Origin of the sequence: Pedobacter sp. ok626 (genome assembly GCF_900100435.1) — a bacterium.
GTDB lineage: Bacteria > Bacteroidota > Bacteroidia > Sphingobacteriales > Sphingobacteriaceae > Pedobacter.
The window spans coordinates 1-53352 of sequence record NZ_FNEX01000030.1 but is presented as its reverse complement, the minus strand read 5'-3'; the positions used below and the strand labels follow the sequence as shown (position 1 = coordinate 53352).

Here is a 53352-nt window from a genome sequence, read left to right as displayed (position 1 = left end):
GCACAAAGTGCTACGACTTCAGGGTTCTTTTTTCCTGCTTCAAGCAATCCAGCTCCAAAGCCAGAGCGTGTATCTTTTTTTTCAGTGTATGTATACTTCTTCATGCTTAATAATCTTTAAGGGTAGTACTTAATTGAGCTAAGGCAGCCGCAAGCTGTTCATCGTTAGGAGCTACGCCATGCCATTTGTGCGATCCCATCATGAAATCAACACCAGCACCCATTTGCGTACTCATTAAGTTTAAAATTGGTTTCCCTTTACCCGTTAATGATTTAGCGTAGTGTAATGCCTTAGTAATTGCATCCATATCGTTACCATCAGAATTGATCACATGCCATCCAAAAGCTTCAAATTTAGCTTGAAGGTTTTCCAGAGATAATACTTTTTCTGTTGGGCCATCTATTTGCTGACCATTATAATCGATTGAAGCAATCAGGTTGTCTACTTTATTATGGGGAGCATACATAATGGCTTCCCAGTTTTGACCTTCTTGTAATTCACCATCTCCAAGTAAAACAAATACAAGTGAATGATCTTTATTTAATTTTTTAGCCTGAGCCGCACCGATAGCAACAGACATGCCTTGACCTAAAGAGCCAGATGCGATTCTGATACCAGGAAGTCCTTCATGAGTTGTTGGGTGACCTTGTAATCTTGAGTTTAACTTTCTGAAAGTAGCCAGTTCGCTTACTTCAAAATAACCTGATCGGGCCAATACGCTGTAAAAAACTGGCGAAATGTGTCCGTTTGAAAGAAAAAACAAATCTTCGCCTTTTCCATCCATCTTAAAATCAGTAGAGTGGTTCATGATTTCAAAATACAATGCAGTCATAAAATCTGCACATCCTAATGATCCACCCGGATGACCCGATTGGCAGGCATGTACCATTCTAACAATATCCCTTCTTACTTGAGCAGCGATATCCTCTAATTCACTTATTTTATGTTTCATTAATTGGGGTTGTTGATTAATATGGCAAATGTAATTAAAAATACATTGGGCTGTATCCAAATTGCCGTCTTCTTGTTGTTGATCACAGGCCCTTATTTGAATTGATACTTATAATCAGGGTTAAATCTCCTTATCTGCTCAAAATGTAGCGTTTGTGCATGTAGAATATTAAAACAAACGTTTGTGCAGAAAAAATTAAGTCTTAATAGTTAATAATAAAGTTGCATCAGCTGTAATTGGAGTCAACTCAATTGTTTTTAGCTATAATCTTTCATTAAAACAACCGTTTGCGCTGATAAATAGTCTAACTATATTTTAATTAAGCATGGAATTCAATGAAAATTTATATTTTTAGAGCTTGAAGTTTTTAAAATAGTTAAAGAAGTAAGCATCACACAAAATTAAATCATTAAACTTAATCATGACAAACCAAACAAAATCGTCAGTAATTTCTCCCATTGTAACGATTGGAGCTTTGTTCTTTATTTTTGGCTTTGTAACCTGGGCCAATAGTACATTAATCCCATTTTTAAAACTTGCTTGTGGTCTTAAAACCGATTTCGAGGCTTTTCTTGTTACTTTTGCATCTTACATTGCTTATTTCTTTTTAGCGTTACCATCTTCATGGATACTTAAAAAACTTGGATTTAAGAATGGATTAGTTATTGGTTTGATTGTATTGGGCGTAGGTTCTCTTGTTTTTATCCCTGCCGCAAGTTCAAGAAGTTTCGGTTTGTTTTTAACTGGGATTTTTATCCAGGGTGCAGCTTTATCTTTATTACAAACAGCTTCTAATCCATACATCAGTATCATTGGTCCCATAGAAAGTGCTGCAAAGCGCATTAGTATCATGGGCTTGTGTAATAAGTTTGCAGGCATCATCGTACCGATTATCATGGGCACCTTGTTCCTTAAGAATGCTTCCGGTATCGAAGCTAAAATTAATGATGTGACCACAACTGTTGCCCAAAAAGAAGCATTGCTTGCCGAAGTTTTAGGACGTGTTTATACACCATATATTGTGTTAGCAATCGTATTTGTTGCTTTTGCATTATTTATTAAATATTCACATTTACCAGAGGTAGATGTAGATAAAGAAGAAGTGATTGAGGGTGAAGACATCAAAACTGCTAAAACTTCTATTTTTCAGTTTCCGCACTTGTTTTTAGGTGCATTCTGTATTTTCGTTTATGTGGCTGCTGAAGTAATGGCAGGCGATATTATTGGTGTTTACGGTAAAGAATTAGGCATTAGTCCTGATATCAGTAAATACTTTACGACACTAACCTTAACCAGTATGTTAGTCGGTTATTTTATCGGTATTGCTACCATTCCTAAATACATAACTCAACAGGCGGCCCTTAAAATCTGTGCAATCACAGGGGTGATCTTTGTTTGTGCAGCTTATTTTACTGATGGTTATACCTCCGTAATATTTGTAGGTCTCTTGGGTTTAGCAAACTCTTTAATGTGGCCAGCTATTTTTCCACTAGGTATCAAAGGCTTGGGTAAATTCACCAAAACCGGTTCTGCCATCATGATTATGGGTATTGCCGGTGGTGCCATCTGGCCTTTAATTTATGGTTATTTAAAAGATTATGCAGGTATGCATTTTCAACTGGCATTTTTTGTTAGTGTATTACCTTGTTATTTATACATCTGGTTTTTTGCAGTATCTGGACATAAAGTCGGAAAGAAAGCATAAACCGCTCATTATAGCTTAAAGAGGGGCTGCATCATGTAAATGATGCAGCCCTTTTTTGTTGCAAAGGCTCACTGGGACAGTTATTTTACACCTTTTTTTGAACAAAATGAACAGTCTGAATAGCACCTGTAGTGCCTATTTTTATTGCGTATTTAAAATACTGGGGGTTTAAAATATTTAACGCGTTCCATTTATGGTTATTTCCACTTTACTAAAGAGGTTGAACGATGTCTCGATTTCAAGGAAATTGTATTTCATCATAGTCATCATTGCTTTATTAGGTTTTGTTGGGCTTTATGCCTCTGGATTTGCAATAGCTCCTCTGCCGGTACTTTCATTGGTATTAGCTACAATTGGTGTGTTTATCGTAATTACCCTCAATCGAAGCCTGATTGAGGATCTCAATGGCATTACTAAGGGCGTTGCTCTGGTTACAAAAGGAAGTTTTAAAGCCAGGGTCCATGTTTATTCCCGACATGAGGTAGGAGTTTTAGCAATGGCCTTTAATGACATGGCCAATACTTTTGAACAAAAGATTGTTGAACTTAAGCTTACTGAAGAAAATCTAATTCGGGAGAAGGAGCGGGCCGAGCATTTCGAAAAAGCAAAAAAGCATTTCCTCGTAAATATGAGTCATGAAATCAGAACCCCTATGAATGCCATATTGGGATTTGCTAGATATTTACAGGAATCATTAACAGAGAAAGACCAGCAGGAATCGATTAAGATGATCGTAAAATCGGGAGAACATTTGTTGGCAACATTAAATGATATTCTCGATCTCTCCAATATTGAAACAGGTGAAGTTAGTTTTATGAAACTGCCATTTAATTTAAGAGATGCTGTGGCGGCTATCTACCAGTTAATGGAGTCTAATGCAAAACAAAAAAAAATTGGCCTAAGCTACAGTCTGGATGATAATATTCCAGACTGTATTATATACGGGGATTCGGTTAGACTTTCCCAAATTCTGTTAAGTCTAACCTCCAATGCGCTTAAGTTTACTGAATATGGTCATGTTTCTATAACAGCTAAGGCAGTCTCAGATGATGACGATGAGCGAATTGCAATTGAGTTTAGGGTTAAGGATACAGGGATAGGTATACCTATTGAAAAGCGGGACAAAATTTTTGAGCCTTTTGAGCAGGGAACAAATCACATGACCCGAAAATTTGGGGGTACAGGAATTGGTCTAAGCATTGTAAAACACTTAATCACAATGCAACATGGCGAAATTAATGTAGATAGTGTTCCTAATCAAGGTTCAGAGTTTTGTGTTAAATTGTCGTTTTTTAAAACGAATCTCTGTAAGGATCGCTGGGATGGGCAGCATAACAAAGATCTAACTTCGAGCGCTGATGTAACGTCCGGGAAGGGGATAAGAGTTTTGATTGTCGAGGATAATGCAATAAATCAGCTACTGGTCATTAAACTATTGCAGAAACATGGTTATGAAACTACCGTAGCCGAGAATGGTGAAATCGCCTTGCATAAGTATAGTGCTGCAGATTTTGATATCATATTAATGGATTTGCAGATGCCTGAAATGGATGGATATGAAGCGACTGTTCATATCCGCAATATGGAATCATATAAAAAGGACGTGCCAATTGTAGCAATGACTGCCCATACGATTAAAGGTGAGATGGAAAAGTGCCTTTCTATTGGCATGAATGATTATATTTCAAAACCCTTTCATGCCAATGAATTATACGAAAAGATCAGCAGTTTAGTTAAGGAAGTAATTCCAATACCTGAGCGGTAGGGTTTTTCGTGTCAACCTTTTTGATGATATGCGCAATTACACCATTTTCATCAATAACAAAAGTTGTTCTGTTTGTTCCCATGTATTTCTTGCCATACATATTCTTTTCACCCCAAACGCCGTAATCCGTTACAATTTTCTTATCGGTATCCGCTAGTAGTGGAAATGGTAGACTATATTTAGTTATAAATTTTTGATGAGACTTCTCATCATCCACGCTTACGCCTAAAACTACAATTCCCTTAGCCATTAATCCCTGATAGTTATCTCTGAAGTCGCATGCCTCAGCTGTACAGCCCGGAGTGTTATCCTTAGGGTAAAAATATAGAACAACGGTTTTTCCGATAAACTGATCAAGTGTTATCGTATTTCCATCCTGATCTTTGGCAGAAATAGCGGGTGCTTTTTGACCTTCTTTAAGTTCGCTCATAATGTCTATTTGTAAAAAGTAATTGAATAGTTTTTGATGTTGTCTTTCATGTCAATAACAATGATCTCCAACGTATGTTTTCCCGGCGTAGTTCGCTCATCAAAGGTGTGCCATAAACTGGCCGATTTAGCATCAAACTCCATTAAAATCCATTTGCCATCAATGTAGCCATTAAAGCTTTTGATACCTGATAGGTTGTCTCTGATTTTAAACGACATTTTGCTGATCCCTGCCATACTTTTGCCCTCAGCAATGTTAATTGGCGTAACGGTAGGAGGTATCGTATCTATGGCTATAAAAAAGCTTCCAAAGTTGCGTGGTGTAGCTTTTACATATCCGTTTTCAAAATATCCACCTTGTGATGATCTGGCTGCGTTTACAATCAAAGCCTTTTCTTTGTATTTAGTTAAAGCACTATCTGCTTTTATCCAAAGGTCAAAACCAGCATGTAGTGGAGTAAGGTTATTGTGGATCTGATGTAAGGCCGAGTAGGCATTACCAACAGGCTTAGGAAGCCTTTTATAAACAAAGCTTAAATCGTTGTACAAGCTTCCCTTAGGGATCACAACCTTTACTTCTCCATTGTTAAATTCGTTTACAGTGTTGTAGGCAAAGTTTAAAGCACCTGGAGTTTCTGCTGGAGTATTGATTGTCGCTTTTGCATCAGCCTGTACATTAAAGGCGAGTACACTTTTGTTACCCTTGCCGTCAGTAATGGTATATTTTAGTTGATGCAGTTTTCCATCGCTAAATTCCATCCTTCCATTGTTTATCAAATTGTAGTAAATTTTTAATGGATTACCTGGATCCACAAAGCTCTTCTGAATGCTTTTCTTTGTATTAATGTAAGTAGGATAATCAATATGTGAGTTAATGGCCTTACTGTTTTCAAAAGAAAATTTCTCCAATGCCGAGGTGTAAATCGTTTGACCATCCAATGCTAACTCTATAGAATAAACACCATTGGTGCCAGATGCACCATTGTGCTTATCCGTAGTGATGATGCCAAACCCTACTTCACCACCAAGGTTAATGGTATTTACTTTATTTAGATGGTAGGTGCCGTCAGCTCCCAGAACTTGAAAGTACTGTTTTGGGGTAAACTCATTAAAAGGCTTTTTGTTTAAGCGATATACATACATCGAATAAATTACAGGGGGGATGTTGTCCTGGATCTGAAGGCCAAACAATAGCGGGTTGATTGTAGCTTCGGTTCTGGTATCTCTGATCTCAAAATGAAGATGAGGTCCTCCAGAGCTACCTGTATTTCCTGTATAAGCAATCAGGTCGCCTTTGCGTACAGGGATAAATTGCGCATTAGGGAATTCATCAATCTCGTAAGACTTTTTCTGATATTGAATTGCTTTAACTTGCTGTGCTATTTTGGGCCCAAATCGTTGTAGGTGTCCGTAAACAGAAGTATAACCATTTGGGTGGTTTATATATAACGCTAAGCCAAAGCCGCTGTTCTGAACGCGTAAACGTGAAATGTAACCATCGGCAATCGCATAAACTGGGTAGCCTTCCCGTTGATTGGTGCGATAATCCATTCCCGAGTGAAAATGATTGCCGCGAAGCTCACCAAAAGAACCTGCCAGGGCAGGAGGTACAATGTCTAAGGGCGGCCTGAAGTCTACCAAAGGATATTTGTTATTGCTAAAAATTTGCTGACTGTACGAGTTTAATGAAAATAAGACTGTAAGAAGCAGGAGTATATACTTTTTAATCATTAACGCTATTTTATATCAAAATCAAGTAGTTGTTTTCCTTGTAACCAAGCTTCCAGTTTATCACCTTGGTGTACTTGTCCGACACCTTCAGGCGTTCCTGTAAAAATAAGGTCTCCTTTTTTTAAGGTGATGTAGCGCGATACGAAAGCAATGATTTTTTCATAGGAAAATATCATGCGCTTTGTATTCCCATTTTGTCTGCTGCTACCATTGATCTTTAATTCGAAGGGCAGATCGTATATGTTTTCAAATTCCGTTTTAGGAACGAAACTGCTAATTGCTGCCGAATTGTCGAAAGCTTTTGCGAGTTCCCATGGAAGTCCTTTTGCCTTATGAGCCGTCTGAATATCGCGCGCTGTAAAGTCTATACCTAAACCAAGTTCTTCGTAATATTTATGCGCAAATTTTTCTGAAATGTGTTTTCCCTCCTTACTTATTTTTAGGACAACTTCAAGCTCATAATGAATGTCTGAGGAAAAATCAGGAATATAAAATGGTTTGTTGTCTTTTAACGCAGCTGTATCCGGTTTTAGAAATATGACTGGACTATCAGGGATGGGGTTGTTTAATTCTTTGGCGTGTTCGGCATAGTTGCGTCCTATGGCAATTATCTTCATGCTGTGGATGTGTATTTTAAATGATGTAGCTAACAAGGATTAAGCCACGATGTTTTCTGGTATCAAAAATACGAAAGAAATAAGAGGATACAAGGTTTAGAATCTTTATAAAACGGAAATACGTTTCACAATAGTTTCAGTGCCTGACATGATTTTAAGGAAATAAATACCGCTATTTAAACGGTTTGGGATGGTGTAACTCTTTGTCTGTTCGCCGGCTGGCACGCGCTCATTAGAAAGTGTGACGATCTCATTACCCAATAGATCCATGATTTTAACAGAAAGGTTAGATTCTCTGTCTATGCGCAGAATCAAGTTGATCTGATCATCAACAGGATTAGGATACACTTTCAGAACAGTCAGAATCTTTTCTTGTTTAAGGTTGTTGGCATTCTTATTGGCAGAAATGATGTCGTTGTATTGAACATATCCAAAATTGTATTTTGGCTTATAAGTAGTTACACTTCCTTTGATCTGAGGCGTTTTATTGATCTTTTTCGCCCTGATACCAACAGATGAACTGTCTGTCTTTTGACCGAAAACACTAACGCTGCACAAAACACTCATGCATAATATGCAGGAAATGCTCAAGAGGCGTGCGACTTTTCGTTGTATCTTCATGTTTGGTATTGCCAAAAATATAAATAATTAAATAAAAAAATCAATCATTTTGTTTACTATTTTCATATTTAACAATATTTAACATGTTTCGCCGTTGAATATCCTTTTCGATTCTTAGGATGCAGGGATTTCTTCTTAAACATTAATGGCTTAATTTTGTTTATTTACTGTACTTTTGCCCTCTGTTTTAATTAAATACTATCCATTTATATTATTAAATAGTGTCAAATAATAAGAATTTTAATGCGCTTACTGCTGGTGGTTTATTAGTAAGTTTAGGCATTGTATACGGTGATATAGGTACTTCACCTCTTTATACCCTTAAGGCAATTTTTAATTCCGTAGTTGGAGGTGGACAGGTGGTTACATCCGACCTTGTTCTAGGTGCTCTTTCCTGCATCATATGGACACTAACATTGCAAACTACTGTCAAGTATGTGATCATTACCCTTCGAGCCGATAATAAAGGTGAGGGTGGAATATTCTCTCTATATTCTTTGGTGCGTAAAAATGCGAAATGGCTGGTTATCCCTGCCGTTGTAGGTGGTTGTGCCTTATTGGCCGATGGAATCATTACCCCAAGTATTACCGTTACTTCGGCTATAGAAGGTTTGCAGTTGAAGTTCCCTACGGTAAGCGTTATACCTATTGTAATCGCCATTATTACTGGATTATTCGTTATACAACAATTTGGGACAAACCTTGTTGGTAAGCTGTTTGGACCAATTATGTTTTTATGGTTTGGTGCCTTAGGTCTATTGGGAATATTATTTGTCATAAAAGATCCTACCATATTTGCGGCTTTAAATCCATATTACGCAGTTAAATTACTGGCTAGTAACCCTATGGCATTGTTGATTTTAGGTGGTGTGTTTTTATGTACAACTGGGGCCGAAGCATTATATTCTGATATGGGACATTGTGGTCGGTCAAACATTAGAGTGAGTTGGGTTTTTGTTAAAATCATGCTGATCTTAAATTACCTTGGGCAAGGCGTATGGATTTTACATCATGGTAATTATGATACTGGATTAAATCCTTTCTTCGAAATTGTTCCTGCACCATACCTGTTGTTTATGGTTGCCTTGGCAACTGTTGCCGCGGTAATTGCCAGTCAGGCCATGATTACAGGTTCTTTTACACTAATCTCTGAAGCCGTAAGATTAAACTTATGGCCAAAAGTGAGGATCAATTATCCAAGTAATCAGAAAGGACAAATTTATGTGCCTTCAATCAACTGGATTCTTTGGGCTGGATGTATAGCTATCGTTTTAATATTTAAAAATTCAGGAGCAATGGAAGGGGCTTATGGCTTGGCTATTAACCTGACATTTTTATCTACCACGATTCTGATTGCGGCTTATATGAAACGCAAGAAAATACCAGTATACATTATTGGGATATTCTTGTTGATCTATGTGATGATTGAGATGACGTTTTTAGTCGGGAATATGTCCAAATTCTTCCATGGCGGATGGGTAACCGTATTGATCGGTTCTGCATTATTTACCGTGATGTGGAGTTGGTATATCGCCAGAAAAATCAAAAACAGATTTGTTAAATACGTTGAAATTGAAGATTACTATCAAATTATAAGTGAACTGAGTGAGGACATTTCTGTCCCAAAATACTCTTCACAATTGGTATATTTAACAAGCGCGAATTTTAAAACAGAAATTGAGTCGAAAATTATTTATTCGATTATTCAAAAAGAACCAAAACGTGCTGATGTTTATTGGTTGGTTCACGTTGATGTAGTTGATGAACCATTTACAAGGGAGTATAAAGTCGAGTTTCTGATTCCAGGTAAATTAATCAGGATTGACTTTAAGCTCGGTTTCAGGGTAGAGCAGCGTGTTAATTTGCTGTATCGGAAGGTAATTGAAGAGTTGGTTAAGAATGGTGAGGTTGATATTACCAGTCAGTATACATCTTTGAATAAGCACAAAATTGCAGGAGATTTTAGGTTTGTGCTATTGGAAAAACATTTATCTAAGTTCTCTAAGTTGAGCCTTTATGAACGTACCATTATGGATTATTATTTCATCCTTAAACGTCTGAGTCTTTCTGAGGAACGGAGTTTTGGATTGGATTCTAGTTATGTGGATGTGGAAAAAGTTCCATTGATATTTGTAACGCCAGATGATATAGAATTGACTAGGTTGCCAGTCTAAAAACTAATCATTTCTTTGTGATTTATCCTTAAACAAATAAGGCTCCGGGGAGGAGCCTTTATTGCTGGTCGTCCGACCAAACAACTATAGGGATAATTAGGAAGGCAAATCAATATGCTCAGTTTGCTTTCCCCAAAATGGGGTAAAAAGAGCATTTAGTAACTCATGCTGAATTACCACTCTAATGTAGGGTTTATTATTAATATATTATAATAAATCTCAATAATATTTTCTATTGGGGATTTTTTTCTACACTAAGTTTACTGTGCTTATAACCATATAAAAAGTAAACAACTAAGCCAACAAGTAGCCAGATTCCAAAACCAATCCAGTTAGAGATGCCTAGCTCACACATCATGTATAAGCAGCTTAGTAATCCCAGAACCGGAATAAGAGATAGGTTTTTTGTAATACAGAAATAGGTGATGGCGATGCTCAGGAAGAAAAAGATCCACATCGGAATTTTATGTTTGAATAGCTCCCAGCCAGTCTCATATTTTTTAGCACTGTCGATAGCGGATTTGTCAATAAAATCCTGGTATTGTTGCTCCGTTAACTTATTTAGGTAAGCCTCAGCATCAACGCTATTTTCAATAGGCATAACCCTTGCTTGTTCGGCCGCAATCTCTTGCTTGACCACAACACGCTCCACATCGTTTAAAGAAGTAATGATCTTTATTGGACTATTTATGGCTGGTGTATTCCAGATGAAGGCTGAGGTCTCCTTTTTATATAATGTAAAAGCCATAACCAGAAGGCCAGCAAATAGAATCGGGATGATATACTTTGCATTTGCATAAGGTATTTTGAATTTCCCTCTTTTAATATCCGGTTTGTTTTGTAAAACCAATACGCCAGCACAAACCAGAACAAATGCAAATAAAGTTCCAATAGAACACAGGTCGGTTACTATGGTGAGGTTCATAAACAAGGAAGGAACCGCAACAACAAAGCCTACAACTATAGTTGCAAAAGAAGGCGTTTTGTACTTAGGGTGGATTTTAGAGAACGATTTGGGTAATAAGCCGTCACGGCTCATGCTCATCCATATTCTAGGTTGTCCCATTTGAAATACCAGCAATACGCTGGCCATCGCAAAAACAGCACTAACGGCAATAATTCCGCTCATGATTTTTAGATCTAACTGATCGAAAACAAAGGCAAGGGGATCTCCAACGGCAAGTAAACTGAAGTTAACCATACCGGTAAGAACCAATGCAATGGCTACATATAATATGGTACATATAATAATGGCCCACATCATTCCGCGAGGCAAATCACGTTGAGGATTTTTACACTCTTCAGCAGTAGTAGATATTGCATCAAAGCCGATATAAGCAAAGAATACTGCAGATACACCTTTCAATACACCAGATACTCCATTTGGAGCAAAAGGATTCCAGTTCTTGGTATCTACATAAAATACACCAACAGCAAGTACCAGTAAAATTACTGCCAGTTTTACAATAACCATTGCATTACTCGCATTTCTGGACTCTTTCATCCCTCTGTAAACCAGCCAGGTGATGAATATAATGATACCTAAGGCAGGTAAATCAGCGACAAGATGAAAGCTGCCAATTTTTGGAGCTGTCATCCAGGCATTGTGAGCTATCCTGGTAGCATTATCGAGATTTTCATAGCTTTTTCCCGCATGGATCAATGCATCAGCATGCTTATGCCCGTTATAGGCCGTAAGGTAGTCCATGGTCATCCAATCGGGAAGGTTAATCCCGTTAATATTTAAGGCAGGAATCTTGATCGAGGAGAGCAGTCCGGTAAAATAATCAGACCAGGAAATGGCTACTGTAATGTTTCCAATCGCATATTCCATGATGAGCGACCAGCCAATGATCCAGGCAACCAACTCACCAAATGCAACGTACGAATAGGTGTAAGCACTTCCCGAAACGGGTACCATCGACGCAAATTCTGCATAAGCAAAAGCCGCGAAGCTACAGGCAACGGCCGTGAAAATAAATAGAAAAATTACAGCCGGACCACCGTCCGCACTTGCTTTACCAATTGTACTAAAAATACCTGCTCCTATAATCGCAGCAATACCAAAAGCAGTTAGGTCTCTAACACCAAGGGTCTTATGTAGGGAATTCCCATGGTCACCATATCCCTTTTCGGCATCGGCTAATATTTTGTCAATAGACTTTTTTCGGAACAGTTTTTCAAGCATAAAATTATCCTAATTTTTGTAATTCGTCTTTAACAAATGATGCCAATTGTTCAATATAGTCGGGGCTGAAATCAAATTTAATACCCGCTGTTTCGTATATTTCATTAATAGGTTTGGTATATCCTAAAGAAAGCGCTTCCAGGTATTGTTGCAATGCCTTATGTGGATTTTCTTTATAATTCTTCCAGATGGCAATCGCACCCAATTGTGCAATAGCGTATTCTATATAGTAGAATGGTACTTCATAAAGATGAAGTTGCTTTTGCCAGATATTGCCAAATTCCTTTTCAAGACCATCCCAGTTTGTAAAACCAGCACCAAAGCGGCTGTATATTTGTTTAAAAGCTTCCTCGCGATCAGCCGGATTATGGCCTGGGTTAGTGTATATCCAGTGTTGAAACTGATCGATGACAGCAACCCAAGGGAGTGTTTTTAGTACATCAATCAATTGCTCTTTTTTCGCTCGGATCAAGTCTTCTTCATTGTCGAAATAGATATTCCAGTTGTCCATAGAGATCAATTCCATGCTCATCGAAGCAAGTTCAGCCACCTCAGATGGACAATGCTTAAAGTCATTTAATTCCAGATTTGCAGTAAGGAAAGTATGGATGGCATGCCCACCTTCATGTACCATGGTGGTTAAATCCCTAAGCGAGTTAGCTGAGTTCATAAAAATAAATGGAGCACCTGTTTCTGCCAATGGATAATTGTATCCACCTGGTGCCTTGCCTTTTCTGCTCTCTACATCAAAAAGCTTATTCGCTTTCATGATCGCTAACATCTGGCCCAGCTTTGGATCAATCGCATTGAAACACTCAATACTCTTATCAATTAATTCCGTGCCATTTTTAAATGGTTTTAAAGCAGCTTTTCCGGTAGTACTTACCTCCATGTCCCAAGGTTTAAGTACCTCCAGATCTAATAATTCAGCCCTTTTTTCAGCTTGTTCTTTAAGAATTGGAACAATCTTCTTTTCTATGGCCTCGTGAAAAAGGTAACAATCCTGAGGAGTATAATCAAACCTGCCTAAGGCCTGAAACATATAATCTCTATAGTTCTCAAAATTTGCATTTAAGGCTACCTGATGGCGCATTACAATCAATTCATCAAACAATAGGTTTAAGTCGTCTTTGTCAACTAGGCGACGTTGTTGTATGGTTTCCCAGGCCTGTTGTCTTACCTGTCTGTCCGTATCTTTAATAAAGTTTGCAGCTTGCTCCAGTGTATATTCTTCACCATTAATGGTTACACTCATGGCGCCCGTAGTAGCCTGATATCTTTGCTGTGCAACCTGTAATTTGGTTAATAATTCAACGTTTTCTTCCCTGTAAATTTCCAAAGCCTTTCTGATGGCACGGATATAAACGAAGTACTCTTCCTGATCCAGCTCATCAATAAATGGACTGTCATTGAACTTTTGATTCAGTTGATTGGCAATGGGAGAAATTTTAGGTTCAATCTCAGTAGCAAAATATTGGAAATTCTTAACCAGTTCCTCGTTTGCAGTGTCACAGCTCATTCTAATATACCTCCAGGCAAAATCCTCCTCTAAAGCAGCCTCAAGCTCACTTTTGTCCTTAAGCCATTGCTCCAATTCATTCACATTGTTTATCGGACGCGATAACAGCTCATTTAAAATTGGCTCTAGGTTCTCCCATTCAATTTGAAGGTCCTGAGGGATATAAGTACGTATTTTCTTTGGTATGGTAAGGTTGATCATGGGATCTAAAAGTTATAATGAGTTCTTAAAAAGGCATCCAGTAAAAAGCAAACGGCAAAAACAACCGAGGCATACCCATTAGTGGTAGCAAACGCTCTGTTTACTTTACTAATGTCATTCGGCTTAACCAGCAAATGCTGATAGGTTAACATGAAACAGAAAAAAGCTACCCCAATGTAATATACCCAGCTAAAAGTAGTAAAGAATGCTGGTAATATAACGCATGTTGCAGATAAAATATGCAGGCCAACTGATAAGTTCAAAGCATTTTTTATTCCTAAAGCCGCCGGAATGGAATGTAGCTTTTCACCTTTGTCAAAATCTTCATCCTGTAGCGCATAGATGATATCAAAACCGCTTACCCAAAATAGTACCGCTAAAGAGTAGAGTACAGGAACAAGATTAAATTCACCCGTTACAGCAATGTAAGCACCAATAGGAGCTAAGGAAAGTCCTAATCCTAAAACGAGATGGCATAAGGCTGTAAATCTTTTCGTATAACTGTAAAATAAAACGACAAATAAAGCAATAGGTGAAAGGTAAAGGCACAGATTATTGATAAAAGCCGTGGTGATCACAAAGAGCACACAATTGATGATTACAAAAGTCAATGCTTCTCTGGCAGATACTTTTCCAGCCGGAATATCCCGCATTTGCGTACGTGGATTTTTGGCGTCTATATTTCTGTCCAGATACCTGTTAAAAGCCATGGCTGCGTTCCGTGCAAATACCATACATAATAGTACGAGGGCCAGTTTTAGCCAGTTAAAAGGATTTTCGGTAGTCGTTACACCTAAAAAAAAACCAATCATTGCAAAAGGTAGCGCAAAAACTGAATGCGCGAACAATACCAAAGAAAAATATTTCTTCATGAATAAGCTATAATTTAATAATCGTCCTTTGGAGTTAAGATTGGCATGGCAAAATCAAGATTCACCTGGGTAATAAAATCTAAAACCTTATCTCTTCCTAGTCCTTTTTCTGCAGAGGTTACAAAGTATGGAGGGATTTCTTCAAACCATCCGCCTAACTCTTTTTTAAATAAAGCAACGTTTTTATCTGTTTTTACTGTCGACTGCTTGTCTGCCTTTGTAAAGATCAGAGCAAAAGGGATTTGGATTTCACCCATCCAGCAGCAAAACTCAAGATCAATCTTTTGAGGTTCCAATCTGCTGTCTATCAAAACGAATACACATTGCAAACTTTCCCTCTTGGTGATATAGTTACGGATAAATTTTTCCCAATTTTCTCTGCTGTTTTTAGATACCTTAGCGTATCCATATCCAGGTAAATCGACGATATACCATTGCTCATTGATTAAAAAATGGTTAATAAGCTGGGTTTTACCAGGTCTTTGCGATGTTTTTGCCAATCCGTGCTGGTTCACTAACATGTTAATCAATGAAGATTTACCCACGTTAGATCTACCGATAAATGCATATTCGGGCATATTGGCTACGGGTAGCGCCGATACCTTTGTATTACTACAAATAAATGTTGCTGATTTTATAATCATTTGACAAAGGTAGAAAATTAGTTTTCAACAATACTTATCTTTGCTGCTTACCATGAACGAAAACATTACACCATACCAATCTCAAGAGGCTACAAAGAAGGAACAGGTAGCCACAATGTTTAATAATATATCAGGAACTTATGATTTTTTAAATCATTTTCTTTCGCTAGGGATTGATATTTTATGGAGAAAAAAGGCGATTAAGGAACTTAAAGCCATAAAACCAAGGGTTATGTTGGATGTGGCTACTGGAACAGGTGATTTTGCCTTTGAAGCCATTAACATTCTTAAACCGGAAAAAATAATAGGCGTAGATATATCTGAAGGAATGTTAGATGTAGCAAGAAAAAAAATCGCTGAGCGGAATCTTCAGCATATTTTTTCAGTTCAAATGGGCGATTCAGAAGGATTACACTTCCCGGATAATCATTTTGATGCCATAACTGTAGCTTTTGGGGTAAGGAATTATCAAAATCTGGAGAAGGGACTTGCCGATATGTATAGAGTATTAAAACCGGAAGGAAAGATCGTAATTCTGGAGTTTTCTAAACCTAGGGCATTTCCAATCAGGCAAGGCTATAATTTCTATTCACAGCAGGTGCTTCCTTTTTTTGGCAAGGTTTTTTCTAAAGATAGTCGGGCTTATACTTATTTGCCAGAATCAGTTGCCGCATTTCCAGATGGGGAAGATTTTATCAAACTAATGGATAAGGTAGGTTTTAAAAAGAGTAAAGATATTCGGTTGACTTTTGGAATAAGTGCTATATATACAGGTGTTAAATAAAACTAGATCATTTCTGCTGCTTTTGTGCTGCCTGGCTGTAAATACAGCCAATGCTCAGAATTGGGGCGGCGGGGTAGATGATGATAATCTGCACTTTGGTTTCACCTTTCAATATATGTCTTCCGAATTTAAGATCTTAAAAAAGGACACCTGGCAACAACCCTTCATTAATCCTGAAGATGGGGTGCCGGTACCGAGAACCTTAAGGTCTATCTCTTCAGTATCATCTCCAGGTTTCGGAATTGGATTTGTGGTGAACAAGCGCCTGGGCGAAAATGCAGATCTAAGGCTTACACCAACATTGGTTTTTAACGATCGTCTGGCCTATTATGATTTTATCGAAGAAGCCGCGCCAATAGAACGAAAGGTACAAGCTACTATGATTGACTTTCCATTAGGAATTAAATTAAAATCCGATAGGAGGAATAATTTCAGAGCTTATGTGATCGGAGGAGCAAAGTATTCGATGGACATTGCCTCTAAAAAAAGGACCAATGATGCGCCAAACCCGCCCATGGAAAAGTTCTTAAAAAATGTAACGAACTTTTTGTCTTATGAAGCCGGCTTTGGATTTGACTTGTATTTTGAATATTTTAAGATGTCACCTGAAGTAAAGCTGTCGTATTCCTTTAATAATGTTTTGAAAAATGATCCAAGTCCGTATTCGGCACCTATAGATAAGTTAATGTTACGTCATGTTACTTTCAGTTTATTTTTTGAGTAGCCTACAATACCAAAAACCCGCCCTATCCTAATAAAAAATTTATAGCTTTGCCCAGGGGTGAAACCTATCTGAGTTTATAAGCGATCCATAATAAAAAAACTTATTGACATGAAAACGGCATTAATTACAGGAGCAACATCGGGTATAGGAGCAGCATGTGCACATTTACTAGCAGCTCAGGGGTATAACTTAATATTGGTCGCCAGAAGAGAGGAACTATTGGCAGAGATAGGAAAGCATCTCGAAGATAAGTATGCGGTAGAAGTAAAAAGGATTGTAGCAGACATCAGGGATTTCGAAAACCTGTCTTATCATTTAGAAACTTTGCCTGCACAATGGAAAAAAGTAAACGTACTGATCAATAATGCTGGCCTCAGTCAAGGTTTAGATCCTATCCATAAAGGGAGCATCACAGATTGGGATACGATGATTGATACCAATATAAAAGGTTTACTGTATTCCACTAAAATTGTATCCAACTGGATGGTTAACGAAAAAAGTGGACACATTATCAATATAGGTTCCATCGCCGGAAAGGAAGTTTATCCCAATGGCAATGTGTACTGTGCTACAAAACATGCGGTTGATGCTTTAAGTAAAAGTATGCGAATAGATTTGCTAACCCATGGAATAAAAGTAACCGCAATACATCCTGGAATGGTCGAAACGGAATTTTCTAAAGTGCGTTTTAAAGGAGATGAAGGTAGAGCCAAAAAAGTGTATGATGGACTAGAGCCATTGATCGCGGATGATATAGCCGAAGCCATATGGTTTGTAGTGAGCAGGCCAGCCCATGTAAATATCAATGAAATGTTGATTATGCCAACCGCACAAGCAACAGGTACAATAATAGATAGGAAATAAACGAAAACACAATGATATCAAATACAATAGATCAGGAAATAAAACAAGCCATGTTGGCTAAAGACCAAGCAAGGTTAAGAGGTTTAAGAGCGATAAAAGCAGCTTTGTTATTGGCGAAAACCGAAAAAGGAACCGCTGAGGAAATTACAGAAGAGACTGAAATTAAACTTTTACAAAAGCTGGTTAAACAAAGAAAGGAATCTGCTGACATTTATAAGCAACAGGGCCGCGAAGATTTAAGTATCGTTGAAGAAGAAGAAATAGCCGTAATCAGTGGCTTTATGCCAAAGCAATTAGATGAGGCAGAAGTGGAACAGATTATTGCAAAACTCATTAAAGATGCTGGAGCTGTTTCTATTAAAGATATGGGCAAAGTGATCGGATTAGCGAATAAAGAACTGGCAGGCAAGGCTGATGGTAAACTCATCGCAGAACTTGTGAAAAAGCAATTGGCATAAATTATGCTGCAAATTAAATGAATTGCTTTTTTTTCATTAAATTAATATATTAAATTACATTAAATTAATTTTACTCTACTAACTTAGTAGCAATAATACATTACACAAATTATATATGAAATACGAAGTAATAGACGAAGGTGGGTTTAAATATATAGAAGCCGGAAAAGGTGAAGCCCTGGTATTACTTCATGGATTAATGGGCGAATTGAGCAATTGGGAGCCCGTAATTGATCATTTTAAGGACAATTATCATATCCTGGTGCCGATTTTACCAATTTATGAACTTCCTATTTTAACGCTTGGTGTAAGAACCTTATCTAAATACGTTAATAAATTTTTGAAACATAAAAAGACTAACCAGGTTGTTTTAATCGGCAACTCATTGGGTGGTCATGTTGGACTTATATTTACCCTGGCGCATCAGGAAAGTGTAAAGGCACTTGTGCTTACAGGTAGCTCGGGTTTATATGAAAATGCTTTTGGCGGTTCTTTTCCAAAGAGAGAGAGTTATGATTACATTCGGGAGAAAGTAGCATTTACATTTTATGATCCCGCTACAGCTACCAAAGAATTGGTGGATGAGGTATATAAAACCGTAAATGATCGTTCAAGGGTAATTCGTATCCTTGCGTTGGCAAAGTCTGCAATTAGACACAATATGTCTAAAGACCTTTCCAGAATTACTATCCCTGTTTCTTTGATCTGGGGCCAACAAGATAAAGTAACACCACCGGAGGTAGCAGAAGAGTTTCATGAACTCTTGCCAAATTCGGAATTGAACTGGGTTGATAAATGTGGACACGCTCCAATGATGGAACGTCCTGAAGTTTTCAACGAATACTTGAGCAAATTTTTAAACAGAATATTACTTAAATAAATGTTGGCATCTGAACTCATATCTTATTCAATCCCCCCTCTAAAAACATCTGACACTGTTCAGAAAGCTTTGGAGCGGATGACTGAGTTCAAACTTTCTCATATGCCAATCGTAAATGAATCCCAATTTCTGGGTTTGTTGGCAGAAGATGAATTGATCGAGGTTAAGGATGTAGATTCGCCTATCGGTAGTCTTTCCTTATCCCTTTTAAATCCATTTGTGTATGAAGATGCACACATTTATGATATCATTAGGTTGCTCACCCAACTCAACCTTTCAGCAGTCCCAGTGCTGGATTATAAGAAAAATTACCTTGGATTGGTTGCTGTTAATAGTCTTTTAGGCTATGTCGCCGATATTTTTGCCGTAAAGGATGCAGGTGGAATTATCGTATTGGAAATTAGCAATAGAAATAACTCCCTAGCCCATATGGCTCAGATTGTGGAGGCTGACAATGCACAAATTCTATCTTCCTATGTGCAGTCTTTTCCTGACTCTACCAAGCTAGAGGTAACATTGAAAATTAATAAAACGGAATTGTCTGGTATTATTGCTTCTTTCGAAAGGTATAACTACCAGGTAAAAGCAGTGTTTAATAACACCAAGGCGGATGATGGAACGGAAGACAGGTTTAATTCGTTTATGAATTATCTGAACGTATAACTGCCGTTTAAAAATAAAGACCACGAAAATCGACGCTAAATGAAGATTGCAATTTACGGTAGGGAATTCAATAATAGTGTTTTACCTTATGTTCAGGAAGTTTTTAATGTTCTTGATCAATATAAAACGCCTATTCTTGTCTATAAAAAATACCTTGATTTTATAAAGGATAAAATCAAACTACCAACGCATATAACGGCCTTTACACAACATAACGAACTTGTTGGGCACACAGATGTATTGGTGAGCTTAGGGGGTGATGGCACCTTGCTGGATACGCTATCTTTAGTCCGCGATTCGGGAATACCGGTGATAGGAATTAACTTTGGCCGGCTGGGTTTCCTGGCCAGCATCAACAAAGATGAAATCAAGATAGCTATAGAAGCTTTAAAGAATAAAGAATTTTCTCTGGATAAACGTACCCTGCTTAGTTTAGCATCTACCTATAACCTTTTTGGAGAAGAGAATTTTGCACTGAATGACATCACCATTCACCGCAGAGACAATTCGGCGATGATGATTATTCATGCGTATATGAATAATGAATTTGTAAACTCCTATTGGGCTGATGGTTTAATTATCGCCACGCCAACAGGCTCTACAGCTTATTCCTTAAGTTGTGGTGGACCGATCATTTATCCCAGTTCACAAAACTTTGTAATTACACCAATAGCTCCGCATAACCTCAATGTGAGGCCAGTAATTGTTCCTGATGATGTTTCTTTAACTTTTGAGGTAGAAGCCAGAAGTGCTAAATTCCTGGTGTCATGTGATTCGAGAACGGAAACGGTAGACCGGTCGGTAAAGTTAACCCTCAATAAGGCGAAATTTCATGTAAATTTGATCAGGTTGAACAATGAAAGCTATCTGACAACGTTAAGAAATAAGCTCCTATGGGGCATAGATACCCGCAATTATTAGTATGCAATATATCCGGCCACTTGTATATTTTTTTCCCTTTTTTCTCGGAATATTAGGCGTCCATGCCCAAACTTTTGAATTAGGAATAGGTGGGGGAGGAGCCGGCTATATGGGCGATCTAAATCAAAATCAACCTTTAAAAATTTCTGGCATCTCAGTAGGAGGATACGCCAAAATTAACCTTGATCCATATTGGGGTGTTGGTCTTTATTATACCTATGGTAAAATTAGAGGGAATGATGCCGATTCAGAAAATAAACAGTTTAGAGATCGAAACCTAAATTTCCAGACGGCTTTAAATGAATTTAGCCTGCAAGTTGATTTTAACTTCCTGAATTATTTTGCCGGCGGTGGGACCAAAAGATTCACTCCATATATTTTTACAGGTATAGGTGGCGTCTTTTACAATCCAAAAGCAGTTTATAACGATAACGAATACAAGTTAAAATATTACCAAACCGAAGGGCAAAATGAAGCTTACCGATCTTATGCGTTGAGCATACCCTATGGAATTGGTTTTAAAGTGCATTTAAAAGAACGTTGGGGGCTATTTTCGCAGATCGGATACCGAACAGCTTACACCGATTATTTGGATGATGTAAGTGGCAAATACCCGAATCCAAATGTTTGGCAAAATGATGCCTATTTCGCTGATCGTAAGTTTCTTTCGGATCCTTCTATTACTCAATATGGTGATCCAGGTGTACAGAGAGGCGATTTTAGAAAAAGAGATACATATATGTTTGTAGGTATTGGCATATCTTATACCTTTGTGTCCCAAAAATGTTATACATTTTAAGCATATTTGCGGATAATAAATGGGATTTAAAGAACAAATAGATATCAATCGCTTACCAGAACACATCGCCGTCATTATGGATGGTAATGGTAGATGGGCTAAAAATCAAGGTAAATTCAGGGCTTTTGGTCATGAAAGTGGTGTACTGTCAGTAAAAGATATCGTAGAAGGCTGCGTGGATATAGGTATCAAATACCTAACTGTTTACGCTTTTTCGACTGAAAATTGGAACAGACCAATCGAAGAAGTAAATGCTTTAATGGAGTTGCTGATTTCTACTATCAATCAGGAAACTGAAACCCTTACCAAAAATAACATCAGACTTAATGCCATAGGAGATATCAGTTCGCTTCCTCAAAAGTGTATTGATGATTTGAAAAGTGCGATGGATAAGACCGCAAATAATACCCGCTGTACCTTAACTTTAGCTTTGAGCTATAGCGCTAAATGGGAAATTATCGAAGCTGCAAAGAAACTGGCCAAACTGGTAAAAGACCAGGAATTAAATATTGAAGATATTAATGAAGAGCGGTTTTCAGCTCAGTTGACCACCATAAATATGCCCGATCCGGAATTGATGATCAGAACCAGTGGTGAACACAGGGTTAGTAATTTTCTGCTGTGGCAAATGGCCTACACAGAGTTATATTTTACAGATAAGCTGTGGCCTGACTTTAGACAGGAAGACCTTTTTGAGGCTATTGTAGACTACCAAAAGCGCGAACGCCGCTTCGGTAAAATTAGTGAACAACTTAACTAATTTTACTTTTAACACTTTTTAACATGTGTTTAAATTAACTTAGCATCGATTTTTAGATTGTAAATGAAAAGAATATACCAACTTATATTATTGTTGTTGATTGGTTTACCAACAATGGCACAGATTACCCGTCCTCAGTCCAATCCTGCAGCACCTTCTTTAAAAGTTAAAGGATTAGAACTGGATTATTTCAATCCTAAAGAGTATATCATTGGCGGTACGACTTTAACAGGTACCAAATACCTGGATAAAGATGTAATCATTACACTTTCAAAACTTATTAAAGGAGAGAAAGTTGTGCTTCCGGGTGAGGCAACAGCAAATGCAATCAAAAATCTTTGGGCTCAGGGCTTATTTGATGATGTGCAGTTAGACATCGTCAAGCTCGTTGAAGATACCGTGTATTTCGATATTGAAGTGGTTGAACGTCCGCGTTTAGGTTCTTTCGAATTTACAGGGGTTAGCAAATCGCAAAAAACAGATATTCTTGAAAAGCTAGGTGAAAAAGCAGGTAAGGCAATTATCAATGATAACTTATACAGCAGTACCACTGCTACCATTAAAAAGTTTTTATTGGGCAAAGGATACTTCTTCACCAATGTGGAATATTCAACTAAACCAGATCCTAGTCAGGAGAATAGCGTTGTGTTAATGGTAAAAGTTGATAAAGGCAGAAAAGTTAAAGTTCATCAGATCAACTTTACTGGAAATAAAGACTTTTCATCTGCTAAGTTGCGCAAGTACCTAAAGAAGACCAAGCAACAGGCATTTTATAAAGTGTTCGGTTCAGGAAAATTCAATAAAGAGAAATATGATGAGGATAAGGTAAAATTGATTGCTAAAATGCATGATAAAGGTTACCGTGATGCTGTGATTTTAAGAGACAGTGTTTATCAGTACAGTCCGAAGGCAGTAAATATCGACATCGACATATTTGAAGGCCCTAAATATTATTTCGGTAACATTACCTGGGTAGGTAATGCAAAATACACAACTGATTATTTACAAAGAGCATTAGGCATCGAAAAAGGTGAGGTGTTTAGTGAAGAAAAATTAGAGAAGAAATTAAGAGGAAGTGCTAACGGTGATGACGTATCTAGTATCTACCTGAATGATGGTTATTTGACTTTTAACGTTGAGCCAGTTCAAACGAAGATCTATGGTGATACCGTTGAAATGGAAATGAGGATTTATGAAGGACCTCAGTATACCAATAACAGAATTACTGTAGTTGGAAATACCATCACCAACGACCGTGTTGTTTTACGTGATATCCGTACTAAACCGGGAGAGAAATTCTCAAAAGATCTATTGATTCGAAGTGTTCGTGAGATCGGTCAATTGGGGAACTTTGATGAGTCAAAAACAAACCCAATCCCTAAGCCGAATCCTGCTGATGGAACAGTCGACATTGAGTATCATGTTGAAGAGAAGCCTTCAGATCAGATTGAACTTTCAGGTGGTTTTGGTGGTGGTAATATCATCGGTACATTGGGTTTAACATTTAACAACTTCTCATTAAGGAACCTGTTTAACTTAAGTGCTTATAAACCTTTACCAAAAGGAGACGGACAGAAGTTAAGTTTACGTGGACAAACAAATGGTAAGTTTTACCAGTCGTATAGCTTCTCTTTCTCTGAGCCATGGTTAGGTGGTAAAAAACCAATCAGTTTTGGAGTGAGTGCTTTTACTTCATTACAGTCTAATGGTGGACGAAGTTATTATGGTACAATTGATCCTTCGAGCAGTCAGTATTCGAAAATCCGTTTAAATGGTGTTACTGTAAGTTTAGGAAGAAGATTAAACTTCCCTGATAACTACTTCCAGTTAACTCACGCTATCAACGCACAACAATACATATTGAACAACTATGGTGGATTTTTATTTAGCACAGGGACTTCATATAACTTCAACTTAACACAGGAACTAAGCAGGGATTCAAGAGATTCCCCAATTTTCCCTCAAAGTGGATCTTACTTTAAATTTACAGTTCAGGCAACGCCACCTTATTCATTGTTGAATAATGTGAACTATGCTACTGCATCAGATAAGCAACGTTATAAATTCACAGAGTACCACAAGTGGAAATTTGAATCGCAATGGTTCCAAAGATTAGCGGGTAAGTTTGTAGTTAAGGCACAAGCTCAGTTTGGTTTCCTTGGTTCATATAACAGTGCAGTTGGTCAGTCTGCTTTCGAAAGATTTAAACTGGGTGGAGACGGTATGCAAGGTTTCGACTTCTTGCAAGGATCAGAATTGATCGCTATGCGTGGATATGCCAATAACTCGGTAATACCAGTAGGATCGAACCCTAATATTGCCCAACAATCAGGTAGCCCAATCTTCACAAAATACGTAATGGAGCTAAGATACCCTGTAATTGCAAGTCAACAGGCTACGGCGTTTTTAGTAGCTTTTGCTGAAGGTGGTAACACCTGGAATAAGTTTGCTGACTTTAATCCGTTTAATGTTAGACGCTCGGCAGGTTTTGGTGCAAAAATATTTTTACCGATATTTGGATTGTTAGGTATCGATTGGGGTTATGGATTTGATAATATTCCTGGATCACCTGATGCCAATAAAGGACAGTTCCACTTTAGTATTGCCCAACAGCTTGGAGGATTTAATTAAAAAATAGTAGAAGAAATTAAGATAGGTTTGTTAGGCGAAGCTTAGCAAACCTATCTTAATTTGAAGCCTTTAAAGCAGGGAGTGTAGCTTTAAGACAATTGAAACAACAAATACCACTGAAAAATAAACATATACACATGAAAAAGTATTTTTTAATTTGCATCTTGCTGTTCGGAAGCTTTGGTGCATTTGCACAGAAGTTTGCATATGTTGATACAGAATATATTCTGAAGCATTTGCCAGATTATAAGTCATCATTAAATCAGTTGAATGTTTTGTCGCAACAATGGCAAAAACAAGTAGACAATAACTTTGTTGAAATTGATAAAATGTATAAAGCTTATCAGGCAGATCAGGTATTACTGACAGAGGATATGCGCAAAAGAAGAGAGAACGATATTATTGAAAAGGAAAAACAGGCTAAAGAATTTCAACGTAAAATATTCGCCCCGGAAGGAGAGTTATTTCAAGCCCGGACTAAATTGTTAAGCCCGATTCAAAATAGTGTAACTAAGGCTGTAGCTGAGATAGCAAAAGCCAAATTGCTAGATTTTATTTTTGATAAAAGTAGTGAAGCAACAATGATGATTTATGCCAGTAGCGCTTATGATGTCAGTAATGATGTAATTAGGAAGTTGGGATATAAGCCAGAGACAACAGTAAAATAGAGAGATTAAACATAAATTAGAAACAATTATTAAGACAAATAGAATGAGAAAGTTAATCAATGCATTTTTTTTAGCAGCAGGGTTATTGTTTACTGCTAACATTGCAAATGCACAACAAAAACTTGCACACTTAAACTCGGCAAACATTATCGAAGCAATGCCAGAGGTTAAAACTGCCCGCACAACGTTAGAAAACCTTCAGAAAGGTAAACAAACTGAAATCGAAAAGATGATCGCTGAATACCAAGGTAAGCTTAAAGCTGCTCAAGAATTAGAAAAAACAATGAGCGAAGCGAACAAAGAAGCTGTAGGTAAAGATTTACAAGCGAAGAGTGTTGAATTGCAAGATCTTGAGAAACGCATTACTGATGCTAGAACTAAAGCTCAACAAGAATTAGAAGCTAAAAATGCTGAATTGTTTAACCCTATTCAGGTTAAAGCTGACAATGCAATTAAAGCAGTAGCTAAAGAAAAAGGTTATGCATATGTATTTGATACTGCAAACCAGGCATTAATTTACTGGGATGGTGGTGAAGATATCACCGCTTTAGTGAGAACTAAATTAGGTCTTGGCGCAGCAACAACTACTGCACCTAAAAAATAGGTTAGCATAAACAAAATATTTAAATTGCGGGACTGAGTCAAAAACTCAGTCCCGTTTTTTTTATAATGAAAAATAAACAAGCTATAGGTATTTTTGATTCAGGTTATGGTGGACTTACCGTATTTAAATCTATTGTCAAAAAACTACCTCAATACAACTATATCTATCTTGGCGATAATGCCCGGGCTCCTTATGGAGACCATTCTTTTGAGACGATTTATCAATATACGTTGGAGTGTGTGGAATGGTTATTTGCCCAGGGTTGCCCATTGGTTATCCTGGCCTGCAATACGGCCTCGGCAAAAGCTTTGCGCTCCATTCAGCAAAACGTACTTCCATTTAAATATCCTAACCATCGGGTACTTGGTGTAATTAGACCTACAGCGGAGATCGTAGGCGACTTTACAGAGACCAAACGGATAGGTGTTATGGGGACTCGGGGAACAATTAATTCTGAATCGTATCTGATGGAAATTAATAAGTTCTTTCCTGAGATAAAAGTGGCCCAACAGAGTTGCCCAATGTGGGTCCCATTGATAGAAAATGATGAACATCTGCATGAAGGCGCAGATTACTTCGTGCATAAATATGTAGATCAGCTGTTGGCTAAGGATGATGAAATTGATTGTATCGTTTTGGCTTGTACCCATTATCCATTGCTAATCCCGAAGATAACAGAAGCACTACCTGCGCACATTAATGTGCTGGGACAAGATGATATTGTAGCGAACAGTCTGGCAGTTTATCTTGAAAAACATACGGAAATCGAAGGTAAGATTTCCAAAGAAGGGCATAGCCAGTTTTTTACTTCTGGGGACCCGCAGGCTTTTGATGCCAGTGCATCCATATTTTTCGGCAAGGAAATCGTTTCCAGCCACGCCTCCTGCGTCAAATGATCTGATGAGGATTTAGGAGCTGCACTGAAGGCAAATCATGCCGTTTTTGATAAAATTACATGTCATTGACTTGATGAAATAAAGAAAAAATTCCTTGTTTTTTATCTCCCATAATAGGGAGAAAGGCTATTTCCTTGGTTTTTAGAGCTGTTTTTGTTTTCTGTCGCCGAAAGTCAGGCGAAATTTTCTTTATATTTCTTTCTAGGTTCTGATTATTATTAACGGTAAATTTGCGGCTCAAACAACACACACGAATGAGTGACTCGATAAAACATGAATGCGGAATTGCCTTTATCCGCCTTTTAAAACCGCTCTCATATTACCAGGAAAAATACGGTACTGCTCTTTACGGACTCAACAAGCTTTATCTTTTGATGGAAAAACAGCACAACCGTGGACAGGACGGAGCTGGGATTGCAACAATCAAACTGGATGTTAAACCGGGAAACCGTTACATCAGTAGATATCGTTCGATGGCTCAGAATGCAGTTGCTGATATATTCGGACATGTTCAGGGTAAGTTTGTAGATATTCAGAATGAAACCCCTGAATTGATGCAAGATTCAGAGTGGTTAAAGCATAATGTGAGTTTTATCGGAGAGGTTTTACTAGGCCATTTAAGGTATGGTACTCACGGTAAAAACAGTATTGAAAACTGCCATCCATTTTTACGTCAGAACAACTGGATGACCAGAAACCTGGTTCTTGCTGGTAACTTCAATATGACTAATGTTGACGAATTACTAGAGCAATTGTACGAATTGGGTCAGCATCCAAAAGAAAAAGCGGATACCATTACTGTTCTTGAAAAGATAGGTCACTTTTTGGATGACGAGAATCAAGAGTTGTTTGATGCATATAAAAAAGAAGGTTTAGATAACGTGCAGATCACGCACAAGATCTCTCAGAACCTTGACATCGCTAAGATCCTGAGAAGGTCGGCTAAGAACTGGGATGGTGGTTATGCCATTTCTGGTATCATTGGTAACGGTGATGCCTTTGTACTTCGTGATCCTTCAGGCATACGTCCTGCATATTATTATGCGGATGATGAGATCGTTGTTGCAGCATCTGAAAGACCTGCTATTCAAACAGCTTTCAATATTCAGTTTAAAAATGTAAAAGAAATTGAACCGGGACATGCCCTTATTGTTAAAAAGGACGGTACGGTAACACAAGAGATATTCAGAGAGCCGGAAGAAAAAAGAGCCTGCTCATTCGAGCGCATTTATTTCTCAAGAGGTAGTGATGCTGAAATCTATAAAGAAAGAAAACACCTGGGTGCCTTATTGTGCCCTCAGATCTTAAAAGCAGTAAATGCTGATTTGAAAAATACAGTGTTCTCATTTATTCCCAATACTGCCGAAGTATCATTTTACGGAATGGTAGATGGTTTGCATGGATACATCAGAGACTATCAGAAAGAAGCTTTACTCCACCGTAAGGATATCCTGGACGACGACGCACTTAATGAGTTGCTTTCTATGCGCCCAAGAGTAGAGAAGCTGGCGATCAAAGATGTAAAATTGAGAACCTTTATTACTCAGGATGCGGATAGAGGCGATATGGTAGCGCATGTTTATGATACCACTTATGGCGTGATCAAAAATCATACTGATACATTGGTTGCAGTTGATGATTCAATTGTAAGGGGTACAACCTTAAAACAAAGTATCATTAAAATCATTGACAGACTGCATCCTAAAAAGATCATTATTGTTTCTTCTGCCCCTCAAATCCGTTACCCGGATTGCTATGGTATTGATATGTCTAAAATGGGACAGTTTGTCGCATTTGAAGCCGCAATTCAATTGCTAAAAGAAAGAGGGATGGAACATGTAATCGAAGAAGTTTATCAAAAATGTAAAGCTTCCCTATTGTTACCTAAAGGTGAAATTGTAAATCACGTTAAAGATATTTACAGACCTTTTAAACAAGAAGAAATCTCTGCACAGATTACTAAGATCATCACTCCAGCGGATACGATTGCCGAAGTAGAAGTGATCTATCAAACTTTAGATAACTTACATGTAGCCTGCCCTAATCATAGCGGCGATTGGTACTTCTCTGGTAACTATCCAACTCCAGGTGGTAACAAAGTAGTGAATAAAGCTTTTGTGAACTGGAAAGAAGGTAATAACCAAAGAGCATATTAAGGATGTAAAAAAGCTCTGCTACTCGGAGTCTGGAACAATTGATGCGGAAGGGCATCAAATATTCCTAGGTCTCCTCACAGCAAGCATTTTTACCCTCACAGGTGTGTTAACATAGCTGTATAATACATTTGATATTCAAACAATAAAGGCCTTTAGCAAAATGCTATAGGCCTTTATTATTGGTGAGGATTTCGATGTAGTTTGTAACTAAAGGTTTACATTGTGCTATTCAAACAAAATATGCCTTCTGTGAACAGGCCTAGGAATATTTGATGCCCTTCAGCATCAATTGTTCCAGACTGTGAATAGAATGGCTTATTTTGTCCCTTATTTTGACGATTATTTCGAATAATACTTAAGGATCACTTCAACAAACAGCCTAATTGCAAATATCAATATTACCGCTCCTGCAATTCTGTTTAGGTTTTGGATAGTCTTCTCCTTGATTCTATATCGGAGCTTAGCCGCATAATAGGTTTTTAAGCAATCTACAGACAACTGCGTTGTCATAGCGATGATAAAGAACACCACCTTCTCTGCCATAGCGTAATGGAGTTGTACCGATATGATACCACCAACCATAATCCAAAACATCAAGGTAGATGGGGATAAAAGACACATTAAAAAACCTTTTAAGATGTAGCCACTTCTATTGATTTTTACGGTTTCTTCTATATTGTAACAGACTTTTACTTTATGTAATAAGTAATATAAGCCAATTCCAAACAAAAATAAACCACCAATGATGCCGATGTATTTATTATAGGTAGAATTATAATCAACGAACTGTGAGCTGAAAATAGTTAAACTAATAAAAATTATGTCACTTATGATAACCCCGATAGCCAGAGAAAAACCGGCCTTGAATCCTTTTTCAATACTGGTTTTGATCATTGAAAAGAACACGGGCCCTGTTAAAAACGAAAATAAAATACCCGCACCTATCCCTTGTAATATTGCTTCAAACATTCAGCTAACGTATATATTGTGCTAATATGCAATTTTAAACATAAATTAGCTTCAAAAAAATTATCCTTCTTTATTATTATAAAATAAACGCCTTAGCTACTTTTTAAGTATCAAGGGAGAAATGAGTAGAATGACAGTAAAACCAAGTTTCAATCATATTTTCATGAATTTAGCTACCGATCTTGCATTTCGTTCGCATTGCGTTCGAGCACAAGTAGGAGCAGTATTGACAAAAGATACCCGTATTATTTCCATAGGATATAATGGTCCACCTGCAGGTACACACAATTGCGATGTAGAATGGCCGGAGACTGGTTGCGCCAGAGATTCACGTGGAAGCTGCTCATTAGCATTACATGCAGAGGAGAATGCCATACTCTACGGGATAAAAAATGGCTCTAAAATAGAAGGAGCTACCTTATATACTACACTGTCGCCTTGTATCGCCTGTGCGCGTTTAATCTTGTCGTCAGGTATTAAGAAAGTTTACTACAGAGATTCTTACGCTGCATACAAGGGATTAGCGAGTGATGAAGGTGTAGATTTCCTAAAAAGGTTCGGTGTAGAAGTCCTGAAGTACGAAAATCAAGGTTAATTCACAATCCTGCTTGTAGCGCGGCATAAGTTTTCTTAACTTTGGCCATGCTAGAAAAAATCATAATTCTCGATTTTGGATCCCAATATACACAGTTAATTGCACGCAGGGTACGCGAGTTAAACGTTTATTGCGAAATTCATCCATTTAACAAAATTCCTGAAATCACTTCAAATGTAAAAGGTATCATCCTTTCAGGCAGCCCTTATTCGGTTCGTCAGGAAGATGCTCCTCAGGTAGATCTTAAAAAGTTTGATAATTACCCAGTGCTTGCTGTTTGTTACGGCGCTCAATACATTGCTCAGCAATCGGGTGGCGAAGTACAAGCTTCATCAACTCGTGAGTATGGCAGAGCCCATCTGAATTATGTTGCCGAAAGCAATAAGTTATTTAAAAATATTGCCCTTGATTCACAAGTATGGATGTCACATGGTGATACCATTACTAAAGTACCAGAACACTTTGAACTGATCGCTAGTACTGACAGCGTAACGGTAGCTGCTTATCAAGTTAAAGGAACCGATACTTATGCTATACAGTTTCACCCGGAAGTTACCCACAGTACTGATGGTAAACAGTTATTGGAGAATTTTTTGGTAGACATCTGCGGATGTAAACAAGAATGGACACCAGATGCATTTGTGGAGACTACCATCACAGCATTGCAAAAGCAATTGGGTGATGACAAAGTTGTATTGGCCCTCTCAGGAGGTGTAGATTCAAGTGTAGCCGCTATATTATTACACAAAGCAATCGGCAAAAACTTACATTGTATTTTTGTTGACAATGGTTTGTTACGTAAGGATGAGTATGCAGCTGTGTTAGAGCAATACAAACACCTAGGATTAAACATTAAAGGTGTTGATGCTAAAGATCGTTTCTTAAGTCAGCTTGCAGGTCTTACAGATCCAGAATTGAAACGTAAAGCTATCGGACGTGTATTTATCGAGGTTTTTGATGATGAAGCACACCAGGTACAAGATGTGAAATGGTTGGCACAAGGCACAATCTATCCAGATATCATTGAGTCGGTTTCTGTAAAAGGACCTTCTGCAACAATTAAATCACACCATAATGTTGGTGGTTTACCTGATTTCATGAAATTGAAAGTAGTTGAGCCATTAAATACCTTATTTAAAGATGAAGTAAGAAGGGTAGGGAAATCGTTGGGATTGGAGCACTTTATTATTGGACGTCACCCTTTCCCAGGACCAGGTTTAGCGATCAGGATTCTTGGTGAAGTAACTCCTGAGAAGGTCGCTATCCTTCAGGAAGCTGATGCCATCTATATCAACAATTTAAAGGAAGCTGGTTTATACGACAAAGTATGGCAGGCAGGAGCGATATTCCTTCCAGTTCAATCAGTAGGGGTAATGGGTGATGAGCGTACTTACGAGAATGCAATTGCTTTACGCGCTGTTGAATCTGTTGATGGTATGACTGCCGATTGGTGTCATTTACCATATAACGTACTCGCAAAAATTTCTAATGAAATAATTAACAAAGTAAAAGGAATTAACCGCGTTGTATATGATATTAGTTCAAAACCCCCTGCAACAATTGAGTGGGAATAAGTATTGGATCATTGCATTATCGGCACTTTTTCTCTCCGCCTGTTCGCCAAAAATAAGGCCTGAGACCAAGAAGCCCGAGACACCGAAGAAAGTTGAGAAAATAGAAAAGCCTGCTTCAAAAGCGAAGCAGGCTACTATTTCTCTACTGGCGCCTTTTCGGTTAAATGAGATCAAATTGAAGACGGCCACTAAAGCCGAAGTAGAAAAGGCAGCCATAGCTATCGATTTCTATCAGGGATTTCAGTTAGGCGTAGACTCTGCAGCCGCATCTGGGCAGAATTTTAAACTTAAGGTTTACGATACGCAGGACAATAATGCCCAAATTGCTAACTTAATAGAGAATGGCAGCTTATTGGGTAGCAACATAATCGTTGGCCCGGTTTATCCTGATGGGCTAAAATACATTACAAATTACTCTATCTCGCGAGGGATACCAGTTGTAAATCCGCTTGCTGCTTCACAGCCAGCAGAATTTGCCAATCCTAACTTGATTTCTATTGTAAATAACATCGATCTCCATGCGGAGAAGATTGGCAATTACATCAGTAAAAATTACAACCCCGCAACTACGATTGTCGTATTGATCAACCCTAAGGCGGCCAGTGATGAGATATTTTCGAAGCCTTTAAGAACCTATTTTGCAAACAGCAAAAAGCAATACACTTTTCAGGAATATGCTTCTGTTTTCTCAATGGAAACGAAGGTTGTCAAAGGAAAACAATATGTTATTCTAGTCAGCTCTTCCGACAAAAAGTTTGTAGTACCTACACTGGATAAGTTGATGAAGATTAAAAAAACGGGATTGAATATCTCGCTTTTTGGGCATCCAGACTGGGTTAAACAGAATTACAACACAGAAGAGCTTCAAGCTTTAAATACAATTGTTTCTTCTTCTTATAAGGTAGATTATACCAGATCAGACGTAAACACTTTCATCAAAAAATATAGAGCGCAATTCCATTTTGAGCCGGGAGAGTATGCCTTCAAAGGATTTGATATTGGCTTCTATTTTGGAAGGCTGCTTTCTAATTATGGGGATAATTATATTAAATACCTTACTAAAGAAAATTACAAGGGGCTTCACAATTCCTTTCATTTTGTACACGATAATAACGAAGGATACATCAATACCAATTTGATGCTGTTGCGTTATAAAAACTTTGCCTTAAATATTATTGAATGAGAGTAGAACACCAGCTGAGAGCATTCGAACAGATCTTTAAAAGTTATGATGGCGCACTGCCATTACATCGCTTTCTGTTTGCTTATTTTAAAAGGAATAAGCAAATGGGCTCCTCAGATCGGCGCTGGGCATCTCGTTATATCTACAGTTTCTTTAGATTGGGCAAAGCATTAATTAAAGAAGACACCAACTTGCGGTTAGCCGTTGCAGATTTCCTGTGTAATCAAACTACTAGTCTGGTTATCGAGTCTTTGTTGACTGAATTGAAGCAACACATTGCGCTTTCTGTGACCGAAAAACTGGAGCTAATCAAATCGAATTATCCAGCATTTGAGCTGACCGATGTTTTTAGTTTCCATGAAGAGCTTTCTGAATCTATTGATAAGCCAGCTTTCTTATGCTCCTTTTTTACACAACCAGATCTGTTTATTAGAGTAACGGGTGGACAGTTGAAAAAAATAACTGAAGTACTGCACAAAGAGGGTATCGTAGTTGAGGAGATTGGGGAGAATACCCTTGCTGTTGCCAATGGCACTAAACTAGATCAGTTATTAATCGGACAGCCAAACTACCAGGTACAGGATCTTTCTTCCCAGCAAACGGGCAGTTTTTTTGAGCCTCAGATGTGGGATAAATGGTGGGACTGCTGTGCAGCTTCCGGCGGTAAATCGCTGCTGCTACATGATCTGCAACCCAAAATAGAGCTTTTGGTTAGTGATGTTAGAGAAAATAGCTTAAACAACCTGGATGAGCGCTTTAGAGAAGCCGGATTAAAGAAGTACCAGAAAAAAGTGCTGGATCTGTTGCAAAATAACAATCAAGACCTGCACGATTACGAATTCGATGGAATTATACTGGATGCACCCTGCTCAGGATCTGGAACCTGGGGAAGGACACCCGAAATGTTGTATTATTTTGAACAACATAAGATTAGTTACTTCTCGAAGCTACAGCAAAGCATTGCCACGAATGTGGTTAAATACTTGAAAGAAGGGAAGCCCTTAATTTACATTACCTGTTCTGTATTTAAACAGGAAAATGAGGATGTGATTGCCTACTTGTTAGAAAGTCTTCCTTTAAAGCTCGAAAAAATGGAGCTGATCAAAGGTTATACACATAAAGCCGATACCATGTTTGTGGCGAGGTTAATTAAAACAAATTAGGTTTTCTTCCACTTTTTGTCTATATTGGATTAGAATTTAAAATTCTAATCGCACCATTTTGGCCACCTTCTCTGGCCAGAGTTTAAATCAAATCATTTTTTTTTTGGATTCGTAGAAAAGCAGTATCACTGCTGTATCGTGCTGGATAACAAAGCCGATCCTGGGACGGACCTTGTTCGGACCTCGTTCGTCTCTGTTCGACAAAATTGCTCTACGAGTAATCCACAACCCGTACCCCAGATAATGCACATTCATCAGTGCTATCCGCGACAATGAGGATCTGCGAAAAATCTGAAATCGCTTTTTTTTACGGTTATTGAGGGCCTTAATTGCAATGACTAGGGGTTTGAAGCAGGATGAGACAGGTTGCTAATAATTTTATATCTGCTTATGTTAGGCATAAAAAGCAGATCAATGATTAATCAATATTTTCTACATAGAAATAGGGAATTTTATGGCCTCTTCTTGCTGTTCTTCTTTTCATTAAACTCGCTTTTTGCGCAAGAACTTTATCCTCCTAAATTAATCCCAGGTAATTGGCATAACGAACAGCGTAACCTTAGGTATCATCCTGAGGGCCCAGATTTTGTGATTAAAAATGGGAACAGACGGTTTACGCGGGCACTTTATGGTACCAATACCGCTTTTAGAGTCGAGGCGGGGGATCTCCCTGAGTTTGCGCTGTACATGCCTGGAATGGGTGGCAACCTGAAGTTTGGCTTAATGCTTGGCTCACAAAGTAAATGGTTGATTGCAGCAGAAAATATTGAAGCAAGGTATCGTGCAGGCACGATGATTTATTCCATTAAGGACCCCATACTGGGAAATGGAACATTACATATAGAAATATTGGCATTGAGTAATTCGGAAGGATTGGTGTTGAAAGCGCGCTTTGAAAACGTAAAACCAGAGGTGACACTATTATGGGCTTTTGGTGGCGCGAGCGGTAAGAATTTTAGTCGCAGTGGCGATATGGGCCCCGATCCGGAATCTGTCTTCTATCTGAAAGCAGAGAACTGTAAAGACAATAGTTTTGTGATCAATGGGAATTCTTTTGCCTTGAGTTACGGTAAAAGCAAATCGTTAATAGGAACTTTTCCATCCGGCAATTTAAAGATTGCAAATGCGGCAGACCAACAAACGCCTGCTGGTTTGGATCGATCAACGAGTAAGGAGAATCCTGTTTTAACTGGAAAACTTAGTGCCATAAATGCAACAGATCTTTATTTCCTGATTCAAAATCCGGATAGTGATAGCTTAAAAAAGGGCTGGACTCCAGCAGAGCAGTTTAAGCGTGCTGAAGCCTCGCGCCAGGCAATTGCCAATCATGTACAAATTAATACACCAGATCCTTTTATGAACACTATAGGGGGCGCATTAAGTATAGCCTCAGATGGTATTTGGGAAAGTCCTTCTTATATGCATGGTGCGATAGGCTGGCGGATGCGTTTGAACGGTTGGCGGGGTGCTTATACGGCCGATCCATTGGGCTGGCATGACCGAGCCAGAACACATTTTAGCGCCTATGCGAAATCGCAGGTCTTGAGTCCTGAAAACGGACCTGTTGTCGCAGATACCGCCTTGAATTTAGCGCGATCTAAAGAAGCAATGGGAACGGCCATGTTTAGTAATGGTTATATCAGTCGTGATCCGAATGGAAAATCGCTTCGCCCGCATCATTATGATATGAACCTCGTTTATATTGACCAATTGCTATGGCATTTCAATTGGACAGGTGATTTGAAATTTGTGCGGGAAATGTGGCCGCTGCTCAAACGACACCTGGCTTGGGAGAAACGTACTTTCGACCCGGACAATGATGGCTTGTATGATGCCTATGCTGTAATTTGGGCAAGTGATGCATTGCAATATAGTGGGGGAGCGGTTACACATTCTTCGGCTTACAATTATCGGTCAAATTATACCGCTGCAAAACTCGCTGAATTATTAAATGAAGATGCCGGGCCTTATCAAAAAGAAGCCGATAAAATATTAAAGGCGATGAATGCCCAGTTGTGGATGCCAGCCAAGGGTTGGTTTGCCGAATACAAGGATGGACTTGGTCTTAAACAACTTCATCCCGCAGCAGCCCTTTGGACAATATATCACAGTATAGATTCTGATGTACCTGATGCTTTTCAGGCTTGGCAAAGCTTGCGTTATGTGGATACAGAACTACCCCACATCGCGATTAAAGCAAAGGGATTGAAAGATGAAGGATATTATACACTTTCTACCACCAACTGGATGCCTTACGAATGGTCCTTAAATAATGTAGTATTGGCCGAATCTACCCATACAGCCCTGGCCAATTGGCAAGCGGGACGTACAGAAGAAGCCTTTAAGCTATGGAAAAGCGAAATACTGAGTAGCATGTATATGGGTGGAAGTCCTGGAAATTTTGTACAGATATCTCATTACGATGCTAACCGTGGCGAGGCTTATAGAGATTTTGCTGATCCGGTGGGAATCAATTCAAGAACGCTTGTAGAAGGGCTTTTCGGGATTGTACCGGATGCGTTAAACCACACTTTGGTGATCAGGCCAGGTTTGCCTGCCGTCTGGGATCATGCTTCCCTAAAAATTCCCGATCTATCTTTTGATTTTAAGAGAATCGCAGACCAGGATATTTATACTTTAATCCCTTCATTTAGTAAAACATTAAGCCTGAAAATGAGGGTAAAGGCTAAAGGAACTGGACTGAAATCAGTAAAAATAAACGGGAAGGATGTAAAATGGAAGAATGTTGAAAAGGCTATCGGACTGCCTGAAATTGAAATTGAAAGCAGCCCTGCGGCTAGTTATAAAATTGAATTGGCATGGTCAGGTCAGGAAATGGTAAAACCAGCACTGAAATCAGTGTATCTACAAGAAGAAGGTTTTGAAACTAGCTTTAAAGATGCGCTAATTACTAAAGTATTTGACCCTCAAAATGTATTCAAGTCTACTTTGGTTGCAGGTGGTAAGATAAAAGCCCAGGTAGCGGGCGAGTTGGGTAACCGCAGCGTTTTCGTCCAGTTAAAAAGAGGGATGTTCAGGTATTGGTTCCCGCTGTGTTTTGAAGTGAAAGCGCGCGAAGGATTGGCAAATCCAGCACTAGATTTAAACAGTACAGATTGGGCTAACAAAAAAATGGAAACGGTAGACTTATCCGGCCATTTCAACGATAAAGTAACACAGATTTTCGAAAATAAGTACCTGTCGCCACGCCCACAAACTACTACATTACAACTACCTGTGCAGGGAATTGGCGATTGGCCACATCCTATGTTGAAACCAGAAATTAACGATAGTGGATTGAGGAAATTAGCAGGGGCTAAGAACGAATTGACGCTTCCTTCTGGCATAGTGTTTAAAACGCCTGGCGATGCCTCCTTAAAAAATATCGTATATACCTCTCAATGGGATAATTATCCGCAAAGTGTAGCCCTGCCTTTAACGGGAAAAGCAGCTGCTGCATTTTTTTTACTGGCAGGATCAACCAACCCCATGCAAAGCAGGATGGACAATGGTATTATCCATGTTTTTTATATGGATGGCAGTCAAGAAAAACTGGTTTTGCGAAACCCTGAAAACTGGTGGCCAATTGAAAAGGATTTGTACTTAGATGGCTTTGCATTTGATACTGGTGCTCCAAGGCCCCTACGTATTCATTTAAAAAGTGGAAAGATCATCACAGCTGCTGAAGGTAGTTTATGGAATGGAAAGGAGATCGATGGTGGTGCTGCAACAGCGCTAGGTATACCACTCGATCCAAATAAAACACTGTCAAAAATTACTTTATCTGCACTATGTAACGATGTGGTAATTGGGTTAATGGGTATTACCTTGGTACGTTAAATGAATTCGAAATTATATAAGTTGTTTGTGATTGTTATTTTGTTGCTGCCATCCTTAATGGCAACAGCTCAACTAAACAGTAACATTACCCGCTATTCTACACAAGATGGTTTGTCGCATGATGGGGTATTGTGCATCACCCGTGATAGGGATGGCTTCATGTGGTTCGGGACTTTCGATGGTATCAATCGGTTTGACGGACATAATTTTGTCGTTTATAAAAGTCGGCCGGGGGATAGCTCTAATTTAAGCAACAATAAAATCCGGAGTATCATTGAAGATAAGGCTGCTTTTTTATGGGTAAAGACCTATGACAATAAAGTGTACCGTTTTAATAAAAAGACAGAGCAATTTCTGGCGATATCGGATGGAGCCTACAAGCATCTTTTTAAAGATCGGGCGATCGATAAAATAATTCCGGATACTGAAGGGGGTGTATGGTTGCTCACCGAAGATCAAGGGGTATTTCATGCCATGAACAACTCTTCCAGCACACCAGTAATCAATTACTACGCAAAAAAAAGGACCATCCCATTTAAAATCAGCGGAAATGCTGTTCAATTCTTACATAGGGAGGGGGAGAATATATGGATAGGGACAGAAGCTGGATTGAACTGTTTGCAGCTCGATAAGAGTAATAGATACGCAGTGGTAAAATTTACACCTGTGGTTACAAAATTTTTGGCTTCCTATTCATTTACCTGCTTTACCCAAAATAAGGAATTTCTATTTTTTGGGACTGCAGATGGAAACCTAATTACCTATCATATTAAGAACAAGGTTTTTTCGATCAAATCAATTTGTAAGGGGGTTAAATTAAATGCGATGTGTAGCTCTAGCAAGCCATTATTGTATATCTCTACCAATGGGAAGGGACTGGTTACGCTAGATCTAAAGACTTTTAAATACACTTACTCCGGTTTGGAGGCTCAGGATAATTATTATTCCCTATATGAAGATAAGGGCGGACAGGTTTGGATTGAGCCCGAAAAAAATGGTGTCTTAAAATACGATCCACATACTGGAATCTATAAACATTATACCCAGAAAAAGGATGTGGCCAATTCCGGTAGGGATTATCAGGTGATTATGGATGCTAATGGAACCCTATGGGTAAGCATGAAGGGCGGCGGCTTTGGTTATTACAATCCGGTAAGTGATGATATTGCTTATTTTTATGATGAACCGGGTGCTAAAGATCAAAAGTTTTCCAACATATTAACCAGTCTCTTAATCGACAAAACAGGTGTTTTATGGTTAAGTGCAAAGGATGGGGGAGTGAATAAAATCGTCCCGATAACTGATAAGTTTAATTATCTCAGACTAGTAAAGAATCCTCAAAACCGTTCGGAAAATAATGTACGGGCGATGATGAAGGATTCAAGAGGTCGTCTGTGGATCTGCACCAGAGATGCGAAGGTATATGTTTATGAAAACAACAAGCCAGTATCTGTTTTTATCAACACCGATGAGAAGTTAGGCTATGTGTACAGCATTATTGAAGATAGTAAAGCCAATGTTTGGCTGGGTACAAAGGGAGATGGATTATTTAAAGCAACGCCTGTAGATGCGTCAAAGTCATTTTACGCTTTAACTAATTTTAGAAATGATAAATCTAATCCGAATAGCTTAAGCAGCGATATGGTTTATTCTATTATCGAAGATCGTAAAGGACGGATTTGGGTAGGTACACTTGGAGGCGGAATCAATTTAATGACCACGCAGGAGGGCAAAACTACCTTTAAAAATTACTACAATACTTTGAAGCGTTACCCTTTCTCCTGGGCTAACGTAATCAGACATCTCAACGAAGATAATCAAGGTAGAATCTGGGTGGGGACAAGTAATGGCTTGCTCATCTTTGATCCCAACAAGACCTCAGGTAACGGTTATAATTATCATAAATATCAAAAAATAAAGGGTGACAGGTCTAGTTTAGGCAACAATAGTGTGCAATACATTTATAAAGACAAGACTGGGCAAATTTGGGTAGGCACATTCGGCGGAGGATTGAACAAGGTAATTAAAGCAGCCAATGGCGACATTAAGTTTGAAGTGTTTACAACTGAAAACGGATTGTCAAATGATGTCGTAGTGAGTATTACTGGCGATCAGCAAAATAGCATCTGGATTGCGACGGAAAGTGGACTCTCACAGCTTAATCCCAGGACTAAAATTTTTAAAAATTATGATGCTTATGATGGTCTCCCAGAAGCGGGTTTTTCAGAAGCGACCTGCTTTAGTGGGGGTGATGGAAAGCTATATTTTGGCTGTATAGATGGGTACATCTCTTTTAATCCTTCAACCATTATTGATAAAAAAATCAATGCAGAAATGGCCTTAACCAGGATGCAATTGTACTATAAAGACATTGTTCCGGGGGCAGAGGGTTCTCCCTTAAAATATACCATCAATGAAACCCCCTTATTAACTTTGACACATGATCAGAATGCTATCAGTATAGATTATGCGGTATTGGATTACCGGGCCTCAAACAAAATTACATACACTTATAAATTGGAAGGCTTCGATAAAACATGGCACCATGTTAATGATCAACGAAAGGCAACTTATACCAATATACCGCATGGGAAATATACCTTCAAAGTTAAGGCTGCAAGTGAGGACCTCTTTAGCAACATTCCGGAAAAGACGTTGCAAATTATTGTAAAACCACCGTTTTATTTAACCTATTGGGCCTATTTAATATACCTGATACTTGCTGGGGCAATTGTTGTTGTGGCCAGACGTATTATTATCACGATGATCCGGTTGAGAAATAAGGTTTTAGTAGAGCAAAAACTGACTGAAGTTAAATTGGCTTTTTTTACCAACATTTCTCATGAGCTAAGAACCCCTTTAACCTTAATTGTAAGTCCGCTCGAAGAAATTTCCCGCAATGAGTCATTGTCGCTTAAAGGTGCAGCGTATTTAAACATTGTAAATCGCAATGCCAACCGTATGATCCGCTTTATCAATCAACTCCTTGATTTCAGGAAGATTCAAAGTGGTAAAATGCAGCTTCATATTGCTGAAGTTGATTTATTGGCATTGGTGAGAGACATTTGCAATCACTTTTCTGGAATGGCAATTGAGAAGGGGATTCGTTTTGAGGTAAGTTCAGAAAGAGAGCAGGTGATGGCTTGGGTGGATGAGGAAAAGATCGACATTATAGTTTACAATTTGCTTTCTAATGCCTTTAAGTTTACACCAGCCAATCAATCCATTAGCGTAGTGTTAAATGATGTGCCAGGCACAGAAGATATTGAATTGAAAGTCATAGATGCCGGGCAGGGTGTTGCTGCGGACCAGTTAGAAGAGATTTTTGAGATTTATTATGAAGGGAATACGATGAGTGAAAATCACCTGAAAGGAACAGGTATTGGTCTTGCCCTTTCACGTGATTTGGCACTGAGCCATCATGGTAAACTTTCGGCCCAGTTAAATAGCTCGGCAGGTATGACCTTTGTCTTAACTCTAAAAACTGGTAAAGCACATTTCCGGCCGGACGAGCTGAAGTTGGAAGCCGGTTTTCGAACAGCAGGGGTGATCCATGCTGATACAGCTGAAACGATTATAGAACACCCAGTTAAAAATATCCAGACAGTGGATATGCCACTAGTTTTAATTGTGGAGGACAATCCTGAGCTGCGTAGTTTTTTATCGGTAAAGCTGGATGGATTGTACCGCATTCAAAGTGCTGCAGACGGTGTCGAAGGCTTAAACTCGGCCTTTACTTTATTGCCTGATCTGATCATCAGTGATGTAATGATGCCAAATATGGATGGTATTCAAATGCTGGATCAATTGAAACATGATGTCCGTACAAGTCATATCCCTGTAATCCTTTTAACCGCAAAATCTTCCGTAGAAAGTCAGATAGAAGGGCTTAAATATGGTGCAGATTTATACATTACCAAACCATTTCATACCGATCACCTGCTGGCCTCGGTTGAAAGTCTGATCATTTCCAGGAAGAAACTTTTTGAGCAACTTTCAAATGCGCTGGATAAAAGGATTGTGAATCTAAATCCTGATGAGGTAGTGATCACCTCAAAAGACGAGGTCTTTTTAAAGCAAAGCATTAAGATCGTAGAAGAGGGGATGAAAGATCCGCACTTTAATATTGAAGAAGTGGCAACTGCCATCGGTATGGGCCGTACTACTTTTTATAAGAAACTGAAGAGTTTAACTGGGCTAAGTCCAGTCGAGTTTGTAAGAGATATGCGTTTAAAACGGAGCCGGCAATTGCTGGATGAAGGCTCGAAAACGATCTCCGAAATCGGCTACCTTATCGGCTTCAATAGCCTGGCTTATTTCAGTACATGTTTTAAAGAGAAGTATAAAATGTCTCCATCAGAGTACTTGAAAGGAATAAAAAAAGATTCACAGTATTCAGAAAATCTTTCGGCGGATATTTAAGATTTATCCTGCTTAAAACCATCTTAAACCACTTTTTTGTCAAATAATAGAAATGTTTCGTCAAAATTTGAAAACTCGGCATAGGCATTCCCGATAGATTTGTACCACCAATAACCAAATATAACTAAACCGAGTATGACTAAACTTTTTACAAGTTCATGCTGCTTCCTGCTTTTGTTAGGGATCTTAAGCGGCTGCAAGAAAAAGGATTTTGACACGTTTTATGAGCGCCCGAAAGGATTGGGTGAACCCATTTATCAGCAGCTCCAGGCAAGGGGGAATTTTAAACATCTTACTGCCGTAATTGATAAGGCAGGCTACAAAGACATCTTAACTCAAACTGGCTGGTGGACAATTTTTGCACCTAATGATGCCGCTTTTGAACAATTTTTTAAAGATCAGGGAATTGAAGGCGTAAATGCTATTACTGATTCAATGGCCGTTTCTATTGTAAAGTATGCTTTGGTATACAATGCATATCGCAAAGATCAGCTGAGCACCTACCAGATGTTCGGAGATGTGGAGACTGGAGTCGGTTTTGCTTTCAAAAGAAAAACGGCTTATTATGATTGGGTACAACAAAAGGGGGATGCCGAGCATGGTAAGATCATTGCAACCAATAGGAATGTACAGTCTATAAAAGGTGTTAATAGTTCTGCTTATGTAGATGGGGACAACAACAATAAATATATCCCATATTTTACTGATCAGTTTTTTTCTACCACTGGCTTAAATCAAAACGATTACAAATCCTTTTATCCCAATTCGACTTTTTCAGGCTTTAACGTAGCGGGAGCATCTGTTGTAAATAAGGATATTTCCGCCGAAAATGGAATGATTCATGAAGTGGATCGGGTTATCCTCCCTCTAAAGAATATTGATCAGTATATCAGTAATAATAACAATTATAGTGAATTTAAAAGCCTGCTAGACTCTTTAAAATTTTATACAGCCAATGCCTATCTAACGCACAGGAATTTCGTTGCCACAGGGCAAAAGGATTCCGTATATGTTAAAGGATACAATGGGCAGTTGGCATTTTCAATTAATAATGAGAATTACCAGCAACCGGGGATTAATGCTTATTTGGCCAACGAATCTCAAAAATCTAGTTGGACTATTATGGCGCCAACAAATGACGCTTTAAAAGCCTATCGCAAAAAGATATTGGCTAAATATGGGAACTCTTTCTTTAAAACTGCGCCAAGAAGTATCGTAATTGATTTTATCAATTCGCACATGTGGGCAGCGGCTTTATGGCCAAGTAAATTTTCACAGGATGCAAATTATCAACAGGAACCCGCAACCATAGGTATTGGAAATGCGGTAGATAAACAGTTGTTAAGTAACGGCCTGTTTTATGGCATAAATGAAGCACAACAGGCGAATGTTTTTAGAACGGTATTTGGTATCCCTTATCTTGATCCGGCTACAATGATGACTTATTTGGGGTATTCGGATGACATTACAGGGATTAAGGCATATTCTACGCAACCGGGGGTAAAACAAACTATACTTGTGATGCCTGATGCAGTTTTAATTGCTGCTGGTTACCGTTATAATGAGAGCAGTGCAGGGCTAACCACATCTGCATGGGGATACAGGTCCTCCCCAACTGGAAGTTATGCTCATAATTTTCTTTATCGGGACAACATATTCAGGATATTAAAAACAGGAGTATTGATTACCCCAACCGGATCGATCACAAATTTTGGGGCCTCTGGTATTGTTGAGTCACAAAGCGGCGATTATGTTAAATACAGTGGCGGTAAGATTCAGACCAGTGGTACAGTGGATTCGGGGCTGGACATCAATATCGTAAAAACAGACAACACCGCCATCAATGGTGTGGTACATTATCTGGATGGTGTTTTATCGTTCTCTGAAAAAAACGTTGGTCAGCATTTAGAAAACCTGGCCACAAAATATCCAAACAGCTACGCTTCATTTTATTGGATGGTTTCAAATTCTGGTATCTACAATAAAACCACAAAGGTCATTGCTGGATTGAGCACGGGAATAGACAATAAGTATACTATGTTTGCACCCGACAATAATGCGATTGCACAGGCCATTAGAGACGGCCTATTACCGGGTACAAAAGCGACAGGTGCTTTACCTGCTACAGCGCCTACCAATGAAGCGCAAAAAGATCTGATGCGCAAATTCATACTGTATCATATCATAAATGGCGAATCTGTAGCTATAGATGGCAAAAAAGCAGATAACTACCTGACCTTACTACAGACAGAAGCAGGGGATAACACATTGGTCAATGTGCTGAACGATCCAGGTAGCCTAATCATTACCGACAGGGCAGGGAGGACATCTCAGACAACTTTAAGTACGAGTAATCAATTATCTAACCGGACGATTATTCATTCCATTACCAATTATCTCAATTACAATAAATAATAAGCCAAGCTGAGTTTATATGAAAAGTTTTTTATACAAAGGTTTCTGTCTTACGGCGCTGATTGTGATGATTCTGGGTCATTCAGCATCTCTTTATGCGCAACAGGTTGTTACGGTTCGTGGAAAGGTGACAGACAAGAAAGATAAGTTAGGAGTAATTGGGGCTTCTGTTATCGAAGTAGATCAAAATAAAAGAACAATTACAGGAGTAAGCACTGATATCAATGGGAATTTCGCACTTAGGGTAACCAATACCAAGCATCAACTTGTCGTTTCCTATATCGGGTATAAGACCTTCCAGGCCGGAGTAATTGGTGATAGAACTACGATCAATGTCATTTTAGAATCCAATTCAAATGAGCTGGATGCAGTGAATGTAACCTCAAAAAAAATGGTGAATAACGGTACCGGTCTAAATATAGCCGAGCGTAATTCTACTATTGCATCGGCCACCATAAGTGCAAAAGCATTGGCGGAGTTACCTGTAACGTCTATTGATCAGGCCCTCGCCGGACGTTTGTCGGGTGTGGATTTTGGAACGGTTTCAGGAGATCCAGGAGCGGGGATGTCGATCCGTATTCGTGGTACGTCCTCAATTACAGGATCTGCAGAGCCCCTGATCGTGCTCGATGGCATGCCTTATGAAACAGAAATTCCATCTGACTTTAATTTTGGTACGGCTGATGAACAAGGATATGCCCAGTTGTTGAACATTGCTCCATCAGATATTATGGACATTACCGTACTTAAAGATGCTGCATCAACGGCTGTTTGGGGATCAAGGGCGGCAAATGGCGTCCTTTTGATCAACACCAAACGCGGTGAAAAGGGTAAGCCCTTTATTGCGTACAACTTTAAGGGCACTATGGCTACACAGCCTAATCCAATTCCCTTTCTTACCGGTAATCAGTATTCCATGTTGATCCCTGAGGCAGTGATGAATTCAACAGGATTACCACTAAATTTTTTGGGAAACGACGGGCAAAATAAAGCCTTTCAATATGATCCATCAGATCCCTATTACTATTACAACTATAGTAACAATACAGATTGGCTTAAACTCATCACTCGTACAGGCTATACCCATGATCATAACTTGTCAATGAGCGGTGGTGGAGAAAAGGCGCGTTACTATGCGTCAGTTGGATATCTAGGACAAACCGGAACAACATTAGGGACGGATCTTTCCAGGATAACGACAAAGATTAACCTGGATTATATTGTTTCCAGCAAGCTGAGATTTAAGACTGATTTAACTTATACACACGTTAATAACAATTTAAATTATAACAAATCGCTGCGGGGTACCGCCATTAATAAAATGCCTAATATGGCAGCTTTTGAGTTCGATGAATATGGAAACAATACAGGTATATATTTTTCTCCTTTATCCAACATCCAGGGGCAGTTTAGCATAAATGACAAAAATGAGGTAAAGGGGACATATAACCCATTGGCTATGGCTAACGAAGGGTTTAGCCAACTGATTGGCGAAAGGATTACACCAAAGTTTAATTTGCAATATGATATCTCATCTGTATTGTTCTCCACATTTGATGTTCAGTTTGACGTCAATAATACGAAGTCGAAGACATTTTTACCTCAGATTGCAACTGGACAACCAAGTACTGAAACTACAGTAAATAGGGCTTCAGATGCGGATGGAGACTCTTATAATATGCAGACTAAGATCAATTTGATCTATAGACCCCGTATCAACATCAATCATAATTTGCAGGGCTTGATGTCATTCCAAACCAATGATACAAAATCAGCTTCCTACAGCTTGGTTACAGCCAATACGGCTTCATCTCAATTACAGGATCCTTCAAATCCTTCTGTCACCAATGGCGTAGGCCTGGCATTAAAATCTAATCAGTCGCAATCCAGAACTGTGGGTGTATTACTCCAGGCTCAGTATGAATTTTTGGATCGTTACATTATCAATGTGAATGGAAGGGTAGATGGGAGTTCAAAGTTCTCTCCGGATAATCGCTTTGGCTTCTTTCCTGGCATTTCTACCAGATGGCGCTTGTCTGATGAGCCGTTTATGAAGAAGCTTACTTTTATTGATGATCTGAGCTTAAGGTTAAGCTACGGTGCCAGCGGTAAAGCACCCAAAGATAACTATGGCTATTTTAACAATTATACACCTTTTGATTGGTCGTATGCAGGTCGGGCCGCGGTCTATCCATCCAATATCGAGCTCTCTAGTTTAAAATGGGAAACGCTGGTGGGTAAAAACGTAGGTTTCAATTTAACCATGTTTAAAAGCAGGGTAAAGATTGATGCGGAAATCTACCGCAATACCACTAAAAACATGTTCTACAACGATCTTAAGATTGCCAGTACAACGGGCTACAGCAAAATTGACATGAACATCGGGAGTATGAATAACAACGGCTGGGAGATCATGATCAATACCACACCGTTTAAAAATAAGACCTGGAATGTCGGTTTTGATTTCAACATTGCGCGCAATGTGAACAGCATCCAAACCATTTCCGAATTCTATCCCCGTGAAAGCTCTGCGGGTTTGCCAGATCTTGGTAAATACAAGTCTTTCCTGATCGAAGGTAATCCTTTCGGCTCTTATTATGGATTTAAATTTAAGGGCGTATACACAGATAAAGATGCAACTATTGCGAAAGATGCAGATGGGAATCGCATAGTTGGTCCTAATGGCCAGACAGTTTATATGCGTTACAATTATCCAATGGTAGACTATGTGTTTCAACCTGGAGATGCAATATATGAAGACATTAACCATGATGGAAATATCGATGAAAAGGATATGGTTTACCTGGGAAACAGTGTCCCTAAGTTCACAGGGGGCTTTGGCCCAAATATAACGTTTAAGGGGAATTTAAAGCTTCAGGCCTTTTTCAGCTACAGGTATGGTTACGATATCGTAAACAAGGCTAAAATTACCACAACCAATATGGCAGGTGTAAATAACCAAAGTACAGCTGTGCTTAGACGCTGGCGCAATCCAGGTGATGTGACCGATATGCCAAGGGCGTTGTATGGAACTGGTTATAACTGGCTGGGTTCTGACCGCTATGTTGAAGATGCCTCTTTTATTCGTTTAAGCTCGGTTACCTTAAGGTACAACCTGACCAGTGATATCTTGAAACGATTTAAGATGAAGAGTGGTAGCGTATATATAACAGGCCAGAATTTGTATACATGGACCAACTATACCGGACAAAATCCTGATGTGACTTCCAGTGGCGAGAATAGCCCGTTTAAATATGCTGAAGATGATGCGTTAACACCACCTTCCATGACTTTTACGCTTGGTTTAACTATTGGTTTTTAATTGATTTGATATGAAAAGAAATATAAGATATACCCTCCTTGTTCTGGTTACGATGATCAGTGTATTGGGAACTTCATGTAGCAAATGGCTGGATTTGCAGCCTCAGGATGGTTTAACTCGCCAGGAATACTGGAAAACCAAAGAACAGTTGGATGCTGCGGTAATGGGTTGTTATGCTTCATTATTGGGAGGAAGCACCATACCACTTGCCAAATACCTTTTTATTTGGGGGGAACTGAGGGGCGATATGGTGGTTCCAGGATTGGAATTGGCTACTGAGGATGATGAAGCCCTGCTAAATGCGACCATGCGTGATGAGCTGGATATGATGCGTACACAAACTTCTGCCAATAATATTTTTGTGAATTGGGAAGCCGTATACAAGACCATCAATTTTTGTAATACCGTTATTAAGTTTGGACCCGATGTGATGGCTAATGATAAAACCCTTAGTCAAACGGCATTAAATGCTTACCTCGCAGAAGTACATTCCCTACGTGGATTGATGTATTTTTATTTGTTACGCTCTTTTGGTGAAGTCCCCTTGAAACTGGAACCCACCTATAACGATACCCAGGTTGCCGCTATCGCTAAGAAAAGTCAGCAGGAAGTTTATCAGCAAATTGTAAGCGATTTGACATTTGGTGCTGAAAATGGACAGGTTACTTATGGCAACATGGCCGAAGACCGTGGTAGGTTTACCAAGTTTACGGCTTATACGGCATTGGCAGATGTATATCTGTGGAATGAAGAATATCAAAAGTCTATTGATGCTTGTGATAAAGTCATCGCTTCAGGTAAATATCAATTACTTCCAGCAGGGACGCCACAGTTTGATTTTTACAATAACGTTTATTATAATGGCAACTCGGTTGAAAATATTTTTGAATTCCAGTTTGACAATCAAAAGTTAAATCCTTTTGCCCCGATGTTTGGCCTATCGGGAACAGAGTTTAAAGCAGCAAACTGGATTGCAGAGGGGGGGCTATATGGTACAGATGCATTAGATTTTTTAAATGTTGATGTTCGCGGTAATGGAACTTCTATGTCGGAAGCCAATGCCAGCATTCTAAAGTATACCGGACAAAGAACATCGGTTACTTCGTATGCACATTGGTTTGTTTATCGTTATTCCGATGTGCTGTTAATGAAAGCAGAAGCCTTGACCTGGGTGTCGCCAGGTAATGCTGCAAATGGGCAGGTGGCAATTGATTTGGTTGGTCGCATCAGAACTTCACGCCATGCATTAAGTAATGTGGATGGAAAAGCTATAGAGGTCCCTGATCCAGCCAATACAGAAAACCTTTCTTTATACATTTTTGAAGAGCGTGCCCGCGAGTTTGCCTTTGAAGGCAAACGTTGGTACGACATTCTGCGAAATGCCAAAAGAAACAACTATGCCAATGAAAAACTATTGTTGGATATCGTTTCTGCAAGTGCACAACCCAGTAAGCAGCAAACAGTCATCAATAAGTATAAAGATCATAGAAGCCATTATTTCCCAATTTATGCATATGAATTGCAAACCAATAAAGGGCTGATACAAAATCCATTTTATCAATAAACCGCTAACCAAAAATATATAGTTATGAAACGGAATGTTAAAATAATGCTGCTGAGCTTGTTTAGTATCTTTCTTTGTCTTTGCGCTTGCAATAAAGACTCATTGGTACGCAGTACGTCAAATGCTGTCAATATGACTCAATATCTGAAGAGCAATCCTGATGATTTTTCAGAACTGACGAAGGTGTTGAGCTTGTCTGGAACAGCTTCTTTTTTAAATGCTTATGGCTCGTACACTTTGTTTGCGCCCACAAATACAGCGATTAAAACATATTTGCAGGAAAAGGGAAAGGCGGCTGTAGAAGAGATCAGTGCAGATGACTGGAAAAGCTTTATCCGTTTACATTTGTTAGAGGATTCCATACCTACATCCCGGTTTACCGACGGTAAACTATTTAACCTGACTATGTTTGGCCAATATCTAACCACATCATCAGAAAATGTAGGCGGGATAACCAAAATCAGAATCAACAGGCAAGCGAACATTGTTAAATCAAATATTTCCGTTGGGAATGGATTGATCCATAGTATTGACCATGTTTTAAGTCCGGCAACATTGAGTTTGGCTCAAACTATTGAAGCTAATCCGCAATATTCAATATTTACCCAGGCTTTAAAGGAAACAGGTTTGTATGATCAATTGAATATTCTTCCAGCTAATAATCCTGATGAGAAGAAGAAATGGTTGACTGTAATTGCTGAAACTGATGAGGTCTTTAAGGCTGCAGGTATCAATAGTTATGCGGCATTGAAAGCTAAATTTTCAAATACAGGAAATCCCAAATTAGCTACGGATAGTCTTCACCTATTTTTGGATTATCACATTTTGTATGAGGCTAAATACCTGGCAGACATCATCACATCCAGTGCACATAATACTTTAGCCCCTTTAGAAGTGTTAACGTCCAAGTTGACAGGAGAAACCGCGATGATGAATGATGATACCTTTAATGGGGTTTATGAAAGAGGTTTCTCTTTACTTAGAGATAAAAGTGATGTGACCACAACAAACGGTGTTGTTCATCAATCCTCCGCGCATTTTGCCATTAAACTGAGGTCTCCTTATCGGGTTGATTTTGATGTGGCTTCATTTCCGGAACTCATTAAAAATACCCAATATTATAAAAGGCAGACCTATCAATTCACCGTTGGGGAAGCAGCAGCACTAACTGATGTTAGATTTTCTGGCCCTGAGGACTTACTTATCTATCGTTATGGGACTGGACAAAGTACTTCTAAAACGTCGCTCAACCTGGATGTGCTGGTTGTTCCACTAGCAGCAGGGGGAGAGTCAAACAGGGCCGAATGGGTAGAGTTCAAAACGCCTCTGTTGATCAAAGGAAAGTATAAAGTATGGATCGGATATTATACGCAGCAACAAGGTGGAACGACCACAGCTGAAGTTCAGGCCCTGATTGGTGTTGATGGATCGATAGACCGTGTTCCTTTGTCTAACCCACGTATACTCAGTTTTATAGCGAAACGACCAGGGATCAATAAAACGGTTAACGGCGTAACTGTAATTGATGCCGAGGCGGAAGAAGCAATAGGTTTTAAAACATATATGGAGAACACCAGTGGTTCACAGGTTGCGAAATTAATGGGGGTGGCAGACATTGGTCAAACTGGACGTTACTGGTTGAGATTGAAGGCTATAAATGGTAAGCAAACTACCAATAATATTGATATGATACAGTTTATTCCAATCAACGAGGATCAACAATATCCGAAATATAAGCCTGATGGCACAAAGATCCTTGCCCCATAATTTGCCCAAGAAAAAGATTTAGAAATCATAGAACCTGAAAGATGACCAAATTTAAAACCAGATATCTCATTATAGTATTTCTGCTTGCCGCCATAAGTTTTGCCGGCTGCAAAGATGCCTGGAAAGACCACAATGAGTTAAATATAGCCAGACTGGATCAGACACTTTCTGAACAGATCAGCGCTGAGCCCAATTTAAGTACTTTCAACTCCTATCTTGTGAAAACAGGTTATGATGCGGTGCTCAAATCGTCCAAAAATTATACAGTATGGGCACCAAGCAACGAGGCATTGAAAACTCTGGATAACGCAATTGTGAATGACGATGTTGCATTAAAGCTTTTTGTCGGCAATTGCATCGCAGAACAGAGCTATTTTACTGCAAATCCGAAGCCTTCATTGATTGTAAGGATGTTAAACGGTAAGAACACCACATTTACCAAAACCACATTCGAAGAGTCTACTATTACTGCTGCAGATGTGTATGTCAAAAATGGGGTATTGCATGTTGTGGATGGGATATCTACCCCAAAGCCAAATGCCTGGGAGTTTTTGCAGTCAGCTGTTTCGGGTGGTTTGCAGGCTGCATTTATCAAAGGGCTGGAACATATGGAGTTGGATACGAGTAAGGGCGTGCTCCTATATAAGGATCCGGTAACGCAAAAAGGAGTTTATCAGGAAGGGACGACCTTTAAGGTGCTTAAAAACCAGTATTTTCAAAGGATTGCTGATCTAAGTAGTGAAGATAGCTTGTTCACTTACATCATCTTAAATGATGCTGCATTTACTGCGGAAAGCAGTAAGCTTGGGATTTATAATCTACATCCCAATGCGCTGCTGGCAGACACACTTACCAAATGGAGTGTAGTGCGCGATCTGGCGGTAAACAAAGTCTATAAGATCAATGAACTTCCTGATTCGATGACCGCAGTAACGGGGGTTAGGATTCATTTAGATAAGAGTGCTATTGTGGAAACACGCCTGCTAAGTAATGGGATTGCTTATGTAGTGAACAAAATTGGATATCAGCTCATGGAAAATAAAATCCCAACAGTGATTTTACAGGGGGAAAATACCAATACCCTGCGAACGCCTGCAAATCCTTTTGTAAGGCTCAAACAGGACCCTTTTGGGAATCGTTATATCGATAAGCAAACCGGTAGCATTACAGCTAGTCCTAGTCCACTTTATTATTTTGGTTATTCTTCCACAGTAAATTCCGTAAAATATGAAGTTTACTGGAGAGCGATAAATGATGTGTTAACCGTCCCGATCTCGATGAAGGTTGATTTTAGCACAACCTGGGATTACTC

The 53352-nt window shown here is 38.8% G+C and carries 38 protein-coding genes and 1 pseudogene; 28 read left to right on the top strand and 11 right to left on the bottom strand.

The window, feature by feature from the left end:
• Together BLS35_RS28265 and BLS35_RS27255 are read right to left on the bottom strand one after the other, a co-directional pair.
• Positions 1-104: pseudogene (locus BLS35_RS28265) on the bottom strand (transketolase family protein); the annotation flags it as partial.
• A 2-nt stretch (positions 105-106) separates the two neighbouring features.
• Complete coding sequence (locus tag BLS35_RS27255; RefSeq protein WP_256375334.1) at positions 107-973, bottom strand: transketolase; 867 nt, start codon at positions 971-973, stop codon at positions 107-109.
• A gap of 400 nt (positions 974-1373) precedes the next feature.
• Here BLS35_RS27255 and BLS35_RS27250 point away from each other — a divergent pair, with 400 nt between their 5' ends.
• Complete coding sequence (locus BLS35_RS27250; protein ID WP_090787846.1) at positions 1374-2657, top strand: sugar MFS transporter; 1284 nt, start codon at positions 1374-1376, stop codon at positions 2655-2657.
• A 193-nt stretch (positions 2658-2850) separates the two neighbouring features.
• On the top strand, positions 2851-4422 hold the full coding sequence (locus BLS35_RS27245) for a response regulator (protein WP_090787843.1): 1572 nt from the start codon (positions 2851-2853) through the stop codon (positions 4420-4422).
• On the opposite strand, the gene bcp is transcribed toward BLS35_RS27245, so the two are convergent.
• The 4 genes from bcp to BLS35_RS27225 form a co-directional block, all read right to left on the bottom strand.
• Positions 4391-4852, bottom strand: a complete 462-nt coding sequence (bcp, locus tag BLS35_RS27240) for a thioredoxin-dependent thiol peroxidase (protein ID WP_090787840.1) — start codon at positions 4850-4852, stop codon at positions 4391-4393. The two genes, BLS35_RS27245 and bcp, sit on opposite strands and share 32 nt — an antisense overlap.
• Positions 4853-4857: 5 nt before the next feature.
• A complete protein-coding gene (locus tag BLS35_RS27235) occupies positions 4858-6582 on the bottom strand; it encodes a M23 family metallopeptidase (RefSeq protein WP_090787838.1) in 1725 nt (574 codons plus the stop codon).
• A 5-nt stretch (positions 6583-6587) separates the two neighbouring features.
• Entirely contained in the window at positions 6588-7199 is a 612-nt protein-coding gene (locus BLS35_RS27230) for a fumarylacetoacetate hydrolase family protein (protein WP_090787835.1), read from the bottom strand.
• A 105-nt stretch (positions 7200-7304) separates the two neighbouring features.
• Positions 7305-7820: a T9SS type A sorting domain-containing protein gene (locus BLS35_RS27225; protein ID WP_254779169.1), complete on the bottom strand. Its 516-nt coding sequence runs from the start codon at positions 7818-7820 to the stop codon at positions 7305-7307.
• A 221-nt stretch (positions 7821-8041) separates the two neighbouring features.
• On the opposite strand from BLS35_RS27225, the gene BLS35_RS27220 reads away from it, so the two are divergent.
• On the top strand, positions 8042-9994 hold the full coding sequence (locus BLS35_RS27220) for a KUP/HAK/KT family potassium transporter (RefSeq protein WP_090787830.1): 1953 nt from the start codon (positions 8042-8044) through the stop codon (positions 9992-9994).
• A gap of 232 nt (positions 9995-10226) precedes the next feature.
• Here BLS35_RS27220 and BLS35_RS27215 read toward each other — a convergent pair whose 3' ends face one another.
• The 4 genes from BLS35_RS27215 to yihA are packed head-to-tail and all read right to left on the bottom strand — an operon-like array spanning position 10227 to position 15418.
• The gene (locus tag BLS35_RS27215; protein WP_090787826.1) at positions 10227-12182 is read right to left on the bottom strand and encodes an amino acid permease; all 1956 of its coding nucleotides are present in this window, start codon (positions 12180-12182) and stop codon (positions 10227-10229) included.
• Between the two features lie 4 nt (positions 12183-12186).
• Positions 12187-13902 carry a M3 family oligoendopeptidase gene (locus tag BLS35_RS27210; protein WP_090787823.1) on the bottom strand — a complete coding sequence of 572 codons (1716 nt, stop codon included), beginning with the start codon at positions 13900-13902 and terminating at the stop codon, positions 12187-12189.
• Between the two features lie 5 nt (positions 13903-13907).
• The gene (locus BLS35_RS27205) at positions 13908-14774 is read right to left on the bottom strand and encodes a UbiA-like polyprenyltransferase (RefSeq protein WP_090787820.1); all 867 of its coding nucleotides are present in this window, start codon (positions 14772-14774) and stop codon (positions 13908-13910) included.
• A gap of 14 nt (positions 14775-14788) precedes the next feature.
• The gene (yihA, locus tag BLS35_RS27200) at positions 14789-15418 is read right to left on the bottom strand and encodes a ribosome biogenesis GTP-binding protein YihA/YsxC (protein WP_090787817.1); all 630 of its coding nucleotides are present in this window, start codon (positions 15416-15418) and stop codon (positions 14789-14791) included.
• A 52-nt stretch (positions 15419-15470) separates the two neighbouring features.
• Between yihA and ubiE the strand changes: the two genes are divergently transcribed.
• The 14 genes from ubiE (at position 15471) to BLS35_RS27125 (ending at position 29226) form a co-directional block, all read left to right on the top strand.
• Complete coding sequence (gene ubiE, locus BLS35_RS27195) at positions 15471-16202, top strand: bifunctional demethylmenaquinone methyltransferase/2-methoxy-6-polyprenyl-1,4-benzoquinol methylase UbiE (RefSeq protein WP_090787814.1); 732 nt, start codon at positions 15471-15473, stop codon at positions 16200-16202.
• Positions 16192-16926, top strand: a complete 735-nt coding sequence (locus BLS35_RS27190; protein ID WP_090787811.1) for a type IX secretion/gliding motility protein PorT/SprT — start codon at positions 16192-16194, stop codon at positions 16924-16926. Before ubiE ends, BLS35_RS27190 begins: the two co-directional genes overlap by 11 nt.
• A 108-nt stretch (positions 16927-17034) precedes the next feature.
• Entirely contained in the window at positions 17035-17790 is a 756-nt protein-coding gene (locus BLS35_RS27185) for an SDR family NAD(P)-dependent oxidoreductase (RefSeq protein ID WP_090787808.1), read from the top strand.
• Positions 17791-17801: 11 nt separating this feature from the next.
• Entirely contained in the window at positions 17802-18248 is a 447-nt protein-coding gene (locus BLS35_RS27180) for a GatB/YqeY domain-containing protein (RefSeq protein ID WP_090787805.1), read from the top strand.
• 115 nt (positions 18249-18363) lie between these two features.
• A complete protein-coding gene (locus BLS35_RS27175; protein ID WP_090787802.1) occupies positions 18364-19128 on the top strand; it encodes an alpha/beta fold hydrolase in 765 nt (254 codons plus the stop codon).
• On the top strand, positions 19129-19791 hold the full coding sequence (locus BLS35_RS27170) for a CBS domain-containing protein (RefSeq protein WP_090787799.1): 663 nt from the start codon (positions 19129-19131) through the stop codon (positions 19789-19791).
• A gap of 39 nt (positions 19792-19830) precedes the next feature.
• Positions 19831-20712 carry an NAD kinase gene (locus BLS35_RS27165; RefSeq protein ID WP_090787796.1) on the top strand — a complete coding sequence of 294 codons (882 nt, stop codon included), beginning with the start codon at positions 19831-19833 and terminating at the stop codon, positions 20710-20712.
• A gap of 1 nt (position 20713) precedes the next feature.
• Positions 20714-21511 carry a type IX secretion system protein PorG gene (locus BLS35_RS27160; protein WP_165973345.1) on the top strand — a complete coding sequence of 266 codons (798 nt, stop codon included), beginning with the start codon at positions 20714-20716 and terminating at the stop codon, positions 21509-21511.
• A 19-nt stretch (positions 21512-21530) separates the two neighbouring features.
• A complete protein-coding gene (locus tag BLS35_RS27155; RefSeq protein WP_090787793.1) occupies positions 21531-22271 on the top strand; it encodes an isoprenyl transferase in 741 nt (246 codons plus the stop codon).
• A 63-nt stretch (positions 22272-22334) separates the two neighbouring features.
• Complete coding sequence (locus BLS35_RS27150) at positions 22335-24902, top strand: BamA/OMP85 family outer membrane protein (protein WP_165973344.1); 2568 nt, start codon at positions 22335-22337, stop codon at positions 24900-24902.
• Between the two features lie 137 nt (positions 24903-25039).
• Positions 25040-25570, top strand: coding sequence for an OmpH/Skp family outer membrane protein (locus BLS35_RS27145; RefSeq protein WP_090787852.1), 531 nt, complete (start codon positions 25040-25042; stop codon positions 25568-25570).
• 43 nt (positions 25571-25613) lie between these two features.
• Positions 25614-26174 (top strand): OmpH/Skp family outer membrane protein, encoded by a 561-nt coding sequence (locus BLS35_RS27140; RefSeq protein WP_090787788.1) that lies wholly within the window; start codon positions 25614-25616, stop codon positions 26172-26174.
• 65 nt (positions 26175-26239) lie between these two features.
• Entirely contained in the window at positions 26240-27070 is an 831-nt protein-coding gene (gene murI / locus BLS35_RS27135; protein ID WP_090787784.1) for a glutamate racemase, read from the top strand.
• A 254-nt stretch (positions 27071-27324) separates the two neighbouring features.
• Complete coding sequence (locus BLS35_RS27125) at positions 27325-29226, top strand: amidophosphoribosyltransferase (RefSeq protein ID WP_090787778.1); 1902 nt, start codon at positions 27325-27327, stop codon at positions 29224-29226.
• A 339-nt stretch (positions 29227-29565) separates the two neighbouring features.
• Here BLS35_RS27125 and BLS35_RS27120 read toward each other — a convergent pair whose 3' ends face one another.
• Positions 29566-30195 (bottom strand): LysE family translocator, encoded by a 630-nt coding sequence (locus BLS35_RS27120; protein WP_090787775.1) that lies wholly within the window; start codon positions 30193-30195, stop codon positions 29566-29568.
• Positions 30196-30358: 163 nt separating this feature from the next.
• Here BLS35_RS27120 and BLS35_RS27115 point away from each other — a divergent pair, with 163 nt between their 5' ends.
• The 11 genes from BLS35_RS27115 to BLS35_RS27065 form a co-directional block, all read left to right on the top strand.
• The gene (locus tag BLS35_RS27115; RefSeq protein WP_207909134.1) at positions 30359-30790 is read left to right on the top strand and encodes a deoxycytidylate deaminase; all 432 of its coding nucleotides are present in this window, start codon (positions 30359-30361) and stop codon (positions 30788-30790) included.
• 47 nt (positions 30791-30837) lie between these two features.
• A complete protein-coding gene (guaA, locus tag BLS35_RS27110) occupies positions 30838-32364 on the top strand; it encodes a glutamine-hydrolyzing GMP synthase (RefSeq protein WP_090787769.1) in 1527 nt (508 codons plus the stop codon).
• On the top strand, positions 32321-33547 hold the full coding sequence (locus tag BLS35_RS27105) for an ABC transporter substrate-binding protein (protein WP_090787766.1): 1227 nt from the start codon (positions 32321-32323) through the stop codon (positions 33545-33547). Before guaA ends, BLS35_RS27105 begins: the two co-directional genes overlap by 44 nt.
• Positions 33544-34710 carry an RsmB/NOP family class I SAM-dependent RNA methyltransferase gene (locus BLS35_RS27100; RefSeq protein ID WP_090787763.1) on the top strand — a complete coding sequence of 389 codons (1167 nt, stop codon included), beginning with the start codon at positions 33544-33546 and terminating at the stop codon, positions 34708-34710. Before BLS35_RS27105 ends, BLS35_RS27100 begins: the two co-directional genes overlap by 4 nt.
• A gap of 414 nt (positions 34711-35124) precedes the next feature.
• Entirely contained in the window at positions 35125-38550 is a 3426-nt protein-coding gene (locus BLS35_RS27095; protein WP_132226022.1) for a DUF4450 domain-containing protein, read from the top strand.
• Positions 38551-42972, top strand: coding sequence for a hybrid sensor histidine kinase/response regulator transcription factor (locus tag BLS35_RS27090; protein ID WP_090787757.1), 4422 nt, complete (start codon positions 38551-38553; stop codon positions 42970-42972). It abuts the gene before it with no gap.
• A 135-nt stretch (positions 42973-43107) separates the two neighbouring features.
• Positions 43108-45387, top strand: coding sequence for a fasciclin domain-containing protein (locus BLS35_RS27085; protein WP_090787753.1), 2280 nt, complete (start codon positions 43108-43110; stop codon positions 45385-45387).
• A 19-nt stretch (positions 45388-45406) separates the two neighbouring features.
• Positions 45407-48709, top strand: a complete 3303-nt coding sequence (locus tag BLS35_RS27080; RefSeq protein ID WP_090787750.1) for a SusC/RagA family TonB-linked outer membrane protein — start codon at positions 45407-45409, stop codon at positions 48707-48709.
• A 10-nt stretch (positions 48710-48719) separates the two neighbouring features.
• Positions 48720-50273 carry a RagB/SusD family nutrient uptake outer membrane protein gene (locus BLS35_RS27075; RefSeq protein WP_090787747.1) on the top strand — a complete coding sequence of 518 codons (1554 nt, stop codon included), beginning with the start codon at positions 48720-48722 and terminating at the stop codon, positions 50271-50273.
• Positions 50274-50297: 24 nt separating this feature from the next.
• Positions 50298-52040 carry a fasciclin domain-containing protein gene (locus BLS35_RS27070; protein ID WP_090787745.1) on the top strand — a complete coding sequence of 581 codons (1743 nt, stop codon included), beginning with the start codon at positions 50298-50300 and terminating at the stop codon, positions 52038-52040.
• A gap of 41 nt (positions 52041-52081) precedes the next feature.
• A partial coding sequence (locus BLS35_RS27065; RefSeq protein ID WP_090787742.1) for a fasciclin domain-containing protein occupies positions 52082-53352 on the top strand: 1271 nt, incomplete at its 3' end.

Bases quoted from the DNA above. Each gene is read 5' to 3' on its own strand.
- BLS35_RS27095 (WP_132226022.1), top strand. From the start codon at position 35,125: ATGATTAATCAATATTTTCTACATAGAAATAGGGAATTTTATGGCCTC.
- BLS35_RS27225 (WP_254779169.1), bottom strand. From the start codon at position 7,820: ATGAAGATACAACGAAAAGTCGCACGCCTCTTGAGCATTTCCTGCATA.
- BLS35_RS27115 (WP_207909134.1), top strand. From the start codon at position 30,359: ATGAATTTAGCTACCGATCTTGCATTTCGTTCGCATTGCGTTCGAGCA.
- BLS35_RS27180 (WP_090787805.1), top strand. From the start codon at position 17,802: ATGATATCAAATACAATAGATCAGGAAATAAAACAAGCCATGTTGGCT.
- guaA (WP_090787769.1), top strand. From the start codon at position 30,838: ATGCTAGAAAAAATCATAATTCTCGATTTTGGATCCCAATATACACAG.
- BLS35_RS27205 (WP_090787820.1), bottom strand. From the start codon at position 14,774: ATGAAGAAATATTTTTCTTTGGTATTGTTCGCGCATTCAGTTTTTGCG.
- BLS35_RS27235 (WP_090787838.1), bottom strand. From the start codon at position 6,582: ATGATTAAAAAGTATATACTCCTGCTTCTTACAGTCTTATTTTCATTA.
- BLS35_RS27120 (WP_090787775.1), bottom strand. From the start codon at position 30,195: ATGTTTGAAGCAATATTACAAGGGATAGGTGCGGGTATTTTATTTTCG.
- yihA (WP_090787817.1), bottom strand. From the start codon at position 15,418: ATGATTATAAAATCAGCAACATTTATTTGTAGTAATACAAAGGTATCG.
- BLS35_RS27215 (WP_090787826.1), bottom strand. From the start codon at position 12,182: ATGCTTGAAAAACTGTTCCGAAAAAAGTCTATTGACAAAATATTAGCC.
- BLS35_RS27105 (WP_090787766.1), top strand. From the start codon at position 32,321: ATGATATTAGTTCAAAACCCCCTGCAACAATTGAGTGGGAATAAGTAT.
- BLS35_RS27165 (WP_090787796.1), top strand. From the start codon at position 19,831: ATGAAGATTGCAATTTACGGTAGGGAATTCAATAATAGTGTTTTACCT.
- BLS35_RS27245 (WP_090787843.1), top strand. From the start codon at position 2,851: ATGGTTATTTCCACTTTACTAAAGAGGTTGAACGATGTCTCGATTTCA.
- BLS35_RS27160 (WP_165973345.1), top strand. From the start codon at position 20,714: ATGCAATATATCCGGCCACTTGTATATTTTTTTCCCTTTTTTCTCGGA.
- ubiE (WP_090787814.1), top strand. From the start codon at position 15,471: ATGAACGAAAACATTACACCATACCAATCTCAAGAGGCTACAAAGAAG.
- BLS35_RS27125 (WP_090787778.1), top strand. From the start codon at position 27,325: ATGAGTGACTCGATAAAACATGAATGCGGAATTGCCTTTATCCGCCTT.
- BLS35_RS27140 (WP_090787788.1), top strand. From the start codon at position 25,614: ATGAGAAAGTTAATCAATGCATTTTTTTTAGCAGCAGGGTTATTGTTT.
- BLS35_RS27075 (WP_090787747.1), top strand. From the start codon at position 48,720: ATGAAAAGAAATATAAGATATACCCTCCTTGTTCTGGTTACGATGATC.
- murI (WP_090787784.1), top strand. From the start codon at position 26,240: ATGAAAAATAAACAAGCTATAGGTATTTTTGATTCAGGTTATGGTGGA.
- BLS35_RS27230 (WP_090787835.1), bottom strand. From the start codon at position 7,199: ATGAAGATAATTGCCATAGGACGCAACTATGCCGAACACGCCAAAGAA.
- BLS35_RS27080 (WP_090787750.1), top strand. From the start codon at position 45,407: ATGAAAAGTTTTTTATACAAAGGTTTCTGTCTTACGGCGCTGATTGTG.
- BLS35_RS27145 (WP_090787852.1), top strand. From the start codon at position 25,040: ATGAAAAAGTATTTTTTAATTTGCATCTTGCTGTTCGGAAGCTTTGGT.
- BLS35_RS27210 (WP_090787823.1), bottom strand. From the start codon at position 13,902: ATGATCAACCTTACCATACCAAAGAAAATACGTACTTATATCCCTCAG.
- BLS35_RS27185 (WP_090787808.1), top strand. From the start codon at position 17,035: ATGAAAACGGCATTAATTACAGGAGCAACATCGGGTATAGGAGCAGCA.
- bcp (WP_090787840.1), bottom strand. From the start codon at position 4,852: ATGAGCGAACTTAAAGAAGGTCAAAAAGCACCCGCTATTTCTGCCAAA.
- BLS35_RS27100 (WP_090787763.1), top strand. From the start codon at position 33,544: ATGAGAGTAGAACACCAGCTGAGAGCATTCGAACAGATCTTTAAAAGT.
- BLS35_RS27085 (WP_090787753.1), top strand. From the start codon at position 43,108: ATGACTAAACTTTTTACAAGTTCATGCTGCTTCCTGCTTTTGTTAGGG.
- BLS35_RS27070 (WP_090787745.1), top strand. From the start codon at position 50,298: ATGAAACGGAATGTTAAAATAATGCTGCTGAGCTTGTTTAGTATCTTT.
- BLS35_RS27155 (WP_090787793.1), top strand. From the start codon at position 21,531: ATGGGATTTAAAGAACAAATAGATATCAATCGCTTACCAGAACACATC.
- BLS35_RS27170 (WP_090787799.1), top strand. From the start codon at position 19,129: ATGTTGGCATCTGAACTCATATCTTATTCAATCCCCCCTCTAAAAACA.
- BLS35_RS27150 (WP_165973344.1), top strand. From the start codon at position 22,335: ATGAAAAGAATATACCAACTTATATTATTGTTGTTGATTGGTTTACCA.
- BLS35_RS27090 (WP_090787757.1), top strand. From the start codon at position 38,551: ATGAATTCGAAATTATATAAGTTGTTTGTGATTGTTATTTTGTTGCTG.
- BLS35_RS27175 (WP_090787802.1), top strand. From the start codon at position 18,364: ATGAAATACGAAGTAATAGACGAAGGTGGGTTTAAATATATAGAAGCC.
- BLS35_RS27250 (WP_090787846.1), top strand. From the start codon at position 1,374: ATGACAAACCAAACAAAATCGTCAGTAATTTCTCCCATTGTAACGATT.